We start from the raw sequence: 57671 nt of genomic DNA on the forward strand, positions 1-57671 counted from the left end.
GACCTCCCGGCCGATCCCGTCGAGGATCGCCCGCCCCAGGGGCCTCTCGGCCGCCCGGAAGCAGATGGCGCCGACCGCCTGCCCGTCGCGGCTGCGCAGGCGCGCCCGCACATGGCCGGAGCCGACGATGCCGGCATCGACGATCCGGTGCCGGGCGAGGGCGAAGACGGGCTCCGGTGCGCCCTGGCCGAAGGGCCCGGCCCGCTGGAGCAGCCGCACCGTCTCGGCCGTGGCGCCGCCGGCGCTGAGGGTGCCGTCGATCAGCAGCGCGTCCACGGCACGGGCCTCGGCGACCGCGGCCCCGAGGTCCTGCGCGAGATGGCCGCCGAACGCCGCGATCGCGGCGCCGTCGAGGGTGACGCCCGCCGCCATGGCGTGGCCGCCCCCCTTGCGGGCGAGCCCCGCCTCGACGCAGGCCCGCACCGCCCGGCCGAGATCGACCCCGGGTACGGACCGGCCCGAGCCCGTGGCGCTGCCGTCCGGCCGGATGGCGAAGGCGAAGGCCGGGCGGCCGAACCGCTCCTTCAGGCGCGCGGCGACGAGCCCGACGATGCCGGGGTGCCAGTCGCGGTTGCCGATGACGAGGACCGGCAGGGCCGGCTCCTCGGTGAGGGCCTTGTCCATTTCGGCCTCCGCCTCCGCGACGGCCTGGGCCTCGATGGCCTGACGCTCCCGGTTCAGCCGGTCGAGGTCGGCGGCGATGCGCGCGGCCTCCACCGGATCGCGGGTCGAGAGCAGGCGGGCGCCGAGGCCGGCATCGCCGATCCGCCCCCCGGCATTGATCCGCGGGCCGAGCACGAAGCCGAGATGCCATGCCTCCGGCGGCTCGGAGAGGGAGGAGGCGTCGAGCAGGGCGGCGAGGCCGGTCCGCCCCCGGTGCCGCATCACTGACAGGCCCTGCACCACGAAGGCGCGGTTGAGGTCGCGCAGGGGCACCACGTCGGCCACGGTGGCCAGGGCGACGAGGTCGAGGGCGTCGGTGAGGCGCGGCTCGGGCCGCTCCGGCCCGAAATAGCCCTCGATGCGCAGGGCCCGGTTCAGGGCCACGAGGGTGAGGAAGACGATTCCCGCCGCGCAGAGATGCCCGAGGCCCGACAGGTCGTCCTGCCGGTTCGGGTTCACCACCGCATGGACCTGCGGCAAGATCTCCGAGGCGGCGTGATGGTCGAGGACGATCACGTCGAGGCCGTTCCGCGCCGCCTGCTCCAGGGGGCCGTGGCCGCTGGTGCCGCAATCCACGCAGACGAGCACGCTCGCCCCCTCCGCCGCCAGCGCCGCGATGGCGCCCTCGTTCGGGCCGTAGCCCTCGGCGATCCGGTCGGGGATGTGGACGCGCACCGTGAGCCCGAGGCCGCGGAGATATTCCGCGAGCATGGCGGCGCTCGCGGCGCCGTCCACGTCGTAATCGCCGAACACCGCCACGGTCTCGCCGTCGCGGACGGCGCGGACGAGGCGGCGCATCGCCAGCTGCATGTCGAGTAGGCTGTCGGGGTCGGGCATCAGGTCCCGCAGGCGGGGCGCCAGGAACGCCTCCGCCGCATCGGGGCGCACCCCGCGCCCGGCGAGGACCCGGGCCAGCAGTTCCGGCAGGGCATGCGCCTGCACCATGCGGGCGATGGCGAGGTCCTTCTCCAGGCCCGTGCAGCGGGCGGCCCAGCGGCGCCCGGTGACGGAGGCCTCGACGCCGAGAAGGGAGGCGGGTTCGATCAGGGCTGAGGCGGCAGACACGGGCGCATCCTACACCGCCAGCCGGGGCAATGCTGTGGCATCGCCGCATGGCGGGGAAAAAGGGCGGAGATCCAGTATCGGCGACGGCTGCATGCCGGGGGGTGAGCGGCGTCCGTGCGGAACGCATCGTTCCGGCTCGACCCCCACTCCCCGTCCTGCGGGGAGGGAAGGTGGGACCTGTTCCCAAAGAAAAAGGCGGAGGGCCCGAAGCCCCCCGCCCTCACCGCGAGACGTCCTCGCGAAGCCGCTGCGATCAGACCGACTTGAGGATCTGATCGACGACCTTCTTGGCGTCGCCGAACAGCATCATCGTGTTGTCGCGGAAGAACACCTCGTTCTCGACGCCCGCATAGCCGGAGCCCATGCCGCGCTTGATGAACAGCACGGTCTTGGCCTTCTCCACGTCGAGGATCGGCATGCCGTAGATCGGCGAGGTCTTGTCCGTCTTGGCCGCCGGGTTGGTGACGTCGTTGGCGCCGATCACGAAGGCCACGTCCGCCTGCGGGAACTCGCCGTTGATATCCTCCAGCTCGAACACCTCGTCGTAGGGCACGTTCGCCTCGGCGAGCAGCACGTTCATGTGGCCCGGCATGCGGCCCGCCACCGGGTGGATGGCGTACTTCACGTCGACGCCCTCCTTCTTCAGCATGTCGGCCATCTCGCGCAGGCTGTGCTGCGCCTGGGCGACCGCCATGCCGTAGCCGGGGACGATGATGACGCGCTCGGCGTTCTTCATGATGTAGGCCGCATCGTCGGCCGAGCCCTGCTTGACCGGGCGCGTCTCGACCTGCCCGCCGCCGGCCGCCGCGGCGGAATCGCCGCCGAAGCCGCCGAGGATGACCGAGATGAACGAGCGGTTCATCGCGTGGCACATGATGTACGACAGGATCGCGCCCGAGGAGCCCACCAGCGAGCCGGTGATGATGAGCGCGAGGTTGCCGAGGGTGAAACCGATGCCGGCCGCCGCCCAGCCCGAGTAGGAGTTCAGCATCGACACGACCACCGGCATGTCGGCGCCGCCGATCGGGATGATGATTAGGCCGCCGAGCACCAGCGCGGCGAGGACGATCAGCCAGAACAGGGCCTTCGATTCGGTGCCGATGAACAGGGCGATCAGCAGCACGAGGCCGGCGGCCAGCAGCGCGTTGATGAGATGGCGCTGCGGCAGCATGATCGGCTTGCCGGACATGCGCCCGTCGAGCTTGGCGAACGCGATGATCGAGCCGGTGAAGGTGATGGCGCCGATGGCCACGCCCAATCCCATCTCGAACAGCGACTGCTTATGGAAGTGGCCGTTCTCGATGATGCCGAAGGCCTGCGGGGCGTAGAGCGCCCCCGCCGCCACGAACACCGCCGCGAGGCCGACCAGCGAGTGGAAGGCCGCCACGAGCTGGGGCATCGCCGTCATCGGCACCCGCTTGGCGATGACCGCGCCCGCGCCGCCGCCGAGGCCGAGGCCGAGCAGCACCAGCACCCAGGCGCCGATGCCGGCCGGCGGGTGGCCGACCAGGGTGGTCAGGATGGCGAGCGCCATGCCGACCATGCCGTACATGTTGCCCTGCCGGGACGTCGTCGGGTGCGACAGCCCCCGCAGCGCCATGATGAACAGGACGCCGGAGACGATATAGAGGAGAGAGGAGACGTTCTCGGACACGTGCTCAGCCCTTCTTCTTGTACATGCCGAGCATGCGCTGCGTGACGAGGAAGCCGCCGAAGATGTTCACGCTGGCGAGCACGATGCCGATGAAGCCGAAGAAGCGGGCGACGCCCGTACCCTTCTCCACGAGGGGCACGCCCACGGCCAGGAGGGCGCCGACGATGATCACGGAGGAGATCGCGTTGGTGACGGACATGAGCGGCGTGTGCAGCGCCGGGGTCACCGACCACACGACGTAATAGCCGACGAAGATCGCCAGCACGAAGATTGCCAGCCGGAACACGGTGGGATCGACGGCGCCGCCGGTCGCGGCGGAGACGCCGTGGCCCATGCCGTCGGCGATGAACTGCGCCTGGTCGGCGGCGTTGCGGGCCACCGCCGCGGCGGCCCGGGCGGCATCGGCGAGCACGCGGGCCTGATCGGCCGCCTGGTCGGGAGGAACGACGACGTTTGCCATTTCAGGTATCCTCTCGACGGATCAGGCGGCGCCGACGGCCGGAGACTTGCCCGGCTCGGACTTGGCCAGGCCCACGGCGGCCGCCTCGGAGGCGGCGCCGTCGGTCTTCGGCTGGAAGGAAGCGTGGACGACGGACCCGTCGCGGGTGAGATTGGTGGCCTTCACCAGCTCATCGTCCCACTTGATCGCCAGGGACTTGGACTCCTTGTCGACCAGGGTCTCGATGAAGGCGTAGAGGTTGCGGGCATAGAGGCTGGACGCGGTCGCCGCGAGGCGGCCCGGCACGTTGAGGTGCCCGACGATCTTCACGCCCTTGTCCGTGGTGACGATCTCGCCCGGCTTGGCGCCCGCGACGTTGCCGCCGCGCTCGACGGCGAGGTCGATCAGCACGGAGCCCGGCTTCATGGACGCCACCATCTCCTCGGAGATGAGCTTCGGCGCCGGCCGGCCCGGGATCAGGGCCGTGGTGATGACGATGTCCTGCTTGGCGATGTGGCCCTTCACCAGTTCAGACTGCTTGCGCTGGTACTCGGCCGACATCTCCTTGGCGTAGCCGCCCTTGGTCTCGGCCTGCTTGAACTCGTCGTCCTCGACGGCGACGAACTTCGCGCCGAGGGATTCCACCTGCTCCTTGGTGGCCGGGCGCACGTCGGTCGCGGTCACCACCGCACCCATGCGGCGGGCGGTGGCGATGGCCTGAAGGCCGGCGACGCCGACGCCCATCACGAACACCCGGGCCGCCGGCACGGTGCCGGCCGCGGTCATCATCATCGGCATGGCGCGGCCGTACTCCGCCGCGCCGTCGATCACCGCGCGGTAGCCCGCGAGGTTCGCCTGCGACGAGAGCACGTCCATCACCTGCGCGCGGGTGATGCGGGGCATCAGCTCCATGGCGAAGGAGGCGACGCCTGCATCGGCCATGCCCTTGAGGGCGTCCTCGTTGCCGTAGGGATCCATGATCGCGACGACCGTGGCGCCGCGCTTGAAGAGCGGCAGTTCCTCGGCGGCGGGGCGACGGACCTTCAGGACGAGGTCGGCGTCCCGCGCCGCATCCTCGGCGCTGCCCGCCACCGTGGCACCGGCCGCCTCGTACTCGCCGTCGGGGAAGCCCGCGCGCGAGCCGGCGCCGGCCTGCACCACCACATCGGCGCCGAGGGCTTTGAATTTCTTGACCGTCTCCGGTACCGCCGCGACCCGCGGTTCCGCGGAGTCCCTTTCGGACAGCACAGCGATGCGCATGCGTGGTACCTCAGACATAAGCGTGTGATCCCCGGAATGCGCCAAGCGCGGCGCTATTTCGAGGGATCCTGTCAAGTTGCGATGAGAGTTTCGGAGCAGTTGTAACCCGTCGGCATGTCTGCCGCCGAGCGCCCCCAGGGAGCCGACCGGCCCCCGGTTCCACCGGACCGCGAGGCGGCCTCAGGCGAACGCGAGGTACAGTGCAAGAAGCACGCCGACCACGAGGGGCGCCCGCCAGCCGACGGCCGGGGCGAGGGCTCCGACGGCGCCCGCGGCGCCCGACACGACCACACCGAGGATGGCCACGAGCCACGCCTCGCGGATGCCGCCCACGGCCAGGGCGAGAACCCAGCAGATGACGACCCCGGTGCCGATTTCCACGAAGCGGACGAAGCCGCGATAGGTCTGCTCGTGAGTGGACCCATCCATTGCCGGGCTGTAGGCGTGCCCCGACACGGTTTGACTTTCGGCCATTTGCAGCGGATCCCTTGGGCGCAACTGTTTTTTCGTTGTTAGCTCATCTACCGCGCCGGCTCAATCGTCGCAATTGGCGGAAAACCGGGCGGACCCGCCCATCGACAGCCCGTTTCCCGTACCAAAGTATATGAGGCGTTCAGGCGGCGTCTTCCGCCTTCTCGTCCCCTTCGAGCCCGAGGTCCTTGAGCTTCCGGTAGAGGGTCGAGCGGCCGATGCCGAGCCGGCGCGAGACCTCGGACATCCGCCCCCGGTAGAACTGGAGGGCGAACCGGATGATGTCCGCCTCGAGGACGTCCATGGTCTTGATCTCGCCGGTCTCCTCCGTGACCAGGGAGAGGGCGTGGGGGTCGCGCACCTCCACCCGCACCAGTTCGCGCACCGGCTCCGGGACGTAGGCCGGCAGGGCCGGCTGGCTCGGGAGCGCCGGGATGCGGACGTCGAACCCTTCGACCTGGGCGGCGATCTGCGGGAACTCGGCCACGGTCAGCTCGTCGCCATCGGCCAGCACCACCGCGCGGAACAGGGCGTTCTCCAGCTGGCGGACGTTGCCGGGCCAGGGATACCGGGTCAGCAGGGCCATGGCCTCCTGACTGATTCCCCGGACGCGCTTGCCTTCTTCGGCGGCAAACCGCGCGCAGAATGAGCGGGCCAGCTCGGCGACGTCCTCCCGCCGTGCCCGCAAGGGGGGCAGCGTCATGGGGAAGACGTTGAGCCGATAGAACAGGTCCTCCCGGAACTTGCCCTGCTTCACGAGGTCGAGGAGCGAGCGGTTGGTGGCGGAGATCAGGCGGATGTCGACCCGCACCGGGCGCTTCCCGCCCACTGGATCGACCTCGCCCTCCTGCAGGGCCCGCAGGAGCTTCACCTGCGCGTCGAGGGGCAGCTCACCGATCTCGTCGAGGAACAGCGTCCCGCCCGAGGCCTCCACGAACTTGCCCGCGTGTTTCTCCGTGGCGCCCGTGAAGGCGCCCTTCTCGTGCCCGAACAGGGTCGATTCCACGAGGTTCTCGGGAATCGCCCCGCAGTTCACGATGACGAAGGGCTTGCCCTTGCGGTCGCCGGAACCCTGGATCGCCCGGGCCAGCACCTCCTTGCCGACGCCCGATTCGCCCTCGATCAGCACGGGGATGGTCGACTTGGCGGCGCGCTCGGCCAGCCGGATCACCCGCTCCATGTCCGGGCTGCGGGAGGCGAGGTCCTTGAACGTCAGGACGCCGGAGGCCCGGCGGCGCATCCGGCGGACCTCCTCTTCGAGGTGATCGACCCGGAGGGCGTTCTTGATCGACACCTGCAACCGCTCGGCGCCCGCCGGCTTCACGACGAAATCCACCGCCCCCGCCCGCATGGCGTTGACCACGGCATCGATGGAGCCGTTCGAGGTCTGCACGATGACCGGCGTGTCGAGCCCGGTGCGTCGCATCTCGGCCAGCACGCCGAGGCCGTCGAGGCCCGGCATCACCATGTCGAGGAGCACCACGTCGGCGCCCTCGGAGCGCAGGAGGGCGAGCCCGTCCATGCCGGTCTCGGCCACCCGCGCCTCGAAGCCGAACCGCCGCACCGCCGCCTCGGTCAGGCGGCGCTGGACGGGATCGTCGTCGACGATGAGGACGGCGGTCGACATGGCGGCTTCCCTGAAGCCGCACCCACCGGCCGGGCACCGGGCATCCGGCGCGCGACCGATTCGGCGGCTGTTTCGTTTCGAGCCGTAAGGTCGCCGATATCCGTAAAGTCGCGCTTAACGACGTTTTGTGTTCCCGCCCCGCCACCGTTTGAAGCATGAGCGTGCGGGTTCCGTTGAACCCCGACGGCCTTCGCTCGATATCACCCCCAGGCACGCCGCCTTTTTGCGCCCCAAGGACACCGGAACCGATGAGTGTGAGTCCCGCCGCCCCGATGCCCGCCGCGACGGCGGAAGGAGCCGACGCCGCCCGCGCGGCCGCGAAGGCGGCCGATCTCGGGCAGATCCTCGGCCCGCTGCCCGAATGGGACCTGACCGACCTCTATGGCGGCCTGGACGACCCGAAGTTCTCCACCGACCTCACCCGGGCGGAGGAGGAGTGCCGCCAGTTCAGCGAATCCTACGCCGGCAGGATCGCCGGCTTGGTCGCGGAGCCCGACGGCTCCGGGCGTCTCGCGGAGGCGGTGGCCGCCTACGAGCGGATCGAGGATCTGCTCGGCAAGCTCATGTCCTATGCCGGCCTCGTCTATTCCGGCGACACCACCGACGAGACCCGCGCCAAGTTCTACGGCGACACCCGCGAGCGCCTGACCAACGCCTCCGGCGACCTGCTCTTCTTCGGCCTCGAACTGAACCGCCTCGACGATGCGGTGATGGATGCGGCCAAGGCGCGCGCGCCCCTCTCCCGCTACGCCCCCTGGATCGACGACCTCCGCCGGGAGAAGCCGTTCCAGCTGGAGGACCGGATCGAGAAGCTGTTCCTCGAGAAATCGGTGACCGCCAACGCGGCCTGGGACCGGCTGTTCGATGAGACCATCGCCAGCCTGCGCTTCACCGTGCAGGGCGAGCGCCTGTCCCTCGAGCCGACGCTCAACCGGCTGCAGGACCCGGACGGCGCCGTCCGCAAGGAAGCCGCCGGGGCGATCAGCGAGGTGCTGCGCACCAACCTGCGCACCTTCACGCTGATCACCAACACCCTCGCCAAGGACAAGGAGATCTCGGACCGCTGGCGCGGCTTCCGGGACGTCGCTGACGCGCGGCACCTGTCCAACCGGGTCGAGCCCGAGGTGGTGGCGGCCCTGGTCGATGCCGTGCAGGCGGCCTACCCGCGCCTGTCGCACCGCTACTACAAGCTGAAGGCCCGATGGTTCGGGCAGGAGACGCTGCCCTATTGGGACCGGAACGCGCCGCTTCCGACCGTCGACCAGCGCACGATTCCCTGGACCGAGGCGCGGGATACGGTGCTGACCGCCTACGAGGCGTTCTCCCCCGACATGGCGGGAATCGCGAAGCGGTTCTTCGACCGCAACTGGATCGACGCGCCGACCCGCCCGGGCAAGGCGCCCGGCGCCTTCGCGCACCCGACCGTGCCCTCGGTGCACCCCTACGTGCTGGTGAACTACCAGGGCAAGCCGCGGGACGTGATGACCCTCGCCCACGAGCTCGGGCACGGGGTGCACCAGGTGCTGGCCGGGCCGAACGGCGCGCTGATGGCGCCGACCCCGCTGACGCTGGCCGAGACGGCCAGCGTGTTCGGCGAGATGCTGACCTTCCGCAAGCTGCTCGCCGCCACGCAGAACACGACCCAGCGCCGGGCGATGCTCGCGGCCAAGGTCGAGGACATGATCAACACGGTGGTGCGCCAGATCGCGTTCTACCTGTTCGAGCGGAAGGTCCACCTCGCCCGCGCCAAGGGCGAATTGACCACCGAGCAGATCAACGCCCTGTGGCTCTCGGTGCAGGCCGAATCCCTCGGGCCGGCGATCACCCTGGATGCGGGGTACGAGCCCTTCTGGGCCTACATCCCGCACTTCATCCACTCGCCCTTCTACGTCTACGCCTACGCATTCGGCGACTGCCTCGTGAACTCGCTCTACGGGGTCTACCAGAAGGCCGAGGACGGCTTCGCGGAGCGCTACATGGCGCTCCTCGCCGCCGGCGGGGCGAAGCCCTACGGCGAACTCCTGGCCCCGTTCGGCCTCGACGCCCGCGACCCCGGCTTCTGGCAGGTCGGCCTCGGGATGATCGAAGGGATGATCGCCGAGCTGGAGGCGATGGAAGGCACGGCCTGAGGGCCGGACGGGGGGTGGCGCAGGGCGCGCCACCCCCTTCACCGACGCGCCACCGTGGCGTGGCCGGGAGCGACCCCTACCGCTCCGGCTCGAAAGGGATCCCCGGCGCGCGTGAGGCGGCCAAGGGAATGGCGGCCGCGCCGCGTCCCGATGGGGGCGGGCCGAGGGCGAGCCTTGCCAGCGAGGGGACGAGGGCCGCCACCGGCCCGCGGACGACCGGCCCCGGCATCCGCAACCGGCTCCGTCCGGTCCGGAAGCCCCGCCGCGGCGGAGCCGGACCGCCGTCAGGTCCCCGTCAGCTCAGTATTGTAGTCACCTAAGCAACGCCGCGTTCCAGAACGCGAACCGCTGTCCCACCGGACAAGCGGGACAGCAAAGCCCTGATCGGCAGGCGGCTGCCCGACACGGAAGACGTCGCCCGAAGCAGGCCGGTGCCATCGCCCTCTTCCACCCCGGGAACAGGAAGCATCATGTCTCTGACCGTGACCAACCAGTCCCCCTCGTTGTCCCCGGGCGCGTCGCAGCAGCCGGAGGTCACGGCCTGGAACGCCTCGCTCGCGAAGGAGGAGAAATCGTCTTCCTCCGGCACCGGCGACGCGAGCGGCACCGCCGCGAAAGAGACCGTCAATTCCGCCGAAATGCACCAGACATACGGCATCCCGCCCTACGACGGCGAAGGGCTGATGGATCTGAAGGTGGATGGCGACAAGACCGTCGCGACTCAGGCGTCGGAAGATTTCGTCCAGGGCATGCGTGACGATCTCAAGAGCGGCAAGATCGACGCAAAGTCGGACGAGGCCAAGCTCCTGAAATTGATCGACGCGCAGGGGGCGATGGAGAACGGATATGACCTCTACGGTTATATCGAGAACAGGGAATCTGGCGGCAAAACCTATCGCTTGAGCCAGGACTATCCTACTCATCTCGAACCGAACGACGTCAAGGACATCATCGATAAGGATAAGATCGCGACGCAGTTCAACGAGTTGATGGGCAAGCAGAGCATCAGCACGCGCTACGACGACGCCATGAAGCGCGCGATCGAGTCCGCACCGAGAGACCAAGTGGAAGCGCTCAAGGCCAAGACCATCGGCACGTTGTTCGACGGCGATAAACCGAACACGAAGTTCGAGTACTACGCGATCGCAGTCGAAAAGAAAGCGAGCGCGATCGAAGACGAGGCCGCCAAGGACAAGCTCGAAAGAGAACTCAGTAACTACTTCGAAACGCTCAAATATTTCGAACCGGACAAATACGCCACTCGCAAGCAAACTTTCGATCAGAACATGATGTCCGCAGATCTCGATAGGTATGTCGGCCACATTGAAACTGTTGATCCGGAAAATATTGCGATCGGCCTCCGAACGACGATCGATGTGATTCAATCGAGCGTCAACGGCGTTCTTCAAACCGCAGACAAAGGAAGCAAGATTTATACGGAGGCTATGGACTATAACAATGCCTCGAAAAGTTTTCAGGATCTCGCAAAAACGCTTAAGCCAGACGAAATGGCCAAGCTTGGCATAGCCGCCGATGCCATCGCGGAGGCTATTGACCAAAAAAATATTCCTGCCGATCAGGCTTATGCCAAATATAACGAGGCCGCTAACCAAATATTTGCTGATCAGCTTAAATATTCTCCGAATAATGTTAAAGAGGCTTATCGATCATTCCTCGACGTCAGCGTGAAAGCCGGCACTTTCGGTGCGCTCTCTGGAGTTATGAGTCTTGTTAGCGGCGGCTCGCAATTGTCCCATGGCAAATGGGGGACCATGACAAGCGACGAGCGCGTTGCAGCCGTGCGCGACCTCGTGGGTGGGTTAAGCTTCGCAAGCGACTTCGCGAAATTCGGCGAGACGACTATTTCAATTCTTAAAAAAGGATCCGACGCGTCTTCCTCGGCTGCTTCATGGTTGGGACTGTTCGACAACAATTTTCCCGATATTTGGAAAAACAGCCCCAATGCGGGAAGCGAATTTGCTCGGGCACTCAATCAGAAAGTTACCGAAACTGTAAACACTGCATCAGAGAGACTCCAGAAAAAGGCAACAGAACTGGACTTGACCGGTCTCAATGAATCCGAATTGAGCGACGCTGAAAGGCAAGAAATTAGAAATGCAGCGTCGAAGGTCGGTACAATGATGGGCGCTCCTGTCGGTTCGATCGCGGAGAAAGCCGGGCGCACGTTCTTCCGTTTCATGGTCGGCGCAGGCCTCGATATAACCGGCGGCGTGATGGATCTCGTTACGGGTATCCGCGCAATCAAGAAAGCTGACAATGCCCTCCAGCGGGCGGGTGCAGGAGTTCAGGTGGCCGGCGGTTTGACGACTATCGGTCTCGGCCTGTCCTCCACAATCAAAATGCTCGCTCCCCGCGGAAGTGTTCTGGCCACGCGACTGGCGGTTCCGGCAGCAACTCGGGTCTTCAATGGGTTTATCTTGGGAACCCAAGTTGTCGGTCCGATGTTCGGCGCCGCGACTGCAATTTTCGGAATGGTGGGTGTACTGATCACTGAATTGATCAACCACGGCAAAAAACAGAAGTTGACGGATTCACAGGGGGAATTCTTCAAATCTCTCGCCGACCAGGGGGTCGCCCGAAACGATTGGGGCGACAAGCTCGAGTATGCCCGGTACGCCACCTACATGTATGGCGGCCGCGACACACCGAAAAACACTTCAATCTACGAATTTCAGAAAGCCGAGTGGGAGCATTTTCGGGACACACCCTCGAAACAGGGCAGCTCGATCAATCGAATCGCGCCTGAACTTCATAAAGACTCGGATTTCGGCACGCTCAATCTTTACGAGAAATTCCTTACAGGCGAAACAGCAAGAGAATCCGCCAAAGACGTCGAAACCCACACAGCCGATTGGCGCCCGTGGATTGACACTGATTTGAACATCAATTCCCTTCCGCATTCGGTCGATGAAATGCGATTAAACAACGTGACACGCGTCTACGACAAGGCATTCTACACAGCAAACAAGATCGCTATCGACACGATGGCCCATAAGTTCAATGATTGGGCCGGGCAAGACCACCTCCTGAGCAAGTCGGAGCTGGATGATATCGCTGCCGATGCGAACAGGGACGATACCGAACGCCAAGCAGCGAACTTCCTGCTCGAGAAAACCGATTTCCGCAACGCCCTCGACACGATTCAGCCCTCCGGGGCCAAAGGCGATTCGAAGATCAGTGAGAAAGACCTCAACCTCTGGCTCGCGCGGGTCGCGGACGGCACGAAGGCGTGACGTCCAGCAGGAGCGGCGGCGTGTCAGCGCGACACGCGCCCGAGGGGCGACGGTCCGATCACGAGGCTGGCCCCATGGGCGTCAGGCTGGCCCTATTGAGGCGCGACGGGAGGGAAGCGAGGGCCTCCCGTCGATGGCCTCCACGGCTGGCGGGAGAGGTCTGAAAGAAGGAGTGGGCCATCGGCATCCGAAGCCGGCTCTTCGAGCGCCGCGACACCGACGCGGGCGTTTACTGGACAAGCTCGATCGTAAACCTCGACGCGCTCCCCTCCCTCTTGTGGAGGGGTGGGGGTGGCACAAGAGGCACCGCCCCGCCATCGCCGGCACACCAATTCCCTCCCCAGGGGAAAGGGCCCGTAGGGAGACGCGAGACCAGCCGATCCAGGGTTCGCGGAAAACGATTTAGCGCAGGGGCTTTGCCAGATTGACCGCCAACGCCGCGGCGAGGGTCAGGACGTAGCCGTCGTCGTGCGTATCGGCGATGCGCTCAGCCTCGCCGCCACTGTTGGAGGCGACGGAGAGCATCAGCATCAGGCCGGTGACGGTGGCGCCCAAGCCCGCGCTCAGGGCGAGATACGCCCGGACGGCAGCGCGGGGGACGAGCGGCTCCGCAGCGCAATCGCCGAGGGCCAGCGGGGACGGGCTGCGGTCGCTCATGGGGGCTACGTTCACCCGCGACGCCATCGGCCGGACGATCCGGCCACGCTCTTGCGGAGGCGATTGTCCGCTAGCATGCAACGTGCCGACACGGCAAAGGTTCAAACGCCGCAATCGGAAGTTGTCCGATTTTTTTTAAGCGGCAGCATTGCGCAGATCTTTCCGCGCGCTGCCTAGACCCGGCCGAAGGCCCCTCCCCCCGTGGGGGGAAGGGGCCGCGCCGGTCAGTCGGCGGGATGGCTCTCGGCTCTAGCCGGCTCAGCCCTCGCCGACATGGGCCTTGCCCAGGGCAGCCTGGGCCGCGGCGAGGCGGGCGATCGGCACGCGGTAGGGCGAGCACGAGACGTAATCAAGCCCGACATCCTGACAGAAGGCGATGGAGGCGGGATCACCCCCGTGCTCGCCGCAGATGCCGAGCTTGATGTCCGGTCGGGTCACCCGCCCGCGCTCGCAGCCGATGCGCACCAGCTCGCCCACGCCCTCCTGGTCGATGGTGATGAACGGGTCCGCCGCCAGGATGCCCTTCTGGGTGTAGGGCCCGAGGAAGGTCGCCGCATCGTCGCGGGAGATGCCGAGGGCGGTCTGGGTCAGGTCGTTGGTGCCGAAGGAGAAGAACTCCGCCGTCTCGGCGATCTGGCCCGCCATCAGGGCGGCGCGGGGCAGCTCGATCATCGTGCCGACCTGATAGTCGAGCTTGGCCTTCGTCTCCTCCGCGACGGCCTTCGCCGTGGCGTCGATCCGGCCCTTCACGAGGTCGAACTCGGCCCGGGTGAACACCAGGGGCACCATCACCTCGGGGGTCACGGGGCTGCCGGTCTCCTCGGCGGCCTGGATGGCGGCCTCGAAGATCGCCCGGGCCTGCATCTCCGCGATCTCCGGGAAGGCGATGGCGAGGCGACAGCCGCGGAAGCCGAGCATCGGGTTGTGCTCGGACAATTCCCGCATCCGCTGGCGGATCTTGTCCTCGGTCACGCCCGTGGCCTTCACCACCTCGCCGACCTCCTGATCGGTGTGCGGCAGGAACTCGTGCAGGGGCGGGTCGAGCAGCCGGATCGTCACCGGCAGGCCGGACATGATCTTGAACAGCTCCAGGAAGTCCTGCCGCTGGTAGGGCAGGATCTTGGCGAGCGCCGCCTTCCTGCCCTCGGCGTCGTCGGCCAGGATCATCTCGCGCACGGCGATGATCCGGTCCCCATCGAAGAACATGTGCTCGGTGCGGCACAGGCCGATGCCCTCGGCCCCGAAGTTGCGCGCGGTGCGGGCGTCGGTGGGGGTGTCGGCGTTGGTGCGCACCTTCATGGTGCGGATCCCGTCCGCCCATTCCATCAGGGTGGCGAAGTCACCGGACAGCTCCGGCTCCAGCATCGCCACCTCGCCCAGGATCACCTGACCGGTCGAGCCGTCGATGGTGATCTTGTCGCCCGCCTTCAGCAACTTGCCGCCGACGGTCATCGTCTGCGCCTTGTAGTCGATGCGGATCGTGCCGACGCCGGAGACGCAGGGCTTGCCCATGCCGCGGGCGACCACCGCCGCGTGGCTGGTCATGCCGCCGCGGGTGGTGAGGATGCCCTCGGCGGCGTGCATGCCGTGGATGTCCTCGGGCGAGGTCTCGACGCGCACGAGGATGCACTTCTTCTCGGCCTTGCGATGGGCCTCGGCATCCTCCGAATTGAAGACGATCTGGCCCGTCGCCGCGCCGGGGGAGGCCGGCAGGCCGCTGGCGATCACCTTGCGCTCGGCCTTCGGGTCGATGGTCGGGTGCAGCAACTGGTCGAGGGCGGAGGGCTCCACCCGGCCGATGGCCTCGTTGCGGGAGATCAGCCCCTCGGCCGCCAGATCCACGGCGATGCGCAGGGCCGCCTTGGCGGTGCGCTTGCCGTTGCGGGTCTGCAGCATCCAGAGCTTCCCCTTCTCGATGGTGAACTCCATGTCCTGCATGTCGCGGTAGTGGCTCTCCAGGATCCCGTAGATCCGGGTCAGCTCGCCGAAACACTCGGGCATGGCGCTCTCGAGGGAGGGCTTGTCGCTCTTGGCCTCCAGCCGCGCCTTCTCGGTGATGTTCTGCGGAGTGCGGATGCCCGCCACCACGTCCTCGCCCTGGGCGTTGATCAGGAACTCGCCGTAGAGCGCCTTCTCGCCGGTGGACGGGTTGCGGGTGAAGGCGACGCCGGTGGCCGACGTGTCGCCCATGTTGCCGAACACCATCGCCTGCACGTTGACGGCGGTGCCCCAGCTCTCGGGGATGCTGTTCAGCTCGCGGTACTTCTTGGCCCGCGGGATCATCCAGGAATTGAACACGGCGCCGATCGCGCCCCAGAGCTGGTCGTCGGCCCCCTGCGGGAAGTCGGAGCCGTGCTCGTCGCGGACGATCTTCTTGTAGGTCTGGATCAGGGTCTTCCAATCCTCGGCACCGAGCTCGGTGTCGAGGTCGAAGCCCTTCGTCTCCTTGTACTGCTCCAGCGCCTCCTCGAAGGCGTGGTGCTCCACGCCGAGGACGACGTTCGAGTACATGGTGATGAAGCGGCGGTAGGAATCGTAGGCGAAGCGCTCGTCCCCGGCCTCCAAGGCCAGCGCCGAGACGGTCTCGTCGTTGAGGCCGAGGTTCAGCACCGTGTCCATCATCCCCGGCATCGAGGCGCGGGCGCCCGAGCGGACCGAGACGAGGAGCGGCGCCTTGGCATCGCCGAACGAACGGCTGGTGAGCGCACCCACCTGCGCGAGGGCGGCGGCGACCTGATCCTTCAGCTCCGGCGGGTACTGCTTGCCGTGGTCGTAATAGTAGGTGCAGACCCCGGTGGTGATGGTGAAGCCGGGGGGAACCGGCAACCCGAGATTCGACATCTCGGCGAGGTTCGCGCCCTTGCCGCCGAGCAGATCGCGCATCTGCGATTTGCCTTCCGCCTTCCCGTCGCCGAAGGCGTAGACCCACTTTGCGTCAGCAGCCATCTCGATCCCATTCGTCGCGTGCAGCTAGGTCTTGCGACCCCATCCCGGCGGGGTGAACCATCCTGTACCGCAACGCAAGATGAACGATCGGCACGGGAGCCCCCCGTTCACTGACGATCCCCGGCGGATGCATTCTTTTCGCGGCCGGCGACGGCCCGACGGGGGGATCCCGGGGCGGCCTCGCCCCCGGCGGGACCCATGGGCGGGTCACCCGTCCCGGCGCGGAGGCGGCGTGAAATTCGGCCAGAAGACAGTCTTGAGCCCCGCCCGTGGCCGGGACGGCGAATCGATGTCGCGGGAAAGACTGTTCATCGGCCCGGCCGCGCCCCCTCCCATCGTCCGGGAGCGGCCGCGGCGAAGGCGGCCCGGGGTCGCGGGTGGCAGGGGCCGGCTAGGACAGGCCGCGGAACAGGCCGAGGCCGATGACGCCGACGGCGATCAGGTAGACCGCGACGATGTAGTTGAGCAGGCGCGGCATCACGAGGATCAGGATGCCGGCGATGATCGCGATGATCGGTTGCAGGTGCGAGATCGTGATCGTCATGGTGCGTCCCCCGGCCAAGCTCGGCCGTGACACGAAGACGTGCGGGGCGCGGGAACGGTTCCTGGATCCGTCCCGCGCCCCGCACGTCCCCCCTCGCGGACGAGGGGGGAGCGTCGTCCTACATCGGCGGCTTGGGCGTCGGCGTGGTGGTCCCCGGGATCGGGTCCTTGGCTTCACCCACCGGCAGGCTCACCTGGGTCGTGGGGTGGGCGAGCTCGGGATAGGGTTCGATCACCTTGGCGCCGTTGAGGGGCTTGTTGGCACCGTTGTGGCAGGTGGCGCAGCTGATCTTGGCCACGTCCCCCGTCGGCCCGAGGCGCGCCTCCGGGAAGGTCGTGGTGAGCGGGCGCATGTAGTCCTGGTTCAGGTCCCGGACCATCTGGACGCCGTACCACGCGTGGACCCGGTTCGGCGTGCTGGTGTCCCACTGCGCCACCGAGCGGGTGTTGTGGCAGAAGGTGCAGTTCACCCCCAGCGCCTGGGACATCGTGATCATGATCGCGAAGGTCCGCTCGGCGTCCTGGATCGGCTTGCTCTTGGCTTCCGGCAGGGCGGTGGTGGCGTTCACCCGCACGTAGGATTGCGGGGTGTCCTTGCGGGAATAGTAGTCGTCGAAGATCCCGTAGGGCAGCGAGGTCAAGCCGACATTGGCCGAGGCGAGGTTCTGGCCGTTGTTGCGGGGGATGAACTTGCCCGCGCTCGGCGGCGGCGTGTCGAACCAGACGTTGGCCGGCACCGGATTGCCCCGGTGGCAGGTGTAGCAGGTCACGCCCGCCTCGTGGACGTGGTTCTCCTTCCAGCTCGAGTTGATGTGCTGGGTCATCTGGAACATGCGGCGGGCGACGCGCTTCTGGTAGAGCTCGTCGGACGCCATGTTCTCCGTGCTGTGGCAGTAGGTGCAGCCCTGCTGCGGCGCCACCCATTCGGTGATCGACACCATCACCCGGTTGAACTGCTCGGCCGAGAGGTCGCCCAGCACCTGGACGTTCTCGTAGACGGCCGAGGCCTTGTCGCCGGAGGCGTCGGCGGGGTCGGCCGGCGCCGGCGCGCGGTTCGCGGCGGCGAGTTCCTCGTTGCCGGCCCTGGTCCGGATGAGGTCCATGCCGGTGCCGCGGAAGCCCGTCTGCTTGTTGGCCATCGGGGGGTGGGTCCAGCCCGCCCCGCCGAACATCGCGATGGTGAGGAAGAGAGCGAGGGCGGCCCCCGCCACGGAGAGAACGATCTTCATAGCGTCCTCCTCAAGGCCTGACGACGGGGCTGAGATGGGCCGGATCGACGATCGGCCCATAGACCTGCGGGTAGGACGGCGCGACGCCGTGCTTGACCGCCCAGAGGTACCAGTTGTCCACCACCGTGCCGGTGAGGAGGATGCCGATGCCGCCGGTCAGGGTGGTGAGCACCGCGAACCACCACGCCCAGCGGTGGATCGATTCCATCGTGGCGTTGAAGCCCATGGTCCAGCGCCAGAACAGGGCGGCGCGCTCGGTGGCCGAGCCGCGATCCACGATCTGGTCGATCTCGCGGTCCGCCCCGTAGCGGGAGCAGGCGAGGATCGTCCCGCCATGCATCGCGAACAGCAGCACCGACCCGTAGAGGAAGGTGATCGAGAGCATGTGGAACGGGTTGTAGAACAGGTTGCCGTAGCGCAGCGAGAAGGCCGCCGTCCAATCGAGGTGGGGGAAGATGCCGAACGGCACCGCCTCCGACCACGAGCCCATCATGATCGGCCGGATGAAGCCGAGCACGAGGTACAGCCAGATCGCGCTGGCGAAGGCCCACGGCACGTGGCTGCCGAGGCCGAGGGCCCGGGCGCGCCGGTAGAGGTGGACCCACCACAGCAGGATCGAGGCGGTGAGGAAGAAGCCGGCGATCAGCCACCAGCCGCCCTCGGCCAGCGGCGGCAGGATCCGCAGGCCGTATTTCGGCAGCGGTGGCTCCAGGGCGAGCCAGGGCAATTGCCGCACGAACTGCACCGGGCTCCAGTTCACCGACGCCCACATGTTGAGGCCGATGATCTCGAACGCGATCAGCCCGCAGGTGATCGAGAGGGCGGCGATGTAGCCGATGTAGATCGGCCCGACCTGGCTGTTGCCGAGGAGGCCGAACAGGTAGCTGTTGAAGGGCTTGCCGACGCGGTCGTTGGCCGCGACGGGGATGCCCATCTCCGGCTCCAGGGGCCGGACCTGAACCTGGGTGAAGAAATTCTGGTAGTAGGCCATCGTCCGATCCCCCCGAAGCCGGTCGGCTGATCCGACCCCGCTCGCAGCGTCCGCGACATGCCCCGCGCGGACTGCGGGATTTCAGAGCATTTTCCGCCGAAGTGGATGCCGGTTCGGCGCGGGAAAATGCGATACGCGCAGCGTTCCTCAGCGCCACACGGGCAGGTTGAGCCACCAGCCCCACCACTCGGGCCAGCCCTGGGTCCAGAACGGCCCGCTGATCACGATGCAGACGGCGCTCCAGAACCCGGCGGCCAGGGCGAGGTACCAGCCGAGCCGGTGAACCCCGAGGGTGCCGATGGAGTAGCCGATCGTGTCGCGGAAGAAGGTGTCCTCGTGCTCGGGGGTCTTCACCGTCTCGCCCTTCTTCGGGTTGGTGGCCGAGAGGATCAGGCCGCCATGCATCGCCAGGGCGAGGGTGGTGGTGAAGAAGAACGTCACCGCGAGCATGTGCGCGGGGTTATAGTGGAAGTGGAGATACTGGTATCCCGTGTTCGACACCCAATCGAGGTGCGAGAGGATGCCGTAGGGAAAGCCGTAGCCCCAGGCGCCCATCAGGAACGGCCGTATCACCTCGAGGGTGAAGTAGGCGAAGATCGCCATGCCGAAGGCGATCGGCACGTGATAGCCGATGCCCAGCTTGCGGCAGATCTCCACCTCCCGCAGCGCCCAGGACACGAAGGAGCCGAGGGCGCACATGGTGATGATCTGCCAGAGCCCGCCCTCCTTGAGGGGCGCGAGCTTGAGGCCGTAGCTGATGTCCGGCGGGGCGATGTTGATCTGCCAGATATTCCACGTCGGGCCGATAGCCGCGCCGTAGATCACCAGCGCCGTGCCGAGCACGGTGAAGAAGATGCCCGTCACGCCGAAGAACCCGACGAAGTACGGACCGACCCAGAAATCGAACAGGTCACCGCCAAGCAAGGTGCCGCCGCGGACCCGGTATTTGCGCTCGTAGCTCAGCATCGCCATGGCGGACCCTCCCGTTCGGCAATCGGAGGGGCGGCAGCCTGCAGCAGGCCGCCCCCCCGTGTCCTGTCGTCAGGCCGGCATGACCGGCAGGACGAGCGTGATGGCGTTCGCCGCCTTGTTGGCCTTCGGACCTTCCAGCCAGTTGAACCGGTCGGTCGAGAGCAGGATGAAGTGGATCAGCAGCGCGAGGATGAAGAGGAAGGTGAACAGGGCCACCAACGTGCGCCGCGGATCGAACAGCAACCAAACCTTGTGCATTCGATCCTCCTCAGCCGATCATCGAGACGAGGGCGCGGGCCGTATCGGTCACGCCTTCGAGGGAAGCGTAGCCCTGCGGTCCAGGGAGCCACGGGCGCCACAGCCAGACGAGGATGTGGGCGACCACGGCGATCGCCGTGAAGATGAGGAAGCTCGTCAGGAAGATCGCATGGAACTCCTTGGCCTCCGGTTCCGTCAGCCCTGAAAGGCTGCTCGGTCTTTCTGTCGTGATGGGTCCACCAGCCATGGTTTAAGACCTCCGTGAATTGGCCGCGCCTCTCGGCACGACGGGTGCTGCCGCGGAGCACGCGGCCTCACTTCCCCCGCGTCACCGGACGGAAGCGTCTCGTGTCAGGCCCGGAGGCCGGAAGGGGTTCTGCCCGGAGGGCCCTCAGCCCATGAAGGCGAAGGGGATGGCCTGGACGGCCATCGCCCGGGCCTCGCCGAACACCGAACGGTGCGGCGCCGGCAGGCCGGCGCGGGCGGGCGCGCGGCCCGGCGCCATCCGCCCGAGGGCGGCGGCGGCGAGGAAGAAGGGGTAGGTGGCGGCCAGGATCAGCCGGAACTGGAGTTCCTCCTGATGCAGGCGCGCGGTCGGGGCCATCGTACGCATCCTCAGGTCTCCTCTTGTGGAAGGCGGCTCATGCGGAGACTCCCGCGCTGAGTTCGGTTCGCGCGCCGGTCACATGGCCGGCGGCAACGGTGTCGGCGCCAGCCGTGCGGGCGGCGCGCTCGGCCGCGTCGCGCAGGCGCTTGGCGGCGGAAATCCGGGCGAGGACGGGCTGCGCCTCGACGGCGCGGTCCAGGGCGGCGAGGGCCGGCGCATCCCAGGGCAGTTCCCGGTGGCTGCGGGCCGGCGTCGGCTCGACCTTGTCCATGTCGCGGGCGAGCGGCAGGATGTGGAAGAGCGTGTCGAACAGGGCGTTGCAGACTTCCTGCACGAGGTAGGTCGCCCCGGCGTAGCCCATGAACGGCGTGCCGGTGTGCCGGCGGATGATGGCCCCGGGGAACGAGGCCGGCACGTAGGTCGCCCGGCCGCCGGCCTCCGCGAGGTACATCCGCTCGTTGAACGAGCCGAACAGCACCAGCGGCGGATTCTTGGCGATGGCGTCCTTCACCTTCGCGTTGTCGGGCTTGAGCCCGGCGGAGCGGCCGAAGGCGAAGTGGCAGGGCAGGCCCATCTCCTCTTCGAGGAAGTGGCGGACGCCCCTGGCGTAGGTGTCGGTGGCGACGATGCCGAAGCTCGCCGTGCCGAAGAAGTCCTGCGTCACCGAGCGCCACAGGTCCCAGATCGGCTTGATCGTGGTGTGGCGCTCCCGCTCGATGAACGGCTCGGGGTCGATCCCGAGGATCTTGCCCAGCGCCCGGAGGAACTTGGTGGTGGAGAGCACGCCGATGGGCGCCTGGAGATACGGGCGTTCCAGGGCCTCGCAGAGGCCGCGGCCGAATTCCCGGTAGAGGCAGATGTTGGCATCCGCGTTGACGAGCTTGGGCACGTCCGCGAGGTGCGAGCCCAGCGGGAAGGTGAGGTTCACCTCGGCGCCGATGCCCTCCACGAGACGGCGGATCTCGGCGAGGTCGCTCGGCATGTTGAACGTGCCGTAGGCCGGGCCGATCAGGTTCACCCGGGGCTTCTCGCCGTCCTTGCGGGCGGGGCGGGCCGAAATGCCCTTCTTGGCGAACTTCCGCGCCCCGTATTCCTGCCAGAGCCAAGTGATCGCCCGGTCGGCGGCCTGCCACTGGTCCTCATCGATGGTGCGCGGCAGGAAGCGCTGCAGGCCGGTGCCCTCGGGGGTGACGCCGCCGCCGATCATCTCGGCGATGGAGCCGGTGACCACCACGCTCGGCAGGCCGGGGTCGAGGGTGGCATGGGCGCGCTTCATGGCGCCCTCGGTGCCGTGGCGGCCGAGTTCTTCCTCCGCCAGCCCCGTCACGACGATGGGGAGTTCGTGCGGCGGCAGCGCATCGGTGTAGTGCAGCACCGAGGTGACGGGCAGGTTCTCGCAGCCCACCGGGCCGTCGATGACCACCTGGAGGCCCTTGATCGCCGTGAAGACGTAGACCGCGCCCCAGTATCCGCCGGCCCTGTCGTGATCGAGGATCAGCATTATGCCATCTCCCCGATCGGCTTCTTGGGACCCTCGGCCTTGGGTGCCTGCTTCTTCTGCGGCACCTCCTGCCAGACGCCCGCGGCGTGGCCGGTGCCGACGCCCTCGAAGAAGTCGCGCATGGCCTCGAAGCGCGGCCGGTTGCCCAGTGCCGCGTTGATCACCGTGGCGAGCGATCCGGCGCCGGCCGCGCCCATCAGCGGGCGGGCCGAGATCAGGTTGGTGAAGTACAGCGCCGGGGTGGCGTTCTCCTTGGCCTTCTGCACCACGGGGGTGGTGCCGATGGCGAGGTCGGGCCGGAAATGTGCGAAGGCGTAGAGGTCGTCCTCGAGCGATGCCCGGTAGCGCACCTCGCAGCCATGGGCCTCCAGCCAATCCCGGTCCGCCTCGGACCAGGGGGTGCGCGGGCAGGCGGTGCCGACGTAGGGCACCTCGGCGCCGCTCTCGATGAGCAGCCGCGCCACCAGAAGCTCCGAGCCCTCGTAGCCGGAGAGGGTGATCCGCCCCTTGATCGGCGCGGCCGACAGGGCGCCACGGATCCCCGCGAGGATCCCGGCCTTGGCCGTGTCGAGGGTCTGCGCGGACACGTTGCAGGACGCGCCGATCCGCTCCAGCCATGCGGCCGTGCCCTCGACGCCGACCGGTGCCGAACCCACGATGGGCCGGCCCGCGGCCTCGAACTCGCGGATGGTGGCCGTGTAGAACGGGTGGATCGCCGCCACGACCGAACAATCGAGGGCGCCGTACAACTCGCGCCATTCCCGTGTCGGCACCACCGGACCCGCCGCGAGGCCGAGCGGGGCGAGCAGGCTGCCGATCACCATCGGGTCGGCGGGGAACATCTCACCGAGCAGAGCCACCGCCGGGCGCTCGGACCGGCCGCCCTTCGGCGCCTGGACGGGGCCGTGCTCGGCCTCGGCGCGGGCGACCTTCAGCATGGCCCCGGCCAGCACGTCCTTGGCCTCGGCATGGGTCGGCACGCCGAAGCCCGGCACGTCGATGCCGATGACGCGCACCCCGTCGATCTCCTTCGGTAGGAGTCGCAGCGGCACGCCCGAGGCGGTCGGCACGCAGAGGTTGATGACGACGACGGCGTCGTAATCCTCGGGCTTGGCGGTGGCGTAGACCGCCTCGCGGATGTCCTCGAACAGCTTGCCGGTGACGAGGGTCTCGGAGTTGAACGGCACGTAGCCGACGCTCCGGCGCGCCCCGTAGAAATGCGAGGTGAAGGTCAGCCCGTAGACGCAGCAGGCGCTGCCGGAGAGGATCGTCGCCGTCCGGCGCATCCGCAGCCCCACCCGCAGCGACCCGAAGGCCGGGCACATGCTCTGCGGCTGGTCGTGGGGGCCCTGCGGGTAATCCTCGCGCAGCTGCGCCAGGGTCTCCGACATCCCGGCCGCCTCCGCGGCCTCCCGCATCGCGTCCTTGCCGGCGTGGCAGCCGAGCCCGTCGCCCTTGGTGGCGGCGAGGTCGATGGCGGGGGCCGCCTTGCGGGCCCGCAGATCGGCGATGTCGAGGGAGACGGCCATGCGCGTCAGACCTCGTCGTAGACGACTTCGAGGGACGGCTTGGTCACATGCGCGACGCCGCACATGTCCTCTTGGGTCGCCGGCACCAGCACCACGTCGCGACCGGTGGTCTCGCTGGAGAACAGGCCGAGGAGCCCGTCCTGGGTCAACGGCGTCGGGCGGTGGGGCTCCGCGCTCGCCACGTTGGCGGCGAGTTCGGAGAACAGGTCGCCCCAGCGGCCGTCCGGGCGGCCGATGATCTCGTAATTCGCGCTCTTCCTGCGGATGTCGTCGTCGGCCGGGATCGAGGCGAGCACCGGGATGCCGGCGGCTTGCGCGAAGGCCTGCGCCTCGCCGGTGCCGTCGTCCTTGTTGATGACGAGGCCGCCCACGCCGACATTGCCGCCGAGCTTGCGGAAATACTCCACCGCCGAGCAGACGTTGTTGGCGACGTAGAGCGATTGCAGGTCGTTCGAGCCGACGACGATGACCTTCTGGCACATGTCCCGGGCGATCGGCAGGCCGAAGCCGCCGCAGACCACGTCGCCGAGGAAGTCGAGCAGGACGAAGTCGAAGCCCCAGTCGTGGAAGCCGAGCTTCTCCAGCAATTCGAAGCCGTGGATGATGCCCCGGCCGCCGCAGCCGCGCCCGACCTCCGGCCCGCCCAGCTCCATGGCGTAGACGCCGTCGCGCTTGAAGCACACGTCGCCGATGGCGACCTGCTCCCCGGCGAGCTTCTTGATGGTGGAGGTCTCGATGATGGTCGGGCAGGCCTTGCCGCCGAACAGCAGGGAGGTGGTGTCGCTCTTGGGATCGCAGCCGATCAGCAGGACCTTCTTGCCCTGCTGGGCCATCATGTAGCTGAGGTTGGCGAGCGTGAACGACTTGCCGATGCCGCCCTTGCCGTAGATCGCGATGATCTGCGTCTCTTTCTTCGCGGGGGCGGTGGAGACCGCATCCGGCTCGATGGCGGCCTCGGCGCGCAGCTGCGTCGCCTGGGACAGGGCAGCCTTGTTCAGCTGGACGTTCATGCGGCATCCCTCCAATCGAGGACCATCTTGAGGCAGGCCGGATCGGCGAAGGCCGTCCGGTAAGCCTCCTCGGCCCGCGCGGCGGGCGCGCGGTGGGTGATCAGGCCGTCGAGGGACAGGCGCCCCGCCTCGATGAGGCGAGTGACTGCCGCAAGGTCGTCTGCGCGGAACTCGGCGGAGATGCGGATGCGCGCTTCCCGCATGAAGGCCGGCGGGAAGGCGAAGTAGAGCGGCGCCTCGTAGAAGCCCGCCAACACGATCTCGCCGCCGGGGGCGAGACGTGCGATCAGCCCGTCGAGGCCGGAGGCGTCGCCGCTGGCGTCGACGATGCGGGCATAGTCCCGGCGCGGATCGCCCTCGGGCGACACGGCGGGGTAGCCCGCGGCACCGTCCCGGCGGGCGGCATCCGTCTCCCACACGGTCGGCTCGGCGCCCATCGCCACCGCGATGCGGGCGATGAGCCGGCCCAGCACCCCGTGCCCGACCACGAGGGGACGCTCCCCGGCGGCGATCCCGCCCGCCGCCCGGTGGGCGGTGGCGGCCAGGGCCATGAGGCAGGCGCGCTCGCCGAGCCCGGCATCGACCGGCAGGAGCTTTTCGGCAGGGGTGACGAGGTGGGACGCCGCACCGCCGAACAGGCCGCGCACCGGGCCGAAGCAGCGGGCACCGGGGACGAAGACCCATTGGCCGACCCGGACCGACGAACCGGCGGGCGCCTCGGCGACCTGGCCGACGGTCTCGTAGCCCGGCACCAGCGGATACCCCATGCCCGGGAAGTCCGGCATCCGGCCCGACCAGAGCAGGCGCTCGGTCCCGGTGCTGATCCCGCTCCAGGCCACCTCGACCACGGCGTCGCCCGCACCCGCGCCGGTCAGGGTCAGGCGCCGCAGCGCCAGCCTTTCCGGTTGTTCGAGGATGACGGCGAGAGCGTCCATGACTGGAATTTCCGCCCGACTCGTTGGGAGCACCGCAGGGGCGGGCACCAGAAGTGTCATTCTAGATAGACACATTCTGGCGTCAACCGGTCTTAACAGTCAGATGCCAGTTTTGTGTGCGACGAGCACCCGGGCGAGAAGCGGACGGCGCGTCGCATGCTCCCGCACGGAGGCGAATCCGGCGTCCCGCGCCATCCGCGCCAGCTCGGCGAAGGTCCGCGGACGGCCCGACCCCATCGCCAGCAGGTAGAAGCCGAAATACGCGTCGCCCACCGGCTCCGCGCCCGGCGTCCCGGCCATGGGCTCGGCGAGGATCAACCGGCCGCCCGGGGCGAGGGCCGCGTGGGCGGCCGCCAGCAGGGCCTGCGCCGGCCCGTCGTCGTGGTCGTGGATCACCCGCACGAGGGAGAGGGTGTCGGCCCCCGGCGGAAGCCCGGCGTGGAAATCGCCGCCCCGGCAGGCGATTCGGTCGCCGAGGCCGGCTTGGCAGAGGCGCAGGCGCGCCCGCTCCGCCACGGCGGGCAGGTCGAACAGGGTGAGTCGGCGGCCGGGAAGGCGCGGCGCGGCGGCTTCGAGAAAGGCCCCCTCCCCGCCCCCGACATCCATCCAGTGGCTGGAGCGGGAGGGGTCGCAGGCGTCGAGGATATCCTCCGCGATCATCGCCTGGGACGCGCCCATCAGGGCGCCGTAGGGGGCGGCCTCGCCCGCCGCCACCGGGGCGCCCTCCGCGTAGGGCCAGTAGGCGGACAGGTTCGTCCGCTCCCCGCCTCGCTTCAGCAGGGCGACCGGGTCGGCCAAGTCGGCGTAGAGCAGGGCGTGGTGCTCGACCATGGCGGCGATGCCGGGATTGCCGACCAGGGCCGCCCCGAGATCGGCCAGGGCGAACCGCCCGCCGGAGACGTCCCGAATCAGGCCGAGGGAGCGCGCGGCGAAGAGCAGCGTCCGGGCCCTGTCGGGGGCGAGGCCGAGGCGCGGGGCGAGGGCATCGCCCGTCGCCGGGCCCTCGGCCAGGATGCGGAACAGGTCGAGCCGGATGCAGGCGGTGAGCACCTGCGCGTAGACGAACCCGGCGCAGAGGTCGAACAGGCCGCGGGTGTTGCGCCGGGCGATGCGCCGGGTCAGCGGGAAGCCCGCCGCCCAGCGCTGGAAGCGGGGGCTCGCCACGAGGCGGTTGCGCAGGGCGAGCCATCGGTCGGGGAGCGAGCCCGGCTTGGCCACCGGGGGATCGGACAGGGCGGCGCCCCGGCTCAGGCCGACACCGGCCGCAGGCTCGCCGGCAGGAAAAGCCGGGCCTGCGCCTCGATCTCGGCGGTCAGGCGCGCCGCGCCGGGGCAGTCCGGCACCGCCGCCACCGCTTCGTGGGTCAGCCGGGCGAGCCGGTCGAGGGCGCCGCCCGTGCCGAGGAGCGCCGCCGCGTTGGGGCGCCCGAGGGTGGCGTCGCGCCCTGCGGGCTTGCCGATCTCCTCCTGGCGGCAGGCGACGTCCCGCAGGTCGTCGGCCACCTGATAGGCCTCGCCCAGGGCCTCGCCCAGGCGCCGCCACGGCTCCGGGTCGGCACCCGCCGCCGCCGCACCGGCCACCGTCGCCGCGGCGAACAGGGCGCCGGTCTTGGCCTGCTGGTAGGCGCTGAGGTCGACATGGGCTTCCGATTCCCAGGCCTGCCCGGCGGCGATGCCCATGGGCGAGCCCGCCGCCCGGCCGAGGAGGCCGACGAGCCGGGCGAGCCGCCGCGGATACCGCCACGCCCCGCGGGCCAGGGTCTCGAAGGCCAGCACGATCAGCGCGTCGCCGGTCAGCACGGCGATGGGCGCACCGTAGGCGACGTGGACCGTGTCCTTCTCGCGCCGCATCGGCGCGTCGTCGAAGCAGGGCAGGTCGTCGTGGACCAGGGAGGCGCAGTGCAGGAGCTCGATCGCCGCCGCGGCCGAATCGGCCCCCAGGGGATCGTCGTCGCCGCAGGCCCGGGCCACCGAGAGGCACAGGCGCGGGCGGATGCGGTGCCCGCCGGGGAAGACCGCGTAGCGCATCGCCTCCGCGAGCAGGGGAGGCGCACCGGGCGCTTCCGCGTAGGCGACAGCCCTGTCCAGGGCCGTTTCAATTCGCGAACCGGGCTCCATGCCGCCCTCCCTGTCATGGCAGCTTGCCATCGCCATGTGTCACTTATAATTGACACTTGGGGGCGACAAGATCAATCCCGTCGAGGGAGGTTCCGCAACCGTGTCGACACCCCGCGTCGTCGTGATCGGAGCTGGAATCGGCGGCCTCGCCGCGGCGCTCCGGCTCGCCCGGGCGGGCCTGCCGGTGACGGTGGTGGAGCGGGCCGAGGCGCCGGGCGGCAAGATGCGTTCGGTGGCCGTCGAGGGCACCCGCATCGAGGCCGGGCCCACCGTCTTCACCATGCGCTGGGTGTTCGACGAGCTACTGGCGGAATGCGGCGCGCGGCTGGAGGAGCGGGTCTCTCTGCGGGAGGCCGGCCTCCTCGCCCGCCACGCCTGGAGCCGGGACGAGCGCCTCGACCTCTTCGCCGACATCGACGCCTCGGCGGCGGCGATCCACGCTTTCGCGGGCGCCCGGGAGGCCGACGGCTACCGGCGGTTCTGCGCCCGAGCCGCCGAGGTGTACCGGACCCTCGAAGGCCCCTTCATCCGGGCCGGGCAGACGGGCCCGACCGGCCTCGCCAAGCGGGTCGGCCTGTCGGGCATCGGCGACCTGTGGCGCATCCAGCCCTTCGCGACCCTGTGGTCGGCGCTGAAGGAGTATTTCCACGACCCCCGTCTGCTGCAGCTCTTCGGGCGCTACGCCACCTATTGCGGCGCCTCGCCCTTCACCGCCCCGGCGACGCTGATGCTGGTCGCCCATGTGGAGCAGGCGGGCGTCTGGACCGTCCAGGGCGGACTCAGCACCCTCGCCGCCGCCCTGGCCGACCTCGCCGTCGAGCACGGGGCGGAGATCGGCTACGGCACCCATGTGGAGGAGATCGAGATCGCCTCCGGCAGGGTCACGGGCGTGCGGCTGGCGGGCGGCGGGCGCATCCCGGCCGAGGTGGTGGTCTGCAACGGCGACGTGGCGGGCCTCGGGGCGGGGCTGCTCGGACGGGCGGCGGCGGCGGCCGGGGACCGGATCGCCCGGGGGGAGCGGTCGCTCTCGGCGGTGACCGTCTGCGTGAAGGCCGAGACGGCGGGGTTCCCGCTGGCCCACCACACGGTGTTCTTCTCCCGCGACTACCGCGCCGAGTTCGACACGATCCTGCGCGACCGCCGCCTCCCCGCGGATCCGACGGTCTACATCTGCGCGCAGGACCGGAGCGCCGACGGCGCCTTCTCCGGCGGGCCCGAGCGCCTGCTGATGCTCGTCAACGCTCCGGCCGACGGCTCGGAGCGCCCCCTGCCTGCCACGGAGATCGCCCGATGCGAGAGCAACCTGAAGGCGCGGCTGCACGCCTGCGGCCTGTCCCTGACGCGGGAATCGACGGCCACGGTGACCACGCCGGACCAGTTCGCGGGCCTGTTCCCAGGGAGCCAGGGAGCCCTCTACGGGCGGGCGTCGCAGGGGTGGGCGGCGACCTTCAAGCGGCCCGGGGCACGCACGAAGGTGCCGGGGCTCTACCTCGCGGGGGGCTCGGTCCATCCGGGGCCGGGCGTGCCGATGGCGGCGCAATCGGGGAGGCTCGCGGCGCAGGCGATCCTCGCCGACCTCGGTTCGACGGGCCCGTCGGGCGCAACGGCTACGCGTGGTGGTACGTCGATGCGGTGAGCGACGACGGGGCCCACGGCCTGACCGTCATCGCCTTCATCGGCAGCGTGTTCTCGCCCTACTACGCCTGGAGCCGGGACAAGGACCCGTTCGACCACTGCGCGATGAACGTCGTGCTGTACGGCCGGCCCGGCCGCTTCGCCATGACGGAGCGCAAGGCCGCCAGCCTGTCGCGCGGGGCCGACCACATCGCCATCGGCCCGAGCGCCATGGAATGGGACGGGACCGAGCTGACGATCCGCATCGACGAACGCGGCTCCCCCCTGCCCCGGCGGGTCCGCGGGACGATCCGGCTGCGGCCCTCGGGGATCACGGCGGGGCCGTTCCACCTCGATGCCGGCGGCCGGCACCGCTGGTGGCCGATGGCGCCATCCTCCCGGGTGGAGGTCTCCCTCAGCGAGCCGGGCCTCTCCTGGCAGGGCAGCGGCTACTTCGACACCAACGACGGCGACGAGCCGCTGGAGGACGCCTTCACCCGCTGGACCTGGTGCCGGGCCGAGCTGCCGGACGGGGCGGCGATCCTCTACGACGTGAAGCACCGCGTGGGCGGCGGGCGCAACCTCAGCCTCGGCTTCGCCTTCGACGGCACCCGCCGGGACATCCGCCCGCCGCTCCCGGCCGCCCTGCCGCCCACGGGCTTCTGGCGGATGCCCCGCGAGACCCGCAGCGACGACGGCCGGGCGCGGGTGATCACCACCTTCGAGGATACGCCGTTCTATTCGCGCTCGCTCCTCGCCTCGACCTTGAGCGGCGAGCCCGTCCGCGCGGTCCACGAGAGCCTGTCGCTGGACCGGTTCCGCAACCCGCTGGTGCGCCTCATGCTGCCGTTCCGGATCCCGCGGCCGCTGGGCGGGTGACGCGCTGCGCCCGCCACGCGACGCAGCCGAAGGTCGCGAGCGCCAGGGCGAGGCCGAAGGAGAACCCCGTCGCCCCCGCCCCGACCCGCAGGAGGGCGGCCAGGGGGCTGACGGCGAGGAGGACCCGCTCGTGGCCCGCGAACCCCCCGGCCTTCCGGGCCGCGAGCCCCAGGAACACCGTCGCGGGCACCAGGGGCGCGAGGTCGTAGATCGGCACGTAGGGCGACATCAGCGGCGCCGCGGCCAGGAAGGCGGCGGCGCGGATCTCCGGACAGGCCCCGCCCCGCCACACCCGCCAGACGAAGGCCAGGGCCGCCAGGGTGACGGTGATCTGGAGGGCCCAGGCCAGGGCGGTGGAGCCCCCCGCGAGGCGGACCGCCCCGAAGGCGCTGGCGTTGAGGTCGAGGCCCGCCGCGGCGTTCTGCAGGATGATCCGGTTGGTCTCGCCGAGGGAGTGGAGGAAGCCGAGCCACGGCGCGACCCCGAACAGGGCGAGCGAGGCGAGGCAGGCGGCGAGCACCGTGGCGGCGCAGGCGGCCAGCGCCGTCAGCCGCCCGGTGGCGATGAGCAGCAGCGGCGCCAGCGCCGCGAATTGCGGCTTGTAGGCGAGGAGCCCGAAGCACAGGCCCGCCAGCCGGGGATGGCGGTCGAGGGCGACCAAGCCGAGGGTCATCAGCCCCGCCGTGAACAGGCCGTTCTGCCCATAGGACAGGTTGCAGAACACCAGGGGGTGGGCGAAGGCGATGAAGGCGATGTCCATCCGCCCCGCCGCCGCCCGCACCGCGAGCAGGAACAGCGCGGCCGAGAGCGCGCACCAGACGAGGTAGCCCGCCTGCGGGTCGAACCACGCCATCGCCGCCGCCGGGAGCAGGAACACAGGCGGGTAGTGCCACGCGAACCGGCATTCCGGGCCGAACGCGTCCCTGAGGTTCGCGAGGTGGCGGGCGAGGTCGTAGGGCTCGGCGCCCCGGCCCTCCAGGGCGGCCCGGCCCGCCACCCAGACCTGCGCGAAGTCGTTGCCGAGGAAATCGCCGTACCAGTTGCGCCGCGGCTCCGGCCCGGTCCCGAACAGGACGACGATGATCGCCAGCACCAGCGGCACAAGGAACAGCGCCGCCCGGCGGCCGAAGGCCAGGAGCCGGGCATCGTTGAGGACGATGTCGGCGAAATCCGCCCGCAGGCCGCCGAATCGGTCCCGGCCGGCAGGCGTGGCGGTAACGTGCATGGGCGGTGCCGGCGACGGAGGACGGGACGGGCCCTTCCGGCGGCGCCCCCGCAGGGCGAGGGTTGCGCGATCCGGGCCGAAGCTGCGGGGAGCGTAGGGGCCAACGGTTCCGGTGCCGTTAACGGTGGGAAAGGAGGCGCCGGCACCCTTGTGCGGTCCGGTCGTGGCTGCAATGGTCGTCGCGGGTGCGCGTGTCACGGCGCGCCCCACCGGGCGGGGGAATGGGGTCATCGTCGGGACAGGTCCGCCGCGGAACACCGCCCTCGCCGGGGGAACCTGCGCGGGGACGCCCGTGACGGTGCCGGGCGATGCGCCGTCCGCCCTGCGCGTGCTGATCTACAGCCACGACACCTTCGGCCTCGGCCATCTCCGCCGCTCGCGGGCGATCGCCCACGCCGTGGTCGCCGCCTCTCCCGGCGCGCAAGCGGTGATCGTCTCCGGGTCCCCGGTGGTGGATCGCTACGCCTTCGCCCCCGGGGTCCGCGCCGTGCGCCTGCCTTCTGTGACGAAGCTCACCGACGGGAGCTATGCCAGCGCCGCGGCCACGCCGCTCGTGCGCACGGTGGCCGACCGCACGGCGGCGATCGTGCGGACGGCGGAGGGCTTCCGCCCGCACATCGTGATCGTGGACAAGGAGCCCGCCGGGTTCCACGGCGAGATGCTGCCGGTGCTGGAGCGGGAGGCCGCCCGGGGCACGAAGCTGGTGCTCGGCCTGCGCGACGTCCTCGACGAGGCCGACCGCCTCGCCCCCGAATGGGAGCGCAAGGGGGCGGTGGAGGCGATGGACCGCTTCTACCACGAGATCTGGGTCTACGGGCTCGGCCACATCCACGAGCCCCTGGCCGGGCTGGCCCTGCCGCCGGACATCGCCGCGCGGATCGGCGACCGGCTGATCTATACCGGCTACCTCCGGCGCGAGGTGCCGGAGGCACGCGCCCACCGCCGGGAGGTGGCCATGGCCGCGGGGCCGTTCCTCCTCGCCACGCCGGGCGGCGGCGGGGACGGGGCGGGGCTGATCGACTGGGTGATCGCCGCCTACGAGGCCGATCCCGGCCTTCCCCTGCCCTGCCTCGTGGCCTTCGGGCCGTTCCTCGACCCCGCCCTCCGCGGGGGGTTCGACCGGCGCATCGCCGCCCTCGGGGGGCGCGTCGCCGCCATCACCTTCGACAGCGAGATCGAGTTCCTGATGCGCAAGGCGGCGGGGGTCGTCGCCATGGGCGGCTACAACACCTTCTGCGAGATCCTGTCCTTCGATCGCCCGGCCGTGCTGGTGCCCCGCACCGAACCCCGCCGGGAACAGGCGATCCGGGCGCTGGCCGCCGAACGGCTCGGCCTCGTCCGGGTGCTGCTGGAGGAGGACGGGCGGGCGCCGGCCCGGATGGCGGCGGCGTTGCGCGCCCTGCCGGGCCAACCGGAGCCCTCGCGCGTCGTGGTGCCGGGCCTGCTCGACGGGCTCGACGCCGTGGTGGGCCGGGTGCGCGCCCTGTCGACCGCGCAGCCTGCCCTGCCCTGCCGGGCGATCTCGTGACGGGCCGGCGCATCGCCGTGGTGCTGAAGGGCTACCCGCGGCTGTCGGAGACCTTCATCGCCCAGGAGATCCTGGCCCTCGAACGGCGCGGGCTCGCCCTCGACATCTGGTCCCTGCGCCGGCCGACCGACCGGTTCCGCCACCCGATGCACGACGCCATCGCCGCGCCGGTCTCCTACCTGCCGGAATACCTGCGCGACGATCCCCGGAGGGTCCTGCGCGGGCTCGCCTGGGCCTGCCGGCAGGCACGGTTCCCCCGGCTGATCGGCACCTTCCTCCGGGACCTGCGGCGCGACCCGACCGCCTCCCGCCTGCGCCGCCTGGGCCAAGCCCTCGTCCTCGCCCGGGAGGCGGGGCCGGCGGTCGCCCACCTGCATGTGCATTTCCTGCACACGCCCGCGAGCGTCGCCCGCTACGCCGCCCTGCTCGGCGGCCGGAGCTGGAGCTTCTCCGCCCACGCCAAGGACATCTGGACGACGCCCGCCTGGGAGCTGGCCGAGAAGCTCGCCGGGGCGAGTTGGGGCGTCACCTGCACCCGCGACGGGCTCGCGCGCCTCGACGCCCTCGCCCCCGGCCGCACCCGGCTCGCATATCACGGCCTCGACCTCGCCCGCTTCCCCGCCCCGCCCCCCGCCCGCCCGCCCCGCGACGGGCGGGAGCCGGGTGCGCCCCTCCGGCTCCTCTGCGTGGCGCGGCTGGTGTCGAAGAAGGGGCACGACGACCTGTTCGCGGCCCTGGCCACCCTCCCCGACGGCCTGCACTGGCGGCTCGACCTGATCGGCGGCGGCGAGCTGCGCCCGGCCCTGGAACGGCTCGCCCGGGAGCGGGGCCTGGCCGACCGCATCGCCTTCCACGGCGCCCTGCCGCAGCCGGAGATCGTCGCCGCCATGCGCGGGGCGGACCTCTTCGTCCTGCCCACCAAGCCCGCCGCGGGGGGAGACCGGGACGGGCTGCCCAACGTCCTCATGGAGGCCGCGAGCCAGGACCTGCCGATCCTCGCCACCGCCTTCGCGGGGACGCCGGAATTCATCGCCGACGGGGTGCACGGCGTCCTCGTCCCGCCGGGCGACCCGGAGGCCCTGGGCGACGCCCTCCGGACCCTCGCCGCCGACCCCGACCTGCGCCGCCGTCTCGGGCAGGCCGCCCGCCACCGGCTGGTGCAGGATTTCTCGGAGGCCTCCGGCATCGCCCTCATCGCCGGAAGCCTCGCCGCCTCGGCGGGCCTCGCCCTCCCCCTGCGGGAGGAGGCGGCGTGAGGATCATGATCGCCGTCACCCATCTCCTCGGCGCCGGCCACCTGACCCGCGCCGCCGCCCTGGCCCGCGCCTTCGCGGCGGCGGGCCACGAGGCCGTGCTGGTGTCGGGCGGGCGGCCGGCGCCGCTGGTGCGCCTCGACGGCGTGCGCCTCGTGCAGCTCCCGCCCCTGCGGATCGAAGGGATCGACTTTACCCGGCTGATCGGCCCCGACGGCGGACCGGCGGACGGGGAGACCCTGGCCGCCCGCCGGGCGCTCCTCCTCGACACCCTCGCCGCCCTCGCGCCGGACGCGGTGATCACCGAGCTGTTCCCCTTCGGCCGTCGCGGGCTCGCGAAGGAGTTCCTGGCCCTGGTGGAGGCGGCCCGCGCCCGACCGGAGCGACCGCTGATCCTGGCCTCGGTGCGCGACATCCTCGTGCCCCCCGACCGCCCGGCCAAGGTGGACGAGGCCCATGCCCGGGTGGCGGCGCTCTACGACGCCGTCCTCGTCCACGGCGACCCCGCCCTCGTGCCCCTGGACGCCTCCTGGCCCGTCGATGCCCGGATCGCCGGCAAGCTCCGCTACACCGGCTATGTGGACGAGGGCGGCCCGCACCCGGCCCCCGCCCGGCGGGACGGCATCCTCGTCGCGGCCGGATCGAGCGCGGCGGGGCTCGGCCTGTTCCGCGCCGCGGCCGGGGCGGCCCGGCGTCGGCCCGACCTCGGCTGGCGGCTGCTCGTCGGCCACGGCATCCCCGACGATACCCTCGCCGCCCTGTCGGCCGACCTGCCCCCCGGAACGGTGATGCGGGCACGGGCGGATTACCGCGACCTCCTGGCCGCCGCATCCGTCTCGGTGAGCCAGTGCGGCTACAATACCGCCCTGGACCTGCTGGTGACGGGAACCCCCGCGATCCTGGTGCCCTTCGAGGCGGGCCGCGAGACGGAACAGCGCCTGCGCGCGGAACGCCTCGCCGCCCTCGGCCTCGCCCGGATCGTGCCGGAGGCCGCGCTCTCGCCGGACACGCTCCTGGCCGCGGCGCTCGACGCCGTGGACGGCGTGCCCCCCTCGTCTCCCCGCCCGTGGGGAGGGGGCCCGGGCGGCCCCGGCCTCGCCCTCGACGGCTGCACCCGCACCGTCGCCATCGTCGAGGAGATGCGGCGGGCGCAGGGCGGCGACGGCTTCATGCGGCTTCGCGCGGCCCTGGACCGCGCCGCGGCGGCCGGGCGCGCCGTCCCCCTGTGGTGGCGCGACGACGATGCCGTGGCCGCCACGCCCGCCCTCGATCGCCTGCTCTCCTTGGCCGGGGGGCGCCCGATCCTGATCGCCGCCATTCCGGCGGGTGTCGACCCCTCCCTCGGCCGACGCCTCGCGGGCGAGCCCGGCGTCAGCCTCGCGGTGCACGGCCTCGCCCACGCCAACCACGCCCCTCCGGGCGAGAAGCCCGCCGAGTTCGGCCCGCACCGTCCGCTGGCCACCCTGCGCGAGGACGCGCGCACGGCCCTCGCGCTCGCCCGAGGCCATCTGCCGGGCGACAGGCTCCTGCCGGTCTTCGTGCCGCCCTGGAACAGGATCGCCCCCGATCTCGCCGAAGCCCTGCCCGCCCTCGGCTACGCGGGCCTGTCGGCCGCGGGCGGGGGCCCGGTCGCCGGGCTCGCCCGCGCCGACGCGGCGCTCGACGTGATCGACTGGCGCGGCACCCGCTCCCTGCGCGACCCCGAGGCGCTGCTGTCCGCCCTCGCCGACCATGCGGAGGGCGGATCGGACCGGCCGCTCGGCCTCCTCACCCACCACCTCGCCCATGACGGGGCGGTGTGGGCATTCCTCGCCCGCCTCCTGCCCCTCCTCGACCACCCGGCGGTGGAGTGGCGGGACCCGCGCGACCTGTTCGCCCCGGCGGTGGACGGGCGGGCGCGGGCGCCTATCTCCGTGCGGGCCGAACGCGCGAGGGCCGGTTGAGCGCGCTGCTGTCGATCCGCGACCTCGCCGTCGCCTTCCGCACCGAGACGGGCCGGTTCGAGGCCCTGCACGGCCTGTCCCTCGACATCCCCCGGGGCCGCACCCTGGCCCTCGTCGGCGAATCGGGGTCGGGCAAATCCGTCACCGCCCAGGCGATCCTGCGGATCCTGCCGCGCTCGGCCGAGATCACCCGCGGGCAGATGCTGTTCGACGGCGGCGAGGGGCCGGTCGACCTCGCCCGTCTGCCCGAGGACGGGTCGGCGATCCGCGCCATCCGCGGCCAGCGGATCGCGATGATCTTCCAGGAGCCCATGACCTGCCTGTCGCCCCTGCACACGGTGGGCGACCAGATCGGCGAGGCGTTGCGCATCCACACGGGCGCCGACCGGCGGGAGGCCGACGCACGGACGATGGAGGCCCTGGCCCGGGTCGGCTTCCCCGATCCCGAGCGGGCACTGCGGACGTATCCGTTCGAACTGTCCGGCGGCCTGCGCCAGCGGGCGATGATCGCCATGGCGCTGATCATGCGCCCGGCCCTGCTGGTGGCCGACGAGCCGACCACCGCCCTCGACGTCACCACCCAGGCGCAGATCCTCGCCCTCCTCGGCCGGTTGCAGGACGAGACCGGCATGGCGATCCTGCTCATCACCCACGACCTCGGCGTGGTGGCCAACATCGCCCACGACGTCGCGGTGCTGTACCGGGGCCGGCTGGTGGAATCCGGCCCCAAGGCCGAGGTGATGCGGCGGCCGGGCCACGCCTACCTGAAGGCGCTGATCGAGGCGGTGCCGCGCTTCGACATGGCGCCGGGCGAGCGCCTGACGCCGATCCGCCCCGCCCGGGCGACGATCCCGCCCGCCCGGGAGGCGCCGCGCCTCTCGGGCCCGGTGCTGCGGGTGGAGGGCATCAGCAAGGCGTTCACGCTGCGCGCCGGCCGCCTGTTCGCCAAGCCGCGGATCGTGCAGGCGGTGTCGGACGTGTCGCTGACCCTGGAGGGTGGGCGCACCCTCGGCCTCGTCGGCGAATCGGGCTCGGGCAAGACCACCGTGTCGAAGATGATCATGCGGGCGCTGCCCCCGGATACGGGCCGCATCCTGTTCGACGGCGGCGCCGGCCCGCAGGACGTCCACGGTCTCTCGGGGGACGCCCTCTTCGCCTACCGCCGCAACGTCCAGTTCGTCTTCCAGGACCCCTACGCCTCCCTCGATCCGCGCATGACCGTGCGGCAGATCCTGGCCGAGCCGATGGAGATCCACGGCGTGCCGCAGGCCGCACGCCGGGAGCGGTGCCGCGAGTTGATCGCGATGGTGGGCCTGGAGGCGTCGGCGCTGTCGCGCTACCCGCACGCCTTCTCCGGCGGCCAGCGCCAGCGCATCGGCATCGCCCGGGCGCTCAGCCTGGAGCCGAAGCTCCTCGTGCTGGACGAGCCGGTATCCGCCCTCGACGTCTCGGTGCAGGCGCAGATCCTCAACCTGCTGAAGGACCTGCAGGCGGCGCTCGGCCTCTCCTACCTCATCGTCTCCCACAACCTGGCGGTGGTGGACTACATGGCCGACACGATCAGCGTGATGTGCCGGGGGCGGATCGTGGAGGAGGCGGACCGGGCGGCGCTGTTCCGGCGGCCGGTCCACCCCTACACCCAGGCCCTGCTGGCCGCGGTGCCCGACCCGAGCCTCGACCATCCCCTCGATTTCGCCAAGGTGACAGGCGAAGCCTCGGACCCCGCCCGCTGGCCTGAGCCGTTCCGCCTCGCCCCCGAGGAAGCCGGCACCATGGTGGAGATCGAGGCCGGCCACCGGGTCCGCCACGGCGCCCTCGCGACACAGAAGGCCGCCTGATGCAGCCCCGCCCCCCCGTCGTCCTCGAACGCCTGCGCCGGAAGGTGCTCGGCCCCCTGTTCGATCGCCTCGGCTACGACCTCGTCCCCGCCGCCCCGGACTGGAGCCACCGGCCGACCTCGCCCCGGGAGGTGGAACGCCTCCTCGATGCCGCCGCCAGGGCCCTCGAGGCGGACCTGCATGCCGCCGGCCTCGCGCCGCGGGAGGACATCCGCGCCCTGTGCGAGACCTTCTGGGAGCTGATCCCCACCGCGCCTGTCCGCCAGCGCCGGGGGGGCAGCGGCTTCAACGGCGCGTTGCAACTCTACGTGGCGATGCGGGTCCTGCGTCCCGGCTTCGTCGTGGAATCCGGCGTGTTCCGGGGGCTGACGACCTGGGTCATCCGGCAGGCCTGCCCGGAGGTGCGCCTGTTCTGCCACGACCCCGACCTGTCAGGCCTCCAGTATCGCGACCCGGAGGCTCGCTACAGCCGGCAGGACTGGTCCTACGCGGATTGGTCGATGCTCGATCCGGCCGACACGGTGGCCTTCTTCGACGACCACGTCTCCCAGGCCCGGCGGGTGGTGGAGGCCCATGTCCGGGGTCTCACGCGCCTGCTGTTCGATGACGACGCGGCGGCCCACCGCATCCACGCCCATGGCGGCCCGGCGCACCCGACCATCGCGATGATCACCGCCCTCGACGGCGCTCCCGAGCCGATCCGCTGGACCCGCAACGGCCGTCCGTTCGAGCAACCCGCCGGAGACGCCGAGGCCCAGCAGGCGGCGGACCTCATCGCCCGCTCCCACGCCTTCGACGACATGCACCGGGCGACGGGCTACTCCCCGGCCCGGCTCACCTATGTGGAGTTGCACGGGGGCGGGTCGTGACCGGCGGGGGGAGGGCGAAGGGGGGTTCGCTTCGGCATGGTGGGCGCGGCGGCGGTCGAACCGATGCGGCGCGCGGGGCGATGACACTCCCTCCCCCCTCTGCGGCGGAGGGTGGCCCCCGAAGGGGGTCGGGAGAGGGGAGCGCCGCCGCAGGAAGCGGCATGCCGCGCGACACCTCTGGCCCCCTCGCTCCCCTCTCCCCCCCGGCTGCGCAGGGTACCCTCCCCCGCAGGGGGTGGAGGGAGGGGCCCGAGGTCTCCCGCCGCGCCTTGCTCGCCGGCCTCGCCGCCGCCACCCTCCTCCCCCGCCGCGCCCTCGCGGAGGACGCCCCCGCCCCGCCCGCGACGCCCCTCGTCGCCGACCTCGCCGCCCACGGCCGCCGCCTCGGGCGGGCCGGGGGGACGATCCGCACGCTGATCGCCAAGGCCCGGGACGTCCGCTACCTCTCGGTCTACGGCTATACGCGCCTCGTCGGGTACGACGCCGCGCTGACCCTCCAGCCCGATGTGCTGGAGCGGATCGAGGTCGAGGGCGGCCGGTTCACCTTCACCCTGCGGGACGGGCACCGCTGGTCGGACGGACAGCCATTCACCACCGAGGATTTCCGCTATTACTGGGAGGATGTCGCCAATCAGAAGGAGCTGAGCCCGGAAGGCCCGCCCGCCTTCTTCCTGGTGGACGGCAAGCCGCCCCAGGTCTCCTTCCCGGATGCGCGGACCGTCCGCTACGTCTGGGACAGGCCGAACCCGATGTTCCTGCCGGCCCTGGCCGCCCCGCGCGATCCGCTGATCTACCGGCCGGCGCATTACCTCAAGCCGTTCCACCCCCGCTACGTCGGCAAGGAGGCCGCCGAGGCCAAGGCGAAGGCACAGAAGCTGCGCGGCTGGGCCGCCCTCCACAACCGGCTCGACGACAACTACGAGCTGATGAACCCCGACTGCCCGACCCTCCAGGGGTGGGTGCCGCGCACCCGCTCCCCGGCGACGCGGTTCACCTTCGAGCGCAACCGCAGCTATCACCGGGTCGATTCCGCCGGCACGCAGCTCCCGTACATCGACCGCATCGTGATGGACGTCGCCTCCAGCGTCCTTCTGGTCGCCAAGACCAATGCCGGCGAGGCGGACCTGATGTTCCGCGGCCTGACGATGCCCGACATCCCGAGCCTGAAGGAGGGCGAGAAGGCCCACCGCTACCGCACCAACCTCTGGCCGGTGGCCCGGGGCTCGGAAGTGGCCCTCTACCCGAACCTGACCACACTGGACCCCGTCTTCCGCGCCCTCAACCGGGACATCCGCTTCCGCCACGCCCTGTCGCTGGCCATGGACCGGCGGACGCTGAACAACACGCTGCTCTTCGGCCTCGGCACCGAGGGCAACGACACCGTGGTCAGCGATTCGCCCCTCTACTCGCCTGAATTGCGCACCCTGAACGCCGGCTACGACCCGGCGCAGGCGAACCGCCTCCTCGACGAGGTCGGGCTCGCGCGCCGCGACGGGTCCGGCATCCGCATCATGCCCGATGACCGCCCCCTCGAGATCGTGGTGGAGAGCGACGGCGAGGCCGGCGAGATCCTCGACGCCCTGACCCTCATCGCCGAGTTCTGGCGGGAGGTGGGGATCCGCCTCCTCACCAAGCCGCAGGAACGCACCAACCTGCGCCGCCGCTCCGTGGGCGGGCTGACGGTGATGGTGGCGGCCCAGGGTCTCGACAACGCGGTGCCCACCGCCATCATGCCGCCGACCGAGCTGAGCCCCGCCCAGCCGGACCATTATGCCTGGCCGCGCTGGTCGATGAACGTGGACAGCCACGGCCGCAGCGGCGAGGCCTGCGACGTGCCGGAGGTGCAGCGCCTCCTCGACCTCGACCGGCAGTGGCGCGCCACGGACGACGCCGCCCGGCAGGCCGCGATCTGGCGCGAGATGCTGATGAACCACGCGCGCAACACGTGGGTGATCGGCACCGTGGCGGGCGCCCTCCAGCCGGTCGTCACCGCCGACCGCCTCGTCAACCTGCCGGCGAAGGCCCTCTATTCCTGGGAGCCCACCGCCATGATCGGCGTCCAACGGCTGGACGAGATGTTCTGGGACGGCGCCGCCGACGACAGGGCCGAGGCACGATGATCGTCCAGGTCCTCCGGCGCCTCGTCACCATGGCGGTCACGCTGCTGATCATCTCCGCCCTGGTCTTCTTCGTCATCAAGCTCCCCCCGGGGGACTATCTGACGAACCGCATCATGGAACTGCGCGCCACCGGCGAGGCCAGCTCGGTGGCGAAGGCCGAACTGCTGATCCGGCAATACGGCCTCGACCGGCCGGTCTGGGAGCAATACCTAATCTGGGTCGGGCTGATGCCGGGGCCGGTGGGATTCTCCGGGCTGCTGCAGGGGGATTGGGGCTGGTCGTTCGAGTACGACAAGCCGGTGGCCGACGTGGTCGGCGACGCCCTGTGGCTCACGCTGCTGGTCAACGTGACGGCGGTGATCTTCGTCCACCTCGTGGCGATCCCGGCGGCGATCTACTCGGCGACGCACCGGCACACGATCGGGGACGCGGTGGTCACCGTGCTCGGCTATGTCGGGCTCGCCGTGCCGGGCTTCCTGCTGGCGCTGATCATGCTGTTCTACGCCAACCGCTGGTTCGGCCTCTCCATCGGCGGGCTCTACGATGCCTCCCTCACCAACCGGCCCTGGGACGGGGAGAAGCTCCGCTCGCTCGCCGCCCACCTCGTGGTCCCGACCCTGGTGATCGGGTTGGGGGGCACGGCGGCGATGATCCGCCGGATGCGGGCCAACCTCCTGGACGAACTCGCCAAACCCTACACGGTCACCGCCCGCGCCAAGGGGCTCCCGCCGACCCGGGCGCTGCTGAAATATCCGTTCCGCATGTCGCTGAACCCGTTCGTGGCCGATATCGGCAACCTGCTGCCGCACCTCGTCTCGGGCTCGGTGCTGGTCTCGCTGGTGCTGAGCCTGCCGACCGTGGGGCCGCTGCTGCTCGAATCCCTGCGCAACCAGGACCAGTTCATGGCGGGCTTCATCCTGATGTTCGTCGCCGCCCTGACCCTCGTCGGCATGCTGATCTCCGACCTCACCCTCGTCTGGCTCGACCCGCGCATCCGCATGGGCCAGCGATGAGCGGCCTGACCGAGAGCCGGCACTTCGTCGATCCGGCGCCCTTCGCCCCCGACGAGCGGGGCGATACCCCGGCCGGCTCGGCCTCCGCGTGGCGTCTGATCGCCCGGAAGTTCCTGCGCCACCGGCTCGCCGTCGCCTTCGCGCTGGTCCTGCTCTTCCTCTACGCCCTGATCCCGTTCGTGGAGATGATCGCCCCCTACGGGCAGGCCCGGCGGGACGGCGACTTCCTCTACGCACCGCCGCAGGGCGTCCACATGATCCATGAGGGGCGCTTCATCGGCCCCTTCGTCTACCCGTACCGGTCGCACCTCGACCTCGACACGTTCCGCCGGGACTACCGCACCGACACGGGCCGGCCCCAGCCCCTGCGCTTCCTCTGCCGGAGCGACGGCTACGACTGGCTCGGGCTGGTCCATACCGACCTTCACCTCGTCTGCCCGCCGGAGGGGGGCACCCTGTTCCTCCTCGGCACCGACCGGCTCGGGCGGGACCAGTTCTCGCGGATCGTCTACGGCACCCGGGTGTCGCTCACGATCGGCCTCGTGGGGGTGGCGATCTCCTTCACCCTCGGGCTGCTGTTCGGCGGCATCGCCGGGTATTTCGGCGGCGTGACCGACGCCGCCGTCCAGCGCCTCATCGAGATCGTCCGGTCGATCCCGGAACTGCCCCTGTGGCTCGCCCTGTCGGCGGCCCTTCCGGCGAACTGGAGCCCGCTCCTCGTGTTCTTCGGGATCACGGTGATCCTCGGCCTGCTCGACTGGCCCGGCCTCGCCCGGGCGGTGCGCGGCAAGCTCCTCGCCCTGCGGGAGGAGGATTTCGTGCAGGCGGCGGAGCTGATGGGCGCTTCCCCGGCGCGGCTCATCGGCCGGCACCTGATCCCCAATTTCATGAGCCACCTGATCGCCTCGGCGACCCTGTCGATCCCGACGATGATCCTGGGCGAGACGGCCCTGTCCTTCCTCGGCCTCGGCCTGCGCCCCCCGGTGACGAGTTGGGGCGTGCTCCTGAACCAGGCGCAGAACCTCGCCGCGGTGCAGCTCTACCCGTGGTTGCTCCTGCCGGTGGTGCCGGTGCTGGTGACGGTGCTGGCCTTCAACTTCGTCGGCGACGGGCTGCGCGACGCGGCCGACCCTTACAATTAGGGTTTCAGCGAATAGGGAGTAGCGAATAGCGAATAGTGAGGCGTGGCAGATGGGCGAGCGAGATTTCGCAAATCCTTCCCCCTATTCGCTATTCGCTACTCCCTATTCGCTTCCTCACCCCGCCAGCGGCAGGGGCGCGATCCGGGTCGGCGCCGCCACGTTCTTGCGCTCCGGCTGGCCGGGCGGGGGAACCGGTGCCGTGATCGTGCAGACGACGCCCGCCGGCTCGTAGGAAAGGGTCACCTCCCCCGCCAGCTCCCGGGCGAGGCTGCGCTCGATCAGGCGCGAGCCGAAGCCGGTGCGCGTCGGCTTCTTCACCGGCGGGCCGCCGCTCTCGCGCCAGCACAGCGTGAGCTGCGTCTCCTCCCCGCGGCGCACGGCCCATTCGATGGAGACCCGCCCGGCCTCGTTGGAGAGGGCGCCGTACTTCACCGCGTTGGTCCCGAGTTCGTGCAGCGCCATGGCGATGGAGAGGGCGAGGCGGGGCGGCAGCCGGAATGCCGGCCCGGTGACTGTGAAGCGCGACGGCACGTCGTCGGCCGTGTCGAGGGGGCGGATCGCGTCCGCGACCACGGCCGACAGCTCGGCCCCGTCCCAGCTCTCCTTGGTGAGCACGTCGTGGACCCGCGCGAGCGCCAGAAGCCGCGCCTCGAAGGCGGCGCGGGCGGCCTCCGCCTCCGGCCCGTCGAGGCCGCGCAGGGACTGGGCGGCGATGGACTGCACCGTCGCCAGGGTGTTCTTCACCCGGTGGTTCAGCTCGTGGATCAGCAGGAGCAGATGCTCCTCCGCGAGCTTGGCGTCGGTGATGTCGACGTTGCAGCCGGTGTAGCCGAGGAAGCGCTGGCCGTCGTCCAGGCGCGGCACGCCCTCGCAGCGGAGCCACCGCACCGCCCCCGTCCGGTCGATGATGCGGGTCTCGGTGCGGAACGGCCCCCGGGCCGCGAAGGCATCCTCGAAGATCCCGCGGAACCCGTCCAGGTCGTCCGGGTGGATGATCCGCTCCCAGCCCGCATCGGCGAGGGCGGCGGCGGGCATGCCGAACAGATGGTCGAAATGCAGGTTGGCGAAGCTCACCGCGCCGGTCTCGTCGGTCATCCAGATCAGGGCCGGGGCCGAATCCGCCATGTGGCGGAACCGGGCCTCGCTCTCCTTCAGGGCCGAGAGGCCGAGGCGCGTCTCCTCCAGGGCGCGGTCGCGCTCCTCCTCGCGGGTGCGGATCCGCAGGGACGCGTCCGAGAGGACGGTCGCGAGCCGCTGGATCTCGTGGACGGGCGAGGCCACCCGGGGGATCGCCTCGCCCCGCGCCAGCGCCGGCCCGGAGGCGGCCAGCTGCCGCAGGGGGCGGGTCACGCGGGACCACAGGCTCACTGCCAGCACCGACGAGGTGGCGAGCACGAGCAGGCCGAACCCGGCGAAGGCCCAGATCCACCGGCGCACCCGGGCATCGACGAGGGTCTGCGGGATGCTGGTGGCGACGGTCCACCCGGTGAGGCGCGAGCGCGTCTCGACCACCGCGACGGGCCGGCGCTGCCGGTCCAACCCCTCCCAGACGCCGGGCGTCCCGGTCTGGCTCTGGCGCAGCGTCGCGAGGCGCGGGCGGCCGACCACCGTCGCGGGGTCCGGCAGCCGCGCCAGGACGAGGCCGTTGCGGTCGGAGATGCCGGTGGTCCAGCCCTGCACGACCTCCCGCGCCAGGATGCCCTGCAGCCGCGACAGGGGCACCGTGAAGCTGAGGATGTAGGCGACCTCGCCATCGACCACCACCGGCACGCCCACGGCGTAGCTGGCATCGTCCGAACTCATCGCCGGGACGTAGCCGCTGACCAGGGCCCGGACCTGCCCCTTGCCCAGCTCCGCATCGATCGGCAGCGGCGCCACCGGCAGGGGCGCCCCGCGCGGCACGCCCGTGTTGACCAGTTCCTGCCCGTTGGGCCGGCGCAGGAGCACGTCGAGGTCGAGGGAGCTGCGCACGAGGCGCGCCTGCGAGTCGAAGGCCGAGAAGTCGCCGTCGCGCAGGCGGGGCGAGGTCGCCAGCGTCTGGAGGACGGAGACGAGGCCGGCCACGTCCCGGTCGAGGGACAGGCTGATGCCGCGCACGTTCTCCCGGGCGTCCTGCTCGAACCGCGCCCGCTCGGCGGAGGCGTAGCGCATCAGCAGGATCGCGGTGAACAGCAGGCCGGGGCCGATCAGCGCCACCACCAGCGCCACCAGATAGACCTGCGTGGAGAACCCGTTGCGGCCGAACCGGCGGAGGCGGCGGGAGAACCACGAACGCCGCGGGGGCGGCCCCGCCAGGAGCGGGCCGTGCTCTCGGTCGTCTCGCAAGCTCACCGGCAGGTCGCTCCGGGGGAATTCCAGCGGCCACGGCGCATGTGCGCGTTCGGGACCATCGTCACCTGTCGATATGGCCGAGATCGCGGCCGGGATCGAGCCTGTCGCGAACCCGCTGCTTCAGGGCCTTCACGTCGGGGAAGCCGCCGTCGCGGACCCTTTCCCACAGGAGAGCGTCCCCGGCCTCGATCCGGAAGGCGCCGCCCGTCGCCGGGATGAGCGCCACCTCGGCGAGGTCGTCCTTGAAGGTCGAAAGGAGTTCCTGCGCCATCCAGGCGGCCCGAAGGAGCCAGTTGCACTGGACGCAATAGGTGATCGCCACCCGGAGCCGCTCAGACGCGACCTCCGCGGCGGCCTCCCCCGGAACCGGACCCGCTTTCGCCTCTCCCATGGCCGCACAGCGCACCCGTGGGCGAGGAAAGTCAACCGCGGCCCGCAATCCGTCACGGGGCGGGTTGACGGCGCGGGGGCGACGGCCCTAGAAGCCCCACATCCGGTCGCGGGGCGGTGCATTGCCTGCCCCCGCGCAGCGCTTGCGTGCCGCGCAGGCTGCGGAACGGACGGTTAGCACAGCGGTAGTGCGTTCCCTTCACACGGGAAAGGTCGCAGGTTCGATCCCTGCACCGTCCACCATCTCCCTCCCCGCCGGAAACACCCCCAACCTACGGTTTGCCGTGCCGAAGGCCCGTGCTAAGGGCGCTTCGACAGCACACGCTCAAGATCGATCCGGGCTTAACCGGGCGGCTTGGCAGGCCAGGGGCGGATTACGACCATGAAGGACATCCTCGACAAGCTCGCCGAGCGCCGGGACCAGGCGCGCCTCGGCGGTGGCGAGAAGCGTGTCGAGGCCCAGCACAAGCGCGGCAAGCTCACGGCGCGGGAGCGCATCGAACTCCTCCTCGACCACGGGTCGTTCGAGGAGTTCGACATGTTCGTGCAGCACCGCTCCACCGATTTCGGCATGGAGAACCAGAAGATCCCCGGCGACGGCGTCGTCACCGGCTGGGGCACCATCAACGGCCGGACGGTCTTCCTCTTCTCCAAGGACTTCACGGTGTTCGGCGGCTCGCTCTCCGAGACGCACGCCGCCAAGATCGTGAAGGTGCAGGACATGGCGCTGAAGATGCGCGCCCCGATCATCGGCATCTTCGATGCCGGCGGCGCGCGCATCCAGGAGGGCGTGGCGGCGCTCGGCGGCTACGGCGAGGTGTTCCGCCGCAACGTCATGGCCTCGGGCGTGATCCCGCAGATCTCGGTGATCATGGGCCCCTGCGCGGGCGGCGACGTCTACTCGCCGGCCATGACCGACTTCATCTTCATGGTCCGCGACACGAGCTACATGTTCGTGACAGGCCCCGACGTGGTGAAGACCGTCACCAACGAGGTCGTCACCGCCGAGGAACTCGGCGGCGCCAAGGTCCACACCTCGAAATCCTCCATCGCGGACGGCGCGTTCGAGAACGATGTGGAGGCGATCCTCCAGATCCGTCGCCTGCTCGATTTCCTGCCCTCGAACAACATCGAGGGCGTGCCGGAGATCGAGAGCTTCGACGACGTGGACCGCCTGGACATGTCGCTCGACACGCTGATCCCCGACAACCCGAACAAGCCCTACGACATGGGCGAGCTGATCCGCCGGGTGGTGGACGAGGGCGATTTCTTCGAAATCCAGGCCGCCTACGCCCGCAACATCATGACGGGGTTCGGGCGGATCGAGGGGCGCACCGTGGGCTTCGTCGCCAACCAGCCGATGGTGCTGGCGGGCGTGCTCGATTCCGACGCCTCGCGGAAGGCGGCCCGCTTCGTGCGCTACTGCAACGCCTTCTCGATCCCGATCGTGACCTTCGTCGACGTGCCGGGCTTCCTGCCGGGCACGGCGCAGGAATACGGCGGCCTCATCAAGCACGGCGCCAAGCTGCTCTTCGCCTACAGCCAAGCCACCGTCCCGCTGGTGACGATCATCACCCGAAAGGCCTTCGGCGGCGCCTACGACGTCATGGCCTCCAAGCATGTCGGGGCGGACCTCAACTATGCGTGGCCGACGGCACAGATCGCGGTGATGGGCGCCAAAGGCGCGGTGGAGATCATCTTCCGCAACGAGCTCGGCGACCCGGACAAGATCGCCGCCCGCACCGCCGAATACGAAGGCCGCTTCCTCTCGCCGTTCGTGGCCGCCGAGCGCGGCTACATCGACGAGGTGATCATGCCCCACTCCACCCGCAAGCGGATCGCCCGGGCGCTGGGGATGCTCCGCACGAAGGAGATGGAGCAGCCCTGGAAGAAGCACGACAACATCCCGCTGTAAGCGGGAGGGGCGTCAGCTCTTGTCGCTGTGCTCGATCACCGCGCACAGCGTCAGGGGGCCCTTGTCGGGCGAGACCATCGTCGAACAGGTCACCAGGGCACCGCCGAGGTCCACGTTGCTGTGGCGCATGCGGGACGCCGTCTCCTTGGCCTTGTGGGCGGCCTCGGTGATCGTCGTGGCATCGATGCCCGTCACGGCGTGGCCGGCCTTGCCGAAGGTCGTGAAGTACGCCTCCGGCGGGTTCGCGCCCCGGTACTGGGCGCCCACCGAGGACAACGCCGGCGCCCCACAGGCAAGACTCAGGGTCATGTCGGGGCCGGCGGTGAAGGTGGCGTAGTCGGCCCGGGTCTGGTCGGCCTTGGCCCCGGTCTCGGTCACGACTCTGGAGGCCAGGGTCTCGCATTCGTCCGCCCGGGCGGAGCCGGCCGCGAGGCAGAGGATCGGGAGGAGAAGGATCGCGCGCATGCGGTCCATCTAGCGCGCGCCGCGCGAAAGGGGATGGATGCGACCGCGCAGGCCCCTGCCCTCCCCGCCGCCTCCACCGTCCTTGCGAGCGCAGCGAAGAAACTCAGGGCGGCGCCCCCTTCGGAAGCGGTGGCGGATCCCTGGGTTGCTTCGCTCCGCTCGCAAGGACGGCGGTGGGGATGGGAGCGGATGCGGGCGACCCACACCGTCGCCCCCACCCGCGACGTCATCGCGAGCGCAGCGAAGCAACCCAGGGCGGCGCCACCTTCGGACGCCGTGGCGGATCCCTGGATTGCTTCGCTCCGCTCGCAAGGACGGCGGTGGGAATGGCAGCATATGCGGGCGACCCACACCGTCGCCCCTACCCGCGACGTCATTGCGAGCGGAGCGAAGCAATCCAGGGCGCGACGTGTCCGGAAAAGGCGGTGCCGACTGGATCGCCCGGCTGCGCTCGCGAGGACGGGTTCGGTGATCGGCCCGTCAGGCCGAGGTGGCCTCCGGCGCGGATCGTCCCAGCTCCACCAGCACGATCTCCGGCGGTACGCCGAACCGGACGGGGATGCGGCTGACGCCGAACCCGCCCGAGACGATGAGGTGCCGGTCGCCGATGGTGCAGTGCCCGTAGGAGAGGTCGTGCCCGGCGATGCGGCGGATGGCCGGGGAGCGGCCGAACAGGCGGATCTGGCCGCCATGGGTGTGGCCAGACAGGGTGAGCGCCACCCGCGACGGCACCTCCGGGAAGATGTGCGGCTCGTGCGCCATCAGGATGACCGGCGCGTCGTCGGTGACCTTCGCCAGGGTCCCCGGCAGGTCATCGACCCCCTCCAGCCGGCCCTTGAACGGTTCCTGGTCGCCGAGCCCGGCGAGCCAGAACGGCTTTCCGTCCCGGGCGAGGCGGAGCACGTCGTTCTCCAGCACCGGGATGCCCCTCGCCTCGAGGAGCCGGCGCACCTGGGGCGTGCCGCCGAGGGTGGCCTGGGTGTGGTGATCGTCCCACCAATCGTGGTTGCCGAGGATCGAGTACGTCCCCAGCGGCGCGCGCAGGCCCTCGGCCAGCCGGGCGAAATCCGCGAGGGGCAGCCGGCTCCATGCCACTTCGCCGGCCGGGTAGTCCCCGAGCATCAGGATGAGGTCGGGGCGCAGGGCGTTGGTGGCATCCACGATCTCCGCCACCCGGTCGAAGGGCATGAACGGCTCGCAGACGTGGAAATCGGCCAGCACGGCGATGCGCAGGGCGGGGCCGTCCGCCCAACCGGGCAGCGCGGGGGCGTAGCGCGTCACGACGAGGCGGTGCAGGGGCTCGACGCCGAAGCCGTAGACGCCCGTCGCCCCCACGACGCCCGCCGCCGCCCCGAGGCCGGTGAGCACCTGACGCCGGCTCGGCAGGATCAGCATGATCGTCGGTCGTCCCGTTCCGTCGGGGCCGAAACAGGCCCCGTTCCCCGCGATATACGCAGCCTTCGGTTGACGGCGGCTGAACCGGATCCCTCAAGGTGATGGAAGCTCGGCATGGGCTTCTATAAGGTCTTCCGGGCGACCCGTCCGTGAGAAGCGACACATCCGAGACATGCTGAACCGCCCCCTGCGCATCGGCACCCGTGGCAGCCCGATGGCCCTCGCCCAGACCGGCATGGTCCGCGACCGGATCGTGGCCGCCAATCCCGGCCTGCAGACCGAACTGGTCGTCGTCACCACCGTGGCGGACAAGATCCTCGACCGGCCGCTCTCCGAGATCGGCGGCAAGGGCCTGTTCACCAAGGAACTGGAACAGGCGCTGTTCGCGAACGAGGTGGACGTCGCCGTCCACTCGATGAAGGACGTGGAGACCTGGCTGCCCGAGGGGCTCGCCATCGCCTGCATCCTCGAACGCGACGATCCGCGCGACGCCTTCCTCTCCCCCCATGCCGAGCAGCTGCTGGACCTCCCCGAGGGCGCCCGGGTCGGCACCTCGTCCCTGCGCCGGGCGGCGCAGGTGCTGATGCACCGGCCGGACCTGAAGGTCGTGCCCCTGCGCGGCAATGCGAACACGCGGATGCGCAAGCTCGAAGCCGGCGAGTGCGATGCGACGCTCCTGGCCCTGGCGGGGCTGGAACGCCTCGGCCTGGAGGGGATGGCGCGCAGCATCCTGCCGGTGGAAACCATGCTCCCGGCGGTGGCCCAGGGTGCCCTCGGCATCGAGTCCCGGGCGGACGATGCCGAGATCCGCGCGCTGCTGGCGCCCATCGCCTGCGAGACGACCACCGTGGCCATCTCGGCCGAGCGGGCGCTGCTGGCCGAGCTCGACGGCTCCTGCCGGACGCCCATCGCCGCCCTGGCGCGGATCAAGGGGGACGTCCTCTCCCTCGACGGGCTGCTGTTCCTGCCGGATGGGAGCCGGCATTGGGCCGTCTCCCGCCGGGGGCCGGTGGCGGAGGCCGAGCGCATCGGCCGGGAAGCCGGGGCGGCGCTGAAGGCCGACGCGGGCGAGACCTACACCCGCCACCTCCAATAGGACGGGCGCCGCCGCCCGCTCAGGCGGTCAACGCCTGGGCCGGCAGTGCATCGGTGGCCGGGATCGGCTCCTGGATCAGGGTCCAGTAGCCGGCGGCGGCCACGAGGGCGATCACCGAGGCGGTGACCAGCGCCGGGCCGAAATGCCCGGTGTTCTGGACGATGTAGCCGGTCACCGTCGGGGCGAGCGCCCCGCCGACATAGCCGCCGAAATTCTGCATCGAGCCGATCGAGGCGGTGCAATTGGCCGGCGCGGCCACGGAGGCCATCGCCCAGGCCGCCGAGGTCGAGAGGTAGACCAGAAACAGCGACAGGGAGATGCAGGCGATCGCCACCGTGTCGCTCGGCGTCCAGGCCGCGATCAGCGTGAACAGCGCGGTGAGGCTCAGGGAGCCGGCCATGGGCAGCTTCCGACTCACGATCGGCGAAAGCCCGCGCCGGGCGAGCAGATCCACCACCACCCCGCCGAAGATGCCCCCCGCGACGCCGAAGGCGAAGGGAATGGCGGCCACCCAACCGGTCTTGGCGATGGTGAAGTGGCGTTCGATCTCCAGGTAGCCGGGCAGCCACGCCGTGTAGAGCCACGTGACGTAGATGCTGCCGAAATAGCCGACGATCATCCCCCAGGTGGTGCGGAACCGGAACAGGCGCTTCCAGTCCTCGAGCGTCACCGGCGCGCTCGCCCCCGCCGTGTCGCCCTCGCGCAGGAAGGCGCGCTCGTCCGCGGTCAGTTCCACTTCGGGCGGGTTGCGGAAGACGCCGTAGAAGACGGCGGCGAGCACCAGCCCCACCCCGCCCATGATGACGAACATCGCCCGCCAGCCGAAGATCAGCATCAGCCCGGTGAGCAGCGGCAGGGCGATGAAACTGCCCAGGGACGAGGCGCAGTTCCAGATGCCGGTGGCCGAGCCGCGCTGGCGGATGTTGAACCAGTCGCGGGTGGCCCGGGCGCAGGTCGGAAAATGCGGCGCCTCGCCGATCCCCAGGGCGATCCGGGCGGCGAAGAACTGGGTGAACCCGTTCACCGCGCCGCCGAGCATCTGCCCGAGGGACCACAGGCTCAGCCCCACGGTCAGCGTCAGGCGCGGCCCGAACCGGTCGGCCAAGGCGCCGGCGGGCAATTGCGAGAAGGCGTAGGCCCAGAGGAAGGCCGAGAGCAGCAGCCCCATATCGCCGAGGGACAGCCCGAGTTCCTCGCGGATCAGCGGGTTGGCCACGGCCAGGGTCGCCCGATCGACGTAGTTCAGCACCCCCGCACTCACGAGCAGCACGAGCGACACGATCTGGATGCGTTTGAGGCGCGGCGATGCCGTGCGCATGGATACCCCCCATTCGGAATGGGCGCCGTTGGGCGGCGCTCCGGCGCGTCCGTGACGGCGCGCATGGGGGGAGCATACCGACGGGTGCGGGGATTTGTAGGAGTTTATCGCGGCCGGGTGTGACATTCCGCCCGGGCCGATACCGGGCCGGCAAAGCATGTCGGGCGCGTGTTCCCATGCGCCGCCGCCTGTCTGGGCGAGACGGACCGAGCCCGGGCGTCGCCCTCTCCCGCGAGTCGTGCAGCTTCCCAGGAAGGCCGAGGCCCCATCGCCAGGGCCGGCACCCTCAGCGCCGGGTGTCCCGCTCCCGGTCCTCGCGGATGCTGCGGCGGACTGCCCGGAGGTGCCAGAGCCCGCCCCCGAGGGCGAGGGCGAAGACGAGGCCGATGTCGAGGGCTGCGAACAGCCGGTCGCTCACCGGGCGATGCTGGGGGGTACCGCCCCGTGGAGGGCCTCGCGCTCCCGCAGGCGCTCGATCAGGTCGAGGACATGGAGCACCCGGCCCCGCAGGTCCCACCAGGACGGGAGCCCGCCGGGGCTCCGCGGGGTCGGATGCGCCGACACGGCCGCGATGAGGAAGGCCGTCTGTGGCAGGGGCGGCATCGCGAAGCCGCGCATCGCCGGCCGGGGCAGCGCGGCGCCGAAGGCGTGGCCGAGCTTGGCGAGACCCCCGACCCGGGCCCGGCGGGTGACGCAATCGTAGCCGTTGCGCGCCACCTCGCGGCCGATCTGGGCGTAGATCCGGGAGGCGGCCCGAATCGCCGGACGGCAGCGTGGGGGCAGCGAGGCGATGCCCGCCTCGGCCCGGGCGTAGAGACGGTCCGCTTCGGCGAGCAGCCGGGCGACGATCCGCGAGAGTTCGGGCGAGGGGCGCGGATCGGCGAGGAACGCCGCCGCGTCGAGGCCCGCCTCGTCGATCCAGTCGCGGGGCAGGTAGAGGCGGCCCATCCGGGCATCCTCGCCGACGTCGCGGGCGATGTTGGTGAGCTGCATCGCCGCGCCGAGATCGGAGGCGCGGGCCAGGGCGTCGGCATCCCGCACGCCCATGACGAGGGCCATCATCACCCCCACCGACCCCGCGACCCGGGCGGCGTAGGCGTGCAGGTCGCCGATGGTCTGGTAGCGGCGGCCGTGGGCGTCCCATTCCAGCCCCTCGACCAGGGCCAGGGGAAGCGCCTCGGGGATGCTGTGGGCGGAGACGGTGGCGGCGAAGGCGCGGTCGGCGGCATCGTCGGCGGGCAGGCCGTCATAGGCCCGGCGGATGCGCTCACGCAGGCGGGCCACGGCGGCGACCCGCCCGCCCGCGTCGTCCGTGCCGTCCACGAGGTCGTCGGCGAGACGGCAGAAGGCGTAGAGTCCGTGGGCCGACCGGCGGACCGCCTGCGGCAGCAGCAGCCCCGCGGCGTGGAAACTCTTCGAGCCGGCACGGATCGCCGTGCGGCAGGCCGCGCGGTCGTCGGCGCGGATGGGTTCAGGCCGTGACACGGGCATCCGGCACCACGCGATCGAGAATTCGGGCGGAGGACAGCACGCCGGGTAAGCCGGCCCCTGGATGGGTGCCCGCTCCGACGAGGTAGAGGTTCGCGATCGCCGACCGGTTGTGCGGACGGAACCACGCCGACTGGGTCAGCACCGGCTCCAGGCCGAAGCCGGAGCCGCGGTAGCTCAGGAAGTCGTCCTGGAAATCCTGCGGGGTGGTGACGAAGCTCGTGACCAGCTCGGCCTCCAGGCCCGGCATCACGCTCTCCTCCAGCATCGCCGAGATCCGGCGGCGATACGGCTCGGCCAGCGCCGCCCAATCCTGCCCGCCCGCGAGGTTCGGGACGGGGGCGAGGACGTAGAAGCAGTCCTGTCCCGGCGGCGCGAGGCCTTCGTCCGTCGCCGTGGGGCGGTGGAGGTAGAGGCTCGCATCCTCCGCGAGCACCTTGCGCTCGAAGATGTCGGCGAGCAGTTCGCGGTAGCGCGGCCCGAGCAGGATCGTGTGGTGGGCCACGTCCGGGTAACGGCGGCGGGTGCCGAAGTACCAGACGAACAGCCCCATGGAGGAGCGTGACCGGCGCATCCGCCGGGGGCTCCAGCGCAGGGGCGCCGGCAGGAGGCGGCCCTGCGTCATCGCCGAATCGGCATTCGAGACCACGATGTCGGCGGGGATCGTCTCGCCCCCCGCGAGGCGCACCCCCGTGGCCGCCCCACCCTCGACGCGGATCTCCTCCACCTCGGCCCCGAGGCGCAGCCGGCCGCCCTGGCCGCGGATCAGCCGCACCAGCCCGTCCACCAGCCGGCCCGTACCGCCCATGACGAAATGTACGCCCCAGCGCCGTTCGAGGTCGGCGATCAGGCAATAGACCCCGCTCGCCCGGAACGGGTTGCCGCCGATCAACAGGGGGTGGAAGCTGAACACGGTGCGCAGCCGCTCGTCCCGGATGAAGCGGGCGACGACGGAATGCACGCTCCGATGGCCGGAGAGGCGCACGAGGTCGGGGGCGATTCGCAGCATCGCCTTCACCGAGCCGAAGGGCACGTCTCCGAGTTGCTCGAAGCCCAGCGCGCAAACCGCGCGGGCATGGGCCATGAACCGCTCGTAGCCGGCCACGTCCCCCGGGGAGAAACGGGCGACCTCGGCCCGCATCCGCTCCGGGTCGCCGCTGTAGTCGAAGGTCTCGCCGTCGCTGAACCGGATCCGGTAGAACGGGTCCATCGGCACCAGGGTGACGTCGTCCGCCATGCGCTTGCCGGCGAGCTGCCACAGCTCCTCGAACAGGAACGGCGCGGTGACGATGGTCGGCCCGGCGTCGAAGGTGAAGCCGTCCCGGCGGTGGACGCGGGCCCGGCCACCGGGCTGCGTCAGCCGCTCCAGCACCGTCACCCGGTACCCCCGCGCCCCGAGCCGCACGGCCGCCGCCAGCCCACCGAAGCCGGAGCCGATCACCACGGCGTGGGGCCGCGGATCGCCCGCCTCCCTCGACTCCGGTCTGGTCGCCAGTGTCAACATAACTTGACACTAGCCCGGCGATTTTCCGGGATGCAAGAGAGAAAATCCGGCCGCGGCCACGATGGCGCAGATGTGACGCTTTGGCATGGTCCTGGCAGCGGGCCTTGCCGGCCACGCGGGCCGTGCGGCATCGCCCCGGGCACGGTCGCCACGGCGAACGACGCGACGGGATGGATGGAATCAACATGACCGTGGACTTCCTCAGGCGGGCGATCGCGCAGGGGGCCGGGCGTGGCGAGGCCGACCTCGTGCTGAAGGGCGGGCGCTTCCTCGACCTCGTGACCGGCGACCTCGTCGCCTCCGACATCGCCCTGTGCGGCGACCGCATCGTCGGGACCTTCGGGCGGTATCGCGGCGCCCGGGAGATCGACATCGCCGGCAAGGTGGTCGTGCCGGGCTTCATCGACACGCATTTCCACGTCGAATCCTCGCTGATGCCGCCGCTGGAATTCGAACGGTGCGTGCTGCCCCGGGGCGTCACCACCGGCATCTGCGACCCGCACGAGATGGCCAACGTGCTGGGCACGCCGGCCTTCGGCTGGTTCCTCGCCTCGGCCGAGGCGACGGCGATGGACCTGCGGGTCCAGCTCTCCTCCTGCGTGCCGGCGGCGGCGCATCTCGAAACCTCCGGCGCCTGCATCGAGGCCGCCGACCTGCTGACCTTCGCGGATCACCCGAAGGTCCTGGGGCTGGCCGAGTTCATGAACTTCCCCGGCGTGCTCGCGGGCGATGCGGGCGCCCTCGCCAAGCTCGCGGCGTTCCAGGGGCGGCCCATCGACGGCCACGCCCCCCTCCTGCGGGGCGCCGCCCTCAACGGCTATCTCGCCGCCGGCATCCGCACGGAGCACGAGGCCACCACGGCGGAGGAGGCGCTGGAGAAGCTCTCCAAGGGCATGACGGTGCTGATCCGCGAGGGCTCGGTCTCGAAGGACCTGCATGCCCTGGCGCCGATCCTGACTGAGCGCACCGCGCCGTTCCTCGCCTTCTGCACCGACGACCGGAACCCCCTCGACATCGCCGAGGAAGGGCATCTCGACTTCGTGGTCCGCACGGCGATCCGCCTCGGCTGCCCGCCGCTGGCGGTCTACCGGGCGGTGTCCTGGTCGGCGGCGCGGGCCTTCGGCCTGCTCGACCGCGGCCTCGTCGCCCCCGGCCAGCGCGCCGACCTCGTCATCCTGGACGATCTCCTGGACTGCGCCGTCGCGGGCGTCGTCAGCGCCGGACGGGTGGTGGACGACGCCCTCTTCGCCGGCCGCGCCTGCGTGGCGCCCATCGGGCGGGCGAGCATCCGAAGCCGCCGGGTCACGCAGGCCGACTTCGCCGCGCCCGGCTCCGGCCCGGCGACGCCGGTGATCGGCGTGGTGCCGGGCAAGATCATCACCCTGCGCCACGACCTCTCCTTGCCCTACCGCGACGGCGAGCGGCGGATCGACCTCGATCAGGACGTGGTGAAGGTCGCGGTGGTGGAACGGCACGGGCGGACGCGGCCGGGCGAACGGGGCATCGGCGTCGCCTTCGTGAAGGGGTTCGGCCTCGTGCGCGGCGCCATCGCCTCCTCGGTCGGGCACGATTGCCACAACATCACCGTCGTCGGCGCCGACGAGGCAGACATGGCGGTCGCCGTCAACCGCCTCGCCGAGATCGAGGGTGGGTTCGTCGTCGCCGCGGGCGGGCACGTCCTGGCCGAGATCGCCCTGCCCCTGGCCGGGCTCATGAGCCTCCTGCCGCATCCCGAGATCGCCGCCTCGCTCCGCCGCCTGCGGGAGGCCGCGAAAAGCCTCGGCGTGGTGCTGCCGGAGCCGTTCCTTCAGGTCGCCTTCCTGCCCCTGCCGGTGATCCCGCACCTCAAGATCACCGACCGCGGCCTCGTGGACGTGGATCGGTTCGCACTCGTGGACCCGTGACCGTCGTGGAGGGCCGAGCCCAGCGCATGCCCGGTCTGCCGGATTTTAGATTGTGCGCAATCTATATTCTGGTTATCTGAGCGGCGTTGGCCATTTAAGGCGCACGGCCATTCTGCCGGGGAGATGACGATGTCTGTTGACGTGAAGTATCGCACCACCGCCACCGCCACCGGGGGCCGCGACGGCACCGCGAAGACCGAGGATGGCGCCCTCGCGGTGAAGCTCTCCACCCCGAAGGAGCTGGGCGGCGCCGGCGGTGAGGGCAACAACCCCGAGCAGCTCTTCGCTGCGGGCTACGCGGCCTGCTTCCTCGGCGCCATGAAGTTCGTGGCTCCGCAGCTTTCGCTGAAGGTGCCGAACGACACCACCGTGACCGCCAATGTCGGCATCGGCCCGCGCTCCGAGGGCGGCTTCGGCATCACCACCGACCTCAAGGTCAGCCTGCCGGGCCTCGACAAGGCCGACGCCGAGCGTCTCGTCGAGAAGGCGCACACCGTGTGCCCGTACTCGAACGCCACCCGCGGCAACGTCGATGTCGGCCTGACCGTCGCCTGACGCGCTCCCGCTGACGGCGAAAGCCCCCC

At 70.7% G+C, this 57671-nt stretch carries 46 protein-coding genes and 1 tRNA gene (1 of these 47 running past the window's edge); 17 read left to right on the forward strand and 30 right to left on the reverse strand.

What is annotated here, in order from left to right; translation table 11 throughout:
- From recJ to MKK53_RS10605, 6 genes are all read right to left on the reverse strand, one after another.
- Positions 1-1728, reverse strand: partial view of a single-stranded-DNA-specific exonuclease RecJ gene (gene recJ / locus MKK53_RS10580; RefSeq protein ID WP_409564307.1) — the 5' portion only. Its footprint begins 87 nt before the window's first position; 1728 of the gene's 1815 nt are visible here — the first part of the coding sequence; it begins with the start codon at positions 1726-1728; its stop codon lies beyond the left edge, outside the window.
- Positions 1729-1981: 253 nt separating this feature from the next.
- The gene (locus tag MKK53_RS10585) at positions 1982-3382 is read right to left on the reverse strand and encodes an NAD(P)(+) transhydrogenase (Re/Si-specific) subunit beta (protein WP_243928657.1); all 1401 of its coding nucleotides are present in this window, start codon (positions 3380-3382) and stop codon (positions 1982-1984) included.
- A gap of 4 nt (positions 3383-3386) precedes the next feature.
- Entirely contained in the window at positions 3387-3842 is a 456-nt protein-coding gene (locus MKK53_RS10590) for a proton-translocating transhydrogenase family protein (RefSeq protein WP_243928658.1), read from the reverse strand.
- A gap of 21 nt (positions 3843-3863) precedes the next feature.
- The gene (locus MKK53_RS10595; protein ID WP_243928659.1) at positions 3864-5081 is read right to left on the reverse strand and encodes a Re/Si-specific NAD(P)(+) transhydrogenase subunit alpha; all 1218 of its coding nucleotides are present in this window, start codon (positions 5079-5081) and stop codon (positions 3864-3866) included.
- A gap of 180 nt (positions 5082-5261) precedes the next feature.
- The gene (locus MKK53_RS10600) at positions 5262-5555 is read right to left on the reverse strand and encodes an aa3-type cytochrome c oxidase subunit IV (protein WP_243928660.1); all 294 of its coding nucleotides are present in this window, start codon (positions 5553-5555) and stop codon (positions 5262-5264) included.
- 139 nt (positions 5556-5694) lie between these two features.
- Positions 5695-7179 carry a sigma-54-dependent transcriptional regulator gene (locus MKK53_RS10605; RefSeq protein ID WP_243928661.1) on the reverse strand — a complete coding sequence of 495 codons (1485 nt, stop codon included), beginning with the start codon at positions 7177-7179 and terminating at the stop codon, positions 5695-5697.
- Positions 7180-7427: 248 nt separating this feature from the next.
- On the opposite strand from MKK53_RS10605, the gene MKK53_RS10610 reads away from it, so the two are divergent.
- Together MKK53_RS10610 and MKK53_RS10615 are read left to right on the forward strand one after the other, a co-directional pair.
- Positions 7428-9308, forward strand: a complete 1881-nt coding sequence (locus MKK53_RS10610) for a M3 family oligoendopeptidase (protein WP_243928662.1) — start codon at positions 7428-7430, stop codon at positions 9306-9308.
- Between the two features lie 470 nt (positions 9309-9778).
- Positions 9779-12562 carry a hypothetical protein gene (locus tag MKK53_RS10615; protein WP_243928663.1) on the forward strand — a complete coding sequence of 928 codons (2784 nt, stop codon included), beginning with the start codon at positions 9779-9781 and terminating at the stop codon, positions 12560-12562.
- Positions 12563-12964: 402 nt separating this feature from the next.
- Here MKK53_RS10615 and MKK53_RS10620 read toward each other — a convergent pair whose 3' ends face one another.
- The 15 genes from MKK53_RS10620 to MKK53_RS10690 all read right to left on the reverse strand — a co-directional run bounded on the left by MKK53_RS10620 (position 12965) and on the right by MKK53_RS10690 (position 27857).
- Positions 12965-13219: a hypothetical protein gene (locus MKK53_RS10620; protein ID WP_243928664.1), complete on the reverse strand. Its 255-nt coding sequence runs from the start codon at positions 13217-13219 to the stop codon at positions 12965-12967.
- Positions 13220-13477: 258 nt separating this feature from the next.
- Entirely contained in the window at positions 13478-16165 is a 2688-nt protein-coding gene (ppdK, locus tag MKK53_RS10625) for a pyruvate, phosphate dikinase (RefSeq protein ID WP_243928665.1), read from the reverse strand.
- A gap of 391 nt (positions 16166-16556) precedes the next feature.
- A complete protein-coding gene (locus MKK53_RS10630) occupies positions 16557-16709 on the reverse strand; it encodes a DUF3096 domain-containing protein (protein ID WP_243928666.1) in 153 nt (50 codons plus the stop codon).
- Positions 16710-16827: 118 nt separating this feature from the next.
- A complete protein-coding gene (pufC, locus tag MKK53_RS10635) occupies positions 16828-17937 on the reverse strand; it encodes a photosynthetic reaction center cytochrome PufC (RefSeq protein ID WP_243928667.1) in 1110 nt (369 codons plus the stop codon).
- A gap of 10 nt (positions 17938-17947) precedes the next feature.
- The gene (gene pufM / locus MKK53_RS10640; RefSeq protein WP_243928668.1) at positions 17948-18928 is read right to left on the reverse strand and encodes a photosynthetic reaction center subunit M; all 981 of its coding nucleotides are present in this window, start codon (positions 18926-18928) and stop codon (positions 17948-17950) included.
- Between the two features lie 147 nt (positions 18929-19075).
- Positions 19076-19900, reverse strand: coding sequence for a photosynthetic reaction center subunit L (gene pufL / locus MKK53_RS10645; protein WP_243928669.1), 825 nt, complete (start codon positions 19898-19900; stop codon positions 19076-19078).
- Positions 19901-19969: 69 nt separating this feature from the next.
- Entirely contained in the window at positions 19970-20158 is a 189-nt protein-coding gene (pufA, locus tag MKK53_RS10650) for a light-harvesting antenna LH1, alpha subunit (protein ID WP_243928670.1), read from the reverse strand.
- A gap of 10 nt (positions 20159-20168) precedes the next feature.
- The gene (pufB, locus tag MKK53_RS10655; RefSeq protein ID WP_238204760.1) at positions 20169-20405 is read right to left on the reverse strand and encodes a light-harvesting antenna LH1, beta subunit; all 237 of its coding nucleotides are present in this window, start codon (positions 20403-20405) and stop codon (positions 20169-20171) included.
- Between the two features lie 144 nt (positions 20406-20549).
- Positions 20550-20771, reverse strand: a complete 222-nt coding sequence (locus MKK53_RS10660) for a hypothetical protein (RefSeq protein WP_243928671.1) — start codon at positions 20769-20771, stop codon at positions 20550-20552.
- Between the two features lie 28 nt (positions 20772-20799).
- Entirely contained in the window at positions 20800-22266 is a 1467-nt protein-coding gene (gene bchZ / locus MKK53_RS10665) for a chlorophyllide a reductase subunit Z (RefSeq protein WP_243928672.1), read from the reverse strand.
- Positions 22266-23795 carry a chlorophyllide a reductase subunit Y gene (bchY, locus tag MKK53_RS10670; protein WP_243928673.1) on the reverse strand — a complete coding sequence of 510 codons (1530 nt, stop codon included), beginning with the start codon at positions 23793-23795 and terminating at the stop codon, positions 22266-22268. Before bchY ends, bchZ begins: the two co-directional genes overlap by 1 nt.
- Positions 23796-23800: 5 nt before the next feature.
- Positions 23801-24805 carry a chlorophyllide a reductase iron protein subunit X gene (locus tag MKK53_RS10675; RefSeq protein WP_243928674.1) on the reverse strand — a complete coding sequence of 335 codons (1005 nt, stop codon included), beginning with the start codon at positions 24803-24805 and terminating at the stop codon, positions 23801-23803.
- A complete protein-coding gene (bchC, locus tag MKK53_RS10680) occupies positions 24802-25740 on the reverse strand; it encodes a chlorophyll synthesis pathway protein BchC (RefSeq protein ID WP_243928675.1) in 939 nt (312 codons plus the stop codon). Before bchC ends, MKK53_RS10675 begins: the two co-directional genes overlap by 4 nt.
- Positions 25741-25839: 99 nt before the next feature.
- Positions 25840-26958 carry an acetylserotonin O-methyltransferase gene (locus MKK53_RS10685; protein ID WP_243928676.1) on the reverse strand — a complete coding sequence of 373 codons (1119 nt, stop codon included), beginning with the start codon at positions 26956-26958 and terminating at the stop codon, positions 25840-25842.
- A gap of 29 nt (positions 26959-26987) precedes the next feature.
- Positions 26988-27857 carry a polyprenyl synthetase family protein gene (locus MKK53_RS10690; protein WP_243928750.1) on the reverse strand — a complete coding sequence of 290 codons (870 nt, stop codon included), beginning with the start codon at positions 27855-27857 and terminating at the stop codon, positions 26988-26990.
- A gap of 100 nt (positions 27858-27957) precedes the next feature.
- On the opposite strand from MKK53_RS10690, the gene crtD reads away from it, so the two are divergent.
- Both crtD and MKK53_RS10700 read left to right on the forward strand, forming a co-directional pair.
- Positions 27958-29493 (forward strand): 1-hydroxycarotenoid 3,4-desaturase CrtD, encoded by a 1536-nt coding sequence (gene crtD, locus MKK53_RS10695; RefSeq protein ID WP_243928677.1) that lies wholly within the window; start codon positions 27958-27960, stop codon positions 29491-29493.
- Positions 29490-30350 (forward strand): carotenoid 1,2-hydratase, encoded by an 861-nt coding sequence (locus MKK53_RS10700; protein WP_243928678.1) that lies wholly within the window; start codon positions 29490-29492, stop codon positions 30348-30350. Before crtD ends, MKK53_RS10700 begins: the two co-directional genes overlap by 4 nt.
- Here the strand turns inward: MKK53_RS10700 and MKK53_RS10705 are convergent.
- A complete protein-coding gene (locus MKK53_RS10705; RefSeq protein WP_243928679.1) occupies positions 30310-31575 on the reverse strand; it encodes a glycosyltransferase family 87 protein in 1266 nt (421 codons plus the stop codon). The two genes, MKK53_RS10700 and MKK53_RS10705, sit on opposite strands and share 41 nt — an antisense overlap.
- Before the next feature lie 292 nt (positions 31576-31867).
- On the opposite strand from MKK53_RS10705, the gene MKK53_RS10710 reads away from it, so the two are divergent.
- The 8 genes from MKK53_RS10710 (at position 31868) to MKK53_RS10745 (ending at position 43281) form a co-directional block, all read left to right on the forward strand.
- Entirely contained in the window at positions 31868-33103 is a 1236-nt protein-coding gene (locus MKK53_RS10710) for a glycosyltransferase family protein (RefSeq protein WP_243928680.1), read from the forward strand.
- Positions 33100-34359 (forward strand): glycosyltransferase, encoded by a 1260-nt coding sequence (locus tag MKK53_RS10715; RefSeq protein WP_243928681.1) that lies wholly within the window; start codon positions 33100-33102, stop codon positions 34357-34359. The genes MKK53_RS10710 and MKK53_RS10715 overlap by 4 nt, the downstream gene beginning before the upstream one ends.
- Before the next feature lie 5 nt (positions 34360-34364).
- Positions 34365-36299, forward strand: coding sequence for a glycosyltransferase (locus tag MKK53_RS10720; protein ID WP_243928751.1), 1935 nt, complete (start codon positions 34365-34367; stop codon positions 36297-36299).
- Positions 36296-38137: an ABC transporter ATP-binding protein gene (locus MKK53_RS10725; RefSeq protein ID WP_243928682.1), complete on the forward strand. Its 1842-nt coding sequence runs from the start codon at positions 36296-36298 to the stop codon at positions 38135-38137. Before MKK53_RS10720 ends, MKK53_RS10725 begins: the two co-directional genes overlap by 4 nt.
- The gene (locus tag MKK53_RS10730) at positions 38137-39006 is read left to right on the forward strand and encodes a hypothetical protein (protein ID WP_243928683.1); all 870 of its coding nucleotides are present in this window, start codon (positions 38137-38139) and stop codon (positions 39004-39006) included. Before MKK53_RS10725 ends, MKK53_RS10730 begins: the two co-directional genes overlap by 1 nt.
- A gap of 161 nt (positions 39007-39167) precedes the next feature.
- Complete coding sequence (locus MKK53_RS10735) at positions 39168-41126, forward strand: ABC transporter substrate-binding protein (RefSeq protein ID WP_243928684.1); 1959 nt, start codon at positions 39168-39170, stop codon at positions 41124-41126.
- Positions 41123-42139, forward strand: coding sequence for an ABC transporter permease (locus tag MKK53_RS10740; RefSeq protein ID WP_243928685.1), 1017 nt, complete (start codon positions 41123-41125; stop codon positions 42137-42139). Before MKK53_RS10735 ends, MKK53_RS10740 begins: the two co-directional genes overlap by 4 nt.
- Positions 42136-43281: an ABC transporter permease gene (locus MKK53_RS10745; protein WP_243928686.1), complete on the forward strand. Its 1146-nt coding sequence runs from the start codon at positions 42136-42138 to the stop codon at positions 43279-43281. Before MKK53_RS10740 ends, MKK53_RS10745 begins: the two co-directional genes overlap by 4 nt.
- Before the next feature lie 114 nt (positions 43282-43395).
- On the opposite strand, the gene MKK53_RS10750 is transcribed toward MKK53_RS10745, so the two are convergent.
- Both MKK53_RS10750 and MKK53_RS10755 read right to left on the reverse strand, forming a co-directional pair.
- Positions 43396-45576, reverse strand: a complete 2181-nt coding sequence (locus tag MKK53_RS10750) for a sensor histidine kinase (RefSeq protein ID WP_243928752.1) — start codon at positions 45574-45576, stop codon at positions 43396-43398.
- A 97-nt stretch (positions 45577-45673) separates the two neighbouring features.
- Positions 45674-46003: a SelT/SelW/SelH family protein gene (locus tag MKK53_RS10755; protein ID WP_243928687.1), complete on the reverse strand. Its 330-nt coding sequence runs from the start codon at positions 46001-46003 to the stop codon at positions 45674-45676.
- 167 nt (positions 46004-46170) lie between these two features.
- On the opposite strand from MKK53_RS10755, the gene MKK53_RS10760 reads away from it, so the two are divergent.
- Together MKK53_RS10760 and MKK53_RS10765 are read left to right on the forward strand one after the other, a co-directional pair.
- Positions 46171-46245: transfer RNA gene (locus MKK53_RS10760), tRNA-Val, on the forward strand.
- A gap of 139 nt (positions 46246-46384) precedes the next feature.
- Positions 46385-47917 carry an acyl-CoA carboxylase subunit beta gene (locus tag MKK53_RS10765; protein ID WP_243928688.1) on the forward strand — a complete coding sequence of 511 codons (1533 nt, stop codon included), beginning with the start codon at positions 46385-46387 and terminating at the stop codon, positions 47915-47917.
- 12 nt (positions 47918-47929) lie between these two features.
- Here MKK53_RS10765 and MKK53_RS10770 read toward each other — a convergent pair whose 3' ends face one another.
- Both MKK53_RS10770 and MKK53_RS10775 read right to left on the reverse strand, forming a co-directional pair.
- Complete coding sequence (locus tag MKK53_RS10770; protein ID WP_243928689.1) at positions 47930-48382, reverse strand: ABC transporter ATPase; 453 nt, start codon at positions 48380-48382, stop codon at positions 47930-47932.
- 480 nt (positions 48383-48862) lie between these two features.
- A complete protein-coding gene (locus MKK53_RS10775) occupies positions 48863-49777 on the reverse strand; it encodes a metallophosphoesterase (protein WP_243928690.1) in 915 nt (304 codons plus the stop codon).
- A 172-nt stretch (positions 49778-49949) separates the two neighbouring features.
- On the opposite strand from MKK53_RS10775, the gene hemC reads away from it, so the two are divergent.
- Entirely contained in the window at positions 49950-50873 is a 924-nt protein-coding gene (gene hemC / locus MKK53_RS10780) for a hydroxymethylbilane synthase (protein ID WP_243928691.1), read from the forward strand.
- 19 nt (positions 50874-50892) lie between these two features.
- Here hemC and MKK53_RS10785 read toward each other — a convergent pair whose 3' ends face one another.
- The 4 genes from MKK53_RS10785 to MKK53_RS10795 all read right to left on the reverse strand — a co-directional run bounded on the left by MKK53_RS10785 (position 50893) and on the right by MKK53_RS10795 (position 55183).
- The gene (locus tag MKK53_RS10785; RefSeq protein ID WP_243928692.1) at positions 50893-52191 is read right to left on the reverse strand and encodes an MFS transporter; all 1299 of its coding nucleotides are present in this window, start codon (positions 52189-52191) and stop codon (positions 50893-50895) included.
- A 286-nt stretch (positions 52192-52477) separates the two neighbouring features.
- A complete protein-coding gene (locus MKK53_RS25400; protein ID WP_279598965.1) occupies positions 52478-52609 on the reverse strand; it encodes a hypothetical protein in 132 nt (43 codons plus the stop codon).
- Positions 52606-53682, reverse strand: coding sequence for a phytoene/squalene synthase family protein (locus MKK53_RS10790; protein ID WP_243928693.1), 1077 nt, complete (start codon positions 53680-53682; stop codon positions 52606-52608). Before MKK53_RS10790 ends, MKK53_RS25400 begins: the two co-directional genes overlap by 4 nt.
- Positions 53663-55183, reverse strand: a complete 1521-nt coding sequence (locus MKK53_RS10795; protein WP_243928694.1) for a phytoene desaturase — start codon at positions 55181-55183, stop codon at positions 53663-53665. Before MKK53_RS10795 ends, MKK53_RS10790 begins: the two co-directional genes overlap by 20 nt.
- Positions 55184-55368: 185 nt before the next feature.
- Between MKK53_RS10795 and ade the strand changes: the two genes are divergently transcribed.
- Together ade and MKK53_RS10805 are read left to right on the forward strand one after the other, a co-directional pair.
- Positions 55369-57087 carry an adenine deaminase gene (gene ade / locus MKK53_RS10800; RefSeq protein ID WP_243928695.1) on the forward strand — a complete coding sequence of 573 codons (1719 nt, stop codon included), beginning with the start codon at positions 55369-55371 and terminating at the stop codon, positions 57085-57087.
- 129 nt (positions 57088-57216) lie between these two features.
- Entirely contained in the window at positions 57217-57642 is a 426-nt protein-coding gene (locus MKK53_RS10805; RefSeq protein ID WP_243928696.1) for an organic hydroperoxide resistance protein, read from the forward strand.
- The last annotated feature ends 29 nt before the right edge of the window (positions 57643-57671 follow it).

It is taken from the genome of Methylobacterium sp. J-076 (assembly GCF_022829405.1).
Classification (GTDB): Bacteria; Pseudomonadota; Alphaproteobacteria; order Rhizobiales; family Beijerinckiaceae; genus Methylobacterium.

Excerpts from the sequence above, each read along its gene's own strand:
- MKK53_RS10590 (WP_243928658.1), bottom strand. The coding sequence starts at position 3,842 with ATGGCAAACGTCGTCGTTCCTCCCGACCAGGCGGCCGATCAGGCCCGC.
- MKK53_RS10595 (WP_243928659.1), bottom strand. The coding sequence starts at position 5,081 with ATGCGCATCGCTGTGCTGTCCGAAAGGGACTCCGCGGAACCGCGGGTC.
- MKK53_RS10600 (WP_243928660.1), bottom strand. The coding sequence starts at position 5,555 with ATGGCCGAAAGTCAAACCGTGTCGGGGCACGCCTACAGCCCGGCAATG.
- MKK53_RS10605 (WP_243928661.1), bottom strand. The coding sequence starts at position 7,179 with ATGTCGACCGCCGTCCTCATCGTCGACGACGATCCCGTCCAGCGCCGC.
- MKK53_RS10610 (WP_243928662.1), top strand. The coding sequence starts at position 7,428 with ATGAGTGTGAGTCCCGCCGCCCCGATGCCCGCCGCGACGGCGGAAGGA.
- MKK53_RS10615 (WP_243928663.1), top strand. The coding sequence starts at position 9,779 with ATGTCTCTGACCGTGACCAACCAGTCCCCCTCGTTGTCCCCGGGCGCG.
- MKK53_RS10620 (WP_243928664.1), bottom strand. The coding sequence starts at position 13,219 with ATGAGCGACCGCAGCCCGTCCCCGCTGGCCCTCGGCGATTGCGCTGCG.
- ppdK (WP_243928665.1), bottom strand. The coding sequence starts at position 16,165 with ATGGCTGCTGACGCAAAGTGGGTCTACGCCTTCGGCGACGGGAAGGCG.
- MKK53_RS10630 (WP_243928666.1), bottom strand. The coding sequence starts at position 16,709 with ATGACGATCACGATCTCGCACCTGCAACCGATCATCGCGATCATCGCC.
- pufC (WP_243928667.1), bottom strand. The coding sequence starts at position 17,937 with ATGAAGATCGTTCTCTCCGTGGCGGGGGCCGCCCTCGCTCTCTTCCTC.
- pufM (WP_243928668.1), bottom strand. The coding sequence starts at position 18,928 with ATGGCCTACTACCAGAATTTCTTCACCCAGGTTCAGGTCCGGCCCCTG.
- pufL (WP_243928669.1), bottom strand. The coding sequence starts at position 19,900 with ATGGCGATGCTGAGCTACGAGCGCAAATACCGGGTCCGCGGCGGCACC.
- pufA (WP_243928670.1), bottom strand. The coding sequence starts at position 20,158 with ATGCACAAGGTTTGGTTGCTGTTCGATCCGCGGCGCACGTTGGTGGCC.
- pufB (WP_238204760.1), bottom strand. The coding sequence starts at position 20,405 with ATGGCTGGTGGACCCATCACGACAGAAAGACCGAGCAGCCTTTCAGGG.
- MKK53_RS10660 (WP_243928671.1), bottom strand. The coding sequence starts at position 20,771 with ATGCGTACGATGGCCCCGACCGCGCGCCTGCATCAGGAGGAACTCCAG.
- bchZ (WP_243928672.1), bottom strand. The coding sequence starts at position 22,266 with ATGCTGATCCTCGATCACGACAGGGCCGGCGGATACTGGGGCGCGGTC.
- bchY (WP_243928673.1), bottom strand. The coding sequence starts at position 23,795 with ATGGCCGTCTCCCTCGACATCGCCGATCTGCGGGCCCGCAAGGCGGCC.
- MKK53_RS10675 (WP_243928674.1), bottom strand. The coding sequence starts at position 24,805 with ATGAACGTCCAGCTGAACAAGGCTGCCCTGTCCCAGGCGACGCAGCTG.
- bchC (WP_243928675.1), bottom strand. The coding sequence starts at position 25,740 with ATGGACGCTCTCGCCGTCATCCTCGAACAACCGGAAAGGCTGGCGCTG.
- MKK53_RS10690 (WP_243928750.1), bottom strand. The coding sequence starts at position 27,857 with ATGGAGCCCGGTTCGCGAATTGAAACGGCCCTGGACAGGGCTGTCGCC.
- MKK53_RS10705 (WP_243928679.1), bottom strand. The coding sequence starts at position 31,575 with ATGCACGTTACCGCCACGCCTGCCGGCCGGGACCGATTCGGCGGCCTG.
- MKK53_RS10720 (WP_243928751.1), top strand. The coding sequence starts at position 34,365 with ATGATCGCCGTCACCCATCTCCTCGGCGCCGGCCACCTGACCCGCGCC.
- MKK53_RS10730 (WP_243928683.1), top strand. The coding sequence starts at position 38,137 with ATGCAGCCCCGCCCCCCCGTCGTCCTCGAACGCCTGCGCCGGAAGGTG.
- MKK53_RS10735 (WP_243928684.1), top strand. The coding sequence starts at position 39,168 with ATGCCGCGCGACACCTCTGGCCCCCTCGCTCCCCTCTCCCCCCCGGCT.
- MKK53_RS10740 (WP_243928685.1), top strand. The coding sequence starts at position 41,123 with ATGATCGTCCAGGTCCTCCGGCGCCTCGTCACCATGGCGGTCACGCTG.
- MKK53_RS10745 (WP_243928686.1), top strand. The coding sequence starts at position 42,136 with ATGAGCGGCCTGACCGAGAGCCGGCACTTCGTCGATCCGGCGCCCTTC.
- MKK53_RS10755 (WP_243928687.1), bottom strand. The coding sequence starts at position 46,003 with ATGGGAGAGGCGAAAGCGGGTCCGGTTCCGGGGGAGGCCGCCGCGGAG.
- MKK53_RS10765 (WP_243928688.1), top strand. The coding sequence starts at position 46,385 with ATGAAGGACATCCTCGACAAGCTCGCCGAGCGCCGGGACCAGGCGCGC.
- MKK53_RS10770 (WP_243928689.1), bottom strand. The coding sequence starts at position 48,382 with ATGCGCGCGATCCTTCTCCTCCCGATCCTCTGCCTCGCGGCCGGCTCC.
- MKK53_RS10775 (WP_243928690.1), bottom strand. The coding sequence starts at position 49,777 with ATGCTGATCCTGCCGAGCCGGCGTCAGGTGCTCACCGGCCTCGGGGCG.
- hemC (WP_243928691.1), top strand. The coding sequence starts at position 49,950 with ATGCTGAACCGCCCCCTGCGCATCGGCACCCGTGGCAGCCCGATGGCC.
- MKK53_RS10785 (WP_243928692.1), bottom strand. The coding sequence starts at position 52,191 with ATGCGCACGGCATCGCCGCGCCTCAAACGCATCCAGATCGTGTCGCTC.
- MKK53_RS10790 (WP_243928693.1), bottom strand. The coding sequence starts at position 53,682 with ATGCCCGTGTCACGGCCTGAACCCATCCGCGCCGACGACCGCGCGGCC.
- MKK53_RS10795 (WP_243928694.1), bottom strand. The coding sequence starts at position 55,183 with ATGTTGACACTGGCGACCAGACCGGAGTCGAGGGAGGCGGGCGATCCG.
- ade (WP_243928695.1), top strand. The coding sequence starts at position 55,369 with ATGACCGTGGACTTCCTCAGGCGGGCGATCGCGCAGGGGGCCGGGCGT.
- MKK53_RS10805 (WP_243928696.1), top strand. The coding sequence starts at position 57,217 with ATGTCTGTTGACGTGAAGTATCGCACCACCGCCACCGCCACCGGGGGC.